44 protein-coding genes, 3 tRNA genes and 1 pseudogene (1 of these 48 cut by a window edge) are annotated in these 57,671 nt (G+C 45.3%); 19 read left to right on the top strand and 29 right to left on the bottom strand.

All coding sequences use genetic code 11. The annotated features are described in order from the left end of the window. Positions 1-248 precede the first annotated feature (248 nt). Complete coding sequence (locus A136_RS20630) at positions 249-992, bottom strand: hypothetical protein (protein ID WP_017064066.1); 744 nt, start codon at positions 990-992, stop codon at positions 249-251. A 227-nt stretch (positions 993-1,219) separates the two neighbouring features. Between A136_RS20630 and A136_RS20635 the strand changes: the two genes are divergently transcribed. Beyond that, entirely contained in the window at positions 1,220-1,522 is a 303-nt protein-coding gene (locus A136_RS20635) for an MGMT family protein (protein ID WP_017058952.1), read from the top strand. Positions 1,523-1,597: 75 nt separating this feature from the next. Here the strand turns inward: A136_RS20635 and A136_RS20640 are convergent, their stop codons facing one another. Then, a complete protein-coding gene (locus A136_RS20640; protein WP_017058951.1) occupies positions 1,598-2,038 on the bottom strand; it encodes a YbaY family lipoprotein in 441 nt (146 codons plus the stop codon). Between the two features lie 168 nt (positions 2,039-2,206). On the opposite strand from A136_RS20640, the gene tesB reads away from it, so the two are divergent. Continuing rightward, entirely contained in the window at positions 2,207-3,067 is an 861-nt protein-coding gene (tesB, locus tag A136_RS20645) for an acyl-CoA thioesterase II (protein ID WP_029235187.1), read from the top strand. A gap of 133 nt (positions 3,068-3,200) precedes the next feature. On the opposite strand, the gene A136_RS20650 is transcribed toward tesB, so the two are convergent. Then, a complete protein-coding gene (locus A136_RS20650) occupies positions 3,201-3,866 on the bottom strand; it encodes a hypothetical protein (RefSeq protein ID WP_017064068.1) in 666 nt (221 codons plus the stop codon). Positions 3,867-3,955: 89 nt separating this feature from the next. After that, on the bottom strand, positions 3,956-4,429 hold the full coding sequence (locus A136_RS20655; protein WP_017062025.1) for an Lrp/AsnC family transcriptional regulator: 474 nt from the start codon (positions 4,427-4,429) through the stop codon (positions 3,956-3,958). A gap of 129 nt (positions 4,430-4,558) precedes the next feature. On the opposite strand from A136_RS20655, the gene A136_RS20660 reads away from it, so the two are divergent. Further along, positions 4,559-5,626, top strand: a complete 1,068-nt coding sequence (locus tag A136_RS20660) for a PLP-dependent cysteine synthase family protein (RefSeq protein WP_017064069.1) — start codon at positions 4,559-4,561, stop codon at positions 5,624-5,626. Positions 5,627-5,716: 90 nt separating this feature from the next. On the opposite strand, the gene A136_RS20665 is transcribed toward A136_RS20660, so the two are convergent. The 3 genes from A136_RS20665 to A136_RS20675 all read right to left on the bottom strand — a co-directional run bounded on the left by A136_RS20665 (position 5,717) and on the right by A136_RS20675 (position 10,368). Continuing rightward, entirely contained in the window at positions 5,717-6,037 is a 321-nt protein-coding gene (locus A136_RS20665; RefSeq protein WP_004736423.1) for a DUF1244 domain-containing protein, read from the bottom strand. 141 nt (positions 6,038-6,178) lie between these two features. Next, on the bottom strand, positions 6,179-9,292 hold the full coding sequence (gene vexH / locus A136_RS20670; protein ID WP_017064070.1) for a vibriobactin export RND transporter permease subunit VexH: 3,114 nt from the start codon (positions 9,290-9,292) through the stop codon (positions 6,179-6,181). Continuing rightward, positions 9,292-10,368 (bottom strand): efflux RND transporter periplasmic adaptor subunit, encoded by a 1,077-nt coding sequence (locus A136_RS20675; protein ID WP_017064071.1) that lies wholly within the window; start codon positions 10,366-10,368, stop codon positions 9,292-9,294. Before A136_RS20675 ends, vexH begins: the two co-directional genes overlap by 1 nt. A 564-nt stretch (positions 10,369-10,932) precedes the next feature. On the opposite strand from A136_RS20675, the gene A136_RS20680 reads away from it, so the two are divergent. The 3 genes from A136_RS20680 (at position 10,933) to A136_RS20690 (ending at position 11,392) form a co-directional block, all read left to right on the top strand. Next, a tRNA-Tyr gene (locus A136_RS20680) sits at positions 10,933-11,017 on the top strand. A 103-nt stretch (positions 11,018-11,120) separates the two neighbouring features. Next, positions 11,121-11,205 (top strand) — tRNA-Tyr (locus A136_RS20685). A gap of 102 nt (positions 11,206-11,307) precedes the next feature. Continuing rightward, positions 11,308-11,392 (top strand) — tRNA-Tyr (locus A136_RS20690). A gap of 491 nt (positions 11,393-11,883) precedes the next feature. Here the strand turns inward: A136_RS20690 and A136_RS20695 are convergent. Beyond that, positions 11,884-12,792 (bottom strand): Tim44 domain-containing protein, encoded by a 909-nt coding sequence (locus tag A136_RS20695; protein ID WP_017064072.1) that lies wholly within the window; start codon positions 12,790-12,792, stop codon positions 11,884-11,886. Between the two features lie 196 nt (positions 12,793-12,988). On the opposite strand from A136_RS20695, the gene A136_RS20700 reads away from it, so the two are divergent. The 3 genes from A136_RS20700 (at position 12,989) to A136_RS20710 (ending at position 16,538) form a co-directional block, all read left to right on the top strand. Further along, on the top strand, positions 12,989-13,579 hold the full coding sequence (locus A136_RS20700) for a TetR/AcrR family transcriptional regulator (RefSeq protein WP_017064073.1): 591 nt from the start codon (positions 12,989-12,991) through the stop codon (positions 13,577-13,579). A 17-nt stretch (positions 13,580-13,596) separates the two neighbouring features. Further along, entirely contained in the window at positions 13,597-15,471 is a 1,875-nt protein-coding gene (locus A136_RS20705; RefSeq protein WP_017064074.1) for an MFS transporter, read from the top strand. A gap of 146 nt (positions 15,472-15,617) precedes the next feature. Then, positions 15,618-16,538, top strand: coding sequence for a YeiH family protein (locus tag A136_RS20710; protein WP_017064075.1), 921 nt, complete (start codon positions 15,618-15,620; stop codon positions 16,536-16,538). Positions 16,539-16,671: 133 nt separating this feature from the next. Here A136_RS20710 and A136_RS22900 read toward each other — a convergent pair whose 3' ends face one another. Together A136_RS22900 and A136_RS20715 are read right to left on the bottom strand one after the other, a co-directional pair. Next, positions 16,672-16,839, bottom strand: coding sequence for a hypothetical protein (locus tag A136_RS22900; RefSeq protein WP_017060175.1), 168 nt, complete (start codon positions 16,837-16,839; stop codon positions 16,672-16,674). Positions 16,840-16,945: 106 nt separating this feature from the next. Further along, positions 16,946-17,824, bottom strand: coding sequence for a LysR substrate-binding domain-containing protein (locus A136_RS20715; protein WP_017064076.1), 879 nt, complete (start codon positions 17,822-17,824; stop codon positions 16,946-16,948). Between the two features lie 193 nt (positions 17,825-18,017). Here A136_RS20715 and nagE point away from each other — a divergent pair, with 193 nt between their 5' ends. After that, entirely contained in the window at positions 18,018-19,463 is a 1,446-nt protein-coding gene (gene nagE / locus A136_RS20720) for an N-acetylglucosamine-specific PTS transporter subunit IIBC (RefSeq protein ID WP_017064077.1), read from the top strand. A gap of 124 nt (positions 19,464-19,587) precedes the next feature. Here the strand turns inward: nagE and menE are convergent, their stop codons facing one another. From menE to A136_RS20750, 6 genes are all read right to left on the bottom strand, one after another. Continuing rightward, the gene (gene menE / locus A136_RS20725) at positions 19,588-21,024 is read right to left on the bottom strand and encodes an o-succinylbenzoate--CoA ligase (RefSeq protein ID WP_017064078.1); all 1,437 of its coding nucleotides are present in this window, start codon (positions 21,022-21,024) and stop codon (positions 19,588-19,590) included. A gap of 64 nt (positions 21,025-21,088) precedes the next feature. Beyond that, the gene (gene menC, locus A136_RS20730; protein WP_017060171.1) at positions 21,089-22,096 is read right to left on the bottom strand and encodes an o-succinylbenzoate synthase; all 1,008 of its coding nucleotides are present in this window, start codon (positions 22,094-22,096) and stop codon (positions 21,089-21,091) included. Positions 22,097-22,171: 75 nt separating this feature from the next. Then, positions 22,172-23,038 carry a 1,4-dihydroxy-2-naphthoyl-CoA synthase gene (gene menB / locus A136_RS20735; protein ID WP_017064079.1) on the bottom strand — a complete coding sequence of 289 codons (867 nt, stop codon included), beginning with the start codon at positions 23,036-23,038 and terminating at the stop codon, positions 22,172-22,174. 105 nt (positions 23,039-23,143) lie between these two features. Further along, positions 23,144-23,941, bottom strand: a complete 798-nt coding sequence (gene menH, locus A136_RS20740) for a 2-succinyl-6-hydroxy-2,4-cyclohexadiene-1-carboxylate synthase (RefSeq protein ID WP_029235188.1) — start codon at positions 23,939-23,941, stop codon at positions 23,144-23,146. Positions 23,942-23,950: 9 nt separating this feature from the next. Next, positions 23,951-25,675 carry a 2-succinyl-5-enolpyruvyl-6-hydroxy-3-cyclohexene-1-carboxylic-acid synthase gene (menD, locus tag A136_RS20745; protein WP_017064080.1) on the bottom strand — a complete coding sequence of 575 codons (1,725 nt, stop codon included), beginning with the start codon at positions 25,673-25,675 and terminating at the stop codon, positions 23,951-23,953. Beyond that, complete coding sequence (locus A136_RS20750) at positions 25,672-26,979, bottom strand: isochorismate synthase (RefSeq protein WP_017060167.1); 1,308 nt, start codon at positions 26,977-26,979, stop codon at positions 25,672-25,674. The genes menD and A136_RS20750 overlap by 4 nt, the downstream gene beginning before the upstream one ends. 296 nt (positions 26,980-27,275) lie before the next feature. On the opposite strand from A136_RS20750, the gene A136_RS20755 reads away from it, so the two are divergent. The 3 genes from A136_RS20755 (at position 27,276) to A136_RS20765 (ending at position 30,836) form a co-directional block, all read left to right on the top strand. After that, complete coding sequence (locus A136_RS20755) at positions 27,276-28,508, top strand: pyridoxal phosphate-dependent aminotransferase (RefSeq protein WP_017060166.1); 1,233 nt, start codon at positions 27,276-27,278, stop codon at positions 28,506-28,508. A 344-nt stretch (positions 28,509-28,852) separates the two neighbouring features. Then, positions 28,853-29,437 (top strand): 5'-deoxynucleotidase, encoded by a 585-nt coding sequence (yfbR, locus tag A136_RS20760; protein ID WP_017060613.1) that lies wholly within the window; start codon positions 28,853-28,855, stop codon positions 29,435-29,437. Between the two features lie 55 nt (positions 29,438-29,492). Then, the gene (locus tag A136_RS20765; RefSeq protein ID WP_017060614.1) at positions 29,493-30,836 is read left to right on the top strand and encodes an anti-phage deoxyguanosine triphosphatase; all 1,344 of its coding nucleotides are present in this window, start codon (positions 29,493-29,495) and stop codon (positions 30,834-30,836) included. 26 nt (positions 30,837-30,862) lie between these two features. Here the strand turns inward: A136_RS20765 and A136_RS20770 are convergent, their stop codons facing one another. After that, the gene (locus A136_RS20770) at positions 30,863-31,462 is read right to left on the bottom strand and encodes a tRNA-uridine aminocarboxypropyltransferase (protein WP_017060615.1); all 600 of its coding nucleotides are present in this window, start codon (positions 31,460-31,462) and stop codon (positions 30,863-30,865) included. A gap of 9 nt (positions 31,463-31,471) precedes the next feature. Here A136_RS20770 and rrtA point away from each other — a divergent pair, with 9 nt between their 5' ends. Continuing rightward, the gene (gene rrtA / locus A136_RS20775) at positions 31,472-32,020 is read left to right on the top strand and encodes a rhombosortase (RefSeq protein ID WP_017060616.1); all 549 of its coding nucleotides are present in this window, start codon (positions 31,472-31,474) and stop codon (positions 32,018-32,020) included. Here the strand turns inward: rrtA and A136_RS20780 are convergent. From A136_RS20780 to A136_RS23195, 8 genes and pseudogenes are all read right to left on the bottom strand, one after another. Then, positions 32,011-32,310: a ComEA family DNA-binding protein gene (locus A136_RS20780; RefSeq protein ID WP_017060617.1), complete on the bottom strand. Its 300-nt coding sequence runs from the start codon at positions 32,308-32,310 to the stop codon at positions 32,011-32,013. The genes rrtA and A136_RS20780 overlap by 10 nt on opposite strands. 224 nt (positions 32,311-32,534) lie before the next feature. Continuing rightward, entirely contained in the window at positions 32,535-34,400 is a 1,866-nt protein-coding gene (gene ppiD, locus A136_RS20785; protein WP_017064082.1) for a peptidylprolyl isomerase, read from the bottom strand. Positions 34,401-34,618: 218 nt separating this feature from the next. Next, the gene (locus tag A136_RS20790; protein WP_012604504.1) at positions 34,619-34,912 is read right to left on the bottom strand and encodes an HU family DNA-binding protein; all 294 of its coding nucleotides are present in this window, start codon (positions 34,910-34,912) and stop codon (positions 34,619-34,621) included. A 168-nt stretch (positions 34,913-35,080) separates the two neighbouring features. After that, positions 35,081-37,432 (bottom strand): endopeptidase La, encoded by a 2,352-nt coding sequence (lon, locus tag A136_RS20795; protein ID WP_017060619.1) that lies wholly within the window; start codon positions 37,430-37,432, stop codon positions 35,081-35,083. Positions 37,433-37,564: 132 nt separating this feature from the next. Beyond that, positions 37,565-38,845 (bottom strand): ATP-dependent protease ATP-binding subunit ClpX, encoded by a 1,281-nt coding sequence (gene clpX / locus A136_RS20800; RefSeq protein ID WP_009847283.1) that lies wholly within the window; start codon positions 38,843-38,845, stop codon positions 37,565-37,567. 81 nt (positions 38,846-38,926) lie between these two features. Beyond that, on the bottom strand, positions 38,927-39,553 hold the full coding sequence (gene clpP, locus A136_RS20805) for an ATP-dependent Clp endopeptidase proteolytic subunit ClpP (protein ID WP_017064083.1): 627 nt from the start codon (positions 39,551-39,553) through the stop codon (positions 38,927-38,929). Positions 39,554-39,658: 105 nt separating this feature from the next. Further along, complete coding sequence (gene tig, locus A136_RS20810; RefSeq protein WP_017060621.1) at positions 39,659-40,957, bottom strand: trigger factor; 1,299 nt, start codon at positions 40,955-40,957, stop codon at positions 39,659-39,661. Between the two features lie 294 nt (positions 40,958-41,251). Next, positions 41,252-41,434: pseudogene (locus A136_RS23195) on the bottom strand (hypothetical protein); the annotation flags it as partial. 163 nt (positions 41,435-41,597) lie between these two features. Between A136_RS23195 and A136_RS20815 the strand changes: the two are divergent. The 3 genes from A136_RS20815 to A136_RS20825 all read left to right on the top strand — a co-directional run bounded on the left by A136_RS20815 (position 41,598) and on the right by A136_RS20825 (position 45,171). Further along, complete coding sequence (locus A136_RS20815) at positions 41,598-43,406, top strand: sensor histidine kinase (protein WP_017064084.1); 1,809 nt, start codon at positions 41,598-41,600, stop codon at positions 43,404-43,406. A 78-nt stretch (positions 43,407-43,484) separates the two neighbouring features. Further along, entirely contained in the window at positions 43,485-44,831 is a 1,347-nt protein-coding gene (locus A136_RS20820; RefSeq protein ID WP_017064085.1) for a sigma-54-dependent transcriptional regulator, read from the top strand. A gap of 157 nt (positions 44,832-44,988) precedes the next feature. Then, a complete protein-coding gene (locus A136_RS20825; protein WP_017064086.1) occupies positions 44,989-45,171 on the top strand; it encodes a hypothetical protein in 183 nt (60 codons plus the stop codon). A gap of 74 nt (positions 45,172-45,245) precedes the next feature. On the opposite strand, the gene A136_RS20830 is transcribed toward A136_RS20825, so the two are convergent. The 3 genes from A136_RS20830 to A136_RS20840 form a co-directional block, all read right to left on the bottom strand. Continuing rightward, positions 45,246-46,607 (bottom strand): TRAP transporter large permease, encoded by a 1,362-nt coding sequence (locus A136_RS20830; protein WP_010439490.1) that lies wholly within the window; start codon positions 46,605-46,607, stop codon positions 45,246-45,248. Positions 46,608-46,609: 2 nt separating this feature from the next. Further along, positions 46,610-47,365 carry a TRAP transporter small permease gene (locus A136_RS20835; RefSeq protein ID WP_029235189.1) on the bottom strand — a complete coding sequence of 252 codons (756 nt, stop codon included), beginning with the start codon at positions 47,363-47,365 and terminating at the stop codon, positions 46,610-46,612. 64 nt (positions 47,366-47,429) lie between these two features. Continuing rightward, positions 47,430-48,425, bottom strand: a complete 996-nt coding sequence (locus A136_RS20840; protein ID WP_017064087.1) for a TRAP transporter substrate-binding protein — start codon at positions 48,423-48,425, stop codon at positions 47,430-47,432. Positions 48,426-48,771: 346 nt separating this feature from the next. Here A136_RS20840 and A136_RS20845 point away from each other — a divergent pair, with 346 nt between their 5' ends. After that, positions 48,772-49,179, top strand: coding sequence for a thioesterase family protein (locus A136_RS20845; RefSeq protein ID WP_004736070.1), 408 nt, complete (start codon positions 48,772-48,774; stop codon positions 49,177-49,179). 75 nt (positions 49,180-49,254) lie between these two features. Here A136_RS20845 and A136_RS20850 read toward each other — a convergent pair whose 3' ends face one another. Further along, entirely contained in the window at positions 49,255-50,067 is an 813-nt protein-coding gene (locus A136_RS20850; RefSeq protein WP_017060627.1) for a 4'-phosphopantetheinyl transferase family protein, read from the bottom strand. 721 nt (positions 50,068-50,788) lie between these two features. Between A136_RS20850 and A136_RS20855 the strand changes: the two genes are divergently transcribed. Further along, positions 50,789-57,671, top strand: partial view of a type I polyketide synthase gene (locus A136_RS20855; protein ID WP_017064088.1) — the 5' portion only. It continues 971 nt past the right edge of the window; the window shows 6,883 of its 7,854 coding nt (coding positions 1-6,883); it begins with the start codon at positions 50,789-50,791; the stop codon falls past the right edge of the window.

Here is a 57,671-nt window from a genome sequence, read left to right on the forward strand (position 1 = left end):
TCCCTTCCAGGCCTGACCGAGTTCACGAGCTATTGTTGCGGGAGGACCAGGCCCCCATAGATTCGTTTTCTAAGAGGCTTGCCTCAAAGAGTGATTGGATTATTAAGCATCACAGCAACCATTGCAAGCCCTTCCACCCTATTTTTGAACAATTGCGGTCTAAGTGCTTATCCTTTATTCAAACCACTAGAAAATCGCAGGTAAATTCACCATTTACCTGCATTTGGAAGGTTTGGATTGCTGGAGTACTAGATATCGATATCTTCATTATCTTCTGTGCGAATGATGTAGTCTGTCATCCACGCGGTGCCTAATAGACACAACCATACTACAAAAACTGGACTAGGTACTTCGATACTTGGGGTAATCACCAAAGCCGCAAAACCAACCGTTGGCAGTGTCCAACATAATAGTTTATTCCAGCGGAAGGTTTTCAAGCGCGTCAGCGTTTCCATCGATGCCATGATGCCCGTTACACACAAGGCAACCAAAGCGGCATAAGGTAAATCGGCTATCCATAATGGAAGTATTAAGCCTAATGACCACCAGCTGTGTCGGCTGGCAGGCTTAAGATGATTTGCCGCCCACCAAATCACGATGATTGATAAGGTTTGAAGTGTGGTAACCCACGGGACACCTTCAAGCTTGCCTGCTGATTGTGTCACCATGATCCCGACCTGCAAAGTAGTCACAATCAAGCCGGAAATAATCACGACCGACAAACTACTGCGTCTTGAGAAGACCACCATCAATAACGGGAATAGTACCCACGCACTGACAGACAGCGTGATAGGCTGCAAAGGAAGGGTTAGACCATAAGTGGTCATGGAAACAAGCAAAGCTAATCCTGCTATGCCCCCCTGCGGTAAAATCCATAAAGCAGGAATTACCATTGCAAGCACCGGGATATCTCCCTCACTTAAACTGATTGCTCTCGCGCAAACAACCGCTAATAATGTGGTGATCAAGAACTGAAACGTTGTAAATACCATAGCCCTCTCCTTCTACCGATCCGTGGTACCATACCAATCGTAGTAATTAACTGGTCACCCTAGCTTGTTAAAAAACTCGATAACCTCGTTAGATTTTTTGATTGGAGAATGACTACTTATCAAAACTTCTTATCAAAAAGAGCGGCCTTGCTCTCAAGCTTTTTCCCTGCGCTATTTTTGAACACTTACTTACTGTGATTGGTATTTATGAACTAGGAACATTTAGTATGGACCAATTTTTGAGCCAAATCTTTGCTGTGATTCACCAAATTCCATATGGGAAAGTAACAACTTATGGAGACATAGCACGTTTTTCAGGATTTCCGGGCTATGCGCGCCATGTTGGTAAAGCGCTGGGTAACCTGCCAGAAGGTAGCAAACTGCCTTGGTATCGAGTGATAAACAGCAAGGGTGAAATATCTTTAAAGGCTGATTCGTTCGACCGACAAAAGCAGCATTTGGTTAAAGAAGGGGTTGAGGTGAGTGATGCAGGAAAAGTTAAACTCAGAATATACAAATGGCAGCCCTAGAGCTGCCACTAATCGTCAATTCAACTGGCTAAGTTAAGCCAATCAAGATGCCTTAACAGTGGCATCGATTTCTGATTAACGAACACCAACCAAACGTAGGTCTGCTTGCTGTGTATTTTCTACATCAGTAATTACTGACTTAATCGTGTCCGTTATGAAACGCAGTTTACCGTCAACATGAATCGATGCGCGCATGTTGTAACGGTGGTTAGCTTTAATTTTGTCGTTGTCGTAGCTCAGCTCGAATGCGAACGGTACTTGCTTACCGTCTGTGGTGAACTCTTGAGTTGCGATAACCGTCGATGGTGCATCAGCCAGTGAGATATCTTCTAGCGTAACGGTAACCACTGCATTCTCTGGCAATGCAATTCTTTCACGGTAGCTTACTGTTCCTGAAATCACTTGAGTGTTCTCTGCAACCACTTCTTGAGAAGCGCTCGTTTCTGATGTTGCTTGGCAACCAACAAGTAGGCCAAACGATACTAAAGACGTAATAAGAATTAGAGCCTTTTTCATATTCAATTTCTCTCAACATGTTTGCCGGACTCGGCAAATCTACTCACCAATTATAAGAGAGCTTTCATATTCTGTCTTGAAACCCTATGATTTATTGACAGATATCTGACTAAGCTAAATGATTAACACCATAATCTGACACCCATTTTACGAAGAGGAATGCTGGCGATGAGTCAACCTTTACAAGAATTACTAAGTTTACTTCAGCTAGAAAAACTGGAAGAAGGTTTATTCCGTGGGCAAAGTGAGAACCTAGGCCTACCACAGGTATACGGCGGTCAGGTATTGGGACAAGCGCTTTCTGCTGCTCGTTATACCGTTCAAGACGACCGTAGTGTTCACTCGTTCCACAGTTATTTTCTGTTTCCCGGCGATCCTGAAAAGCCAATCATTTACGATGTTGAGAACCTACGAGATGGACGCAGCTTTAGCACACGCCGTGTAAAAGCGATTCAAAATGGCCGCCCTATTTTCTATCTCACTGCTTCTTATCATGGCGATGCGCCAGGGTTTGAGCACCAGATTTCAATGCCTGATATTCCGGGACCAGAGAACTTTGCCTCAGAAACTGAATTAGCGAGCCACATTGCGGAATTCTTACCAGAGAAACTGCGCAAAACCTTCTGTGGCGAAAAGCCGATTGAGATGCGTCCGGTGACGGTGGTAAACCCACTGAAACCTAAGAAGACGGAAGCGAAACAATACCTTTGGGTAAGAGCGAATGGCGCGATGCCAGACAACCACTTGATCCACCAATACCTGCTTGCCTACGCATCGGATTGGGGATTCTTAGTGACGGCGCTTCACCCACATGAAGTCTCTATCATGACGCCAAATTTTCAAGTGGCGACGATTGACCACTCAATCTGGTTCCACCGCCCATTCAAAATGGACGAATGGCTGCTTTATGCGATTGAAAGCCCAACGGCAGCGAACACTCGCGGCCTAGTGCGCGGCGAGATCTTCAACCAGAAAGGTGAGCTGGTAGCGACAGCAGTACAAGAAGGTGTGATGCGTTTTACTAAATAGCACTCAAATAAATAGCGGATAAACGCTTCTTACAAACCCCAAATACGCACAAACAAAAAGAGGCTAGGTTTAATACCTAGCCTCTTTCTTTAATGACGCTTAAGAAAACTCGTCACGCAAAAATCAATAAAACCTACTCAACTTCTAACGTTGGCTCAAACTCGCCTTGAACTCGCGTTTTAATGCCATCACCTGCGTCTCGTAGAAGGTTAAATGGCGATAACACTACGCCTTTCACCGCGCCCTCAGCGGCTCCCTGAGCGAGTTCCTTACTCTTATCAGCTAACAAATTAGCTTGTGCCAAAATACCTGGGACTTCCGCTCGTAGCATTTCAGATTCCGTGACGATGACAGGAATAGTCTGTTCGCGGTAAGACTTACTTTCAGCGAGCATTGGTGGCATTACGTCTACGCGGTATCTCTTTAATTCAGTTAATGTTGGTGGAATAACATCGGTTCTTACCTGCTCGACTTCCGTTCGAACATTTTTCACTTCATCTAATATCGCAGGGATTTTGTTGTCGACCGAGGCTACGGTTTGATTCACATCATCGATCGTCTTTCTGACCTCTTCGACTGTGTTCAAAACTTGAGGAGCAAGATCGCTGACATGTTCTGCAAGCGCTAATAGCTCTTCTACTTTGAGCCCTTTGGTGAGGCCCGATATGTCTTCGATAACTTGCGGGTAAGTATCAACGATTTCACCGACTTTATTAGTCAATGAGTAGATGGTGGAACCCAAGTAAAAAATGGCGACCGCCAGTACCAGCTGGATAGCGGTAGATACTTTTGCAAACATGAATAATCCTTTTCTTTATCGCAGAGGCGATATCTAAACTGAGACGATAGTTAAGCTCAGACGATTGTTAATGCGTAACTAGGCGTAGCTTAAAGCGGCAATGCTGTCGTGTACTTCAATGGTTCCATCGCAAATGTCGAGGTCACATTAGAGATACCATCAATGCTATTCACCAAGCGCTTGTAGAAATCATCAAAGCACTTCATGTCTTTCACCTGAACCTTCATCATATAGTCATATTCGCCAGCCATGCGATAGAACTCCATCACTTCTGGAAACTCCGACACAGTATTCACAAAACGACCATACCACTCATGAGAATGATCACTGGTTTTCACCAATACGAACGCAGTAAAGGAAAGATCCAGTTTTTCCGGGTTCAGCAGTGCAACTCTTTTCTCAATAATGCCGTTCTCTTCGAGGCGCTTAAGCCTTTTCCAACAAGGCGTTGTAGTGAGATTGACCGCTTCAGAAATATCGTTCAATGACAGGGTGCTGTCTTCTTGCAGTAACCCTAATATTTTTTTATCTACGGCATCTATCACACTTTCACCAAATCGCATTTAAAGAGAATAATTTTCTACAATTTAAGCAAAACAAAGCAAATATGGCAAAGTTTTTCTCTCCGATTATAGATAAATTAGAACCATACCAATTACAAAGAATTCCTACACTCGATCAGGAGAACGTTTATGTGCACTGACCATCAATGGATTAACAACGCGATTCGTAAAATTGAAGCGGACTACCAACGCTCAGCGGATACGCACCTTATCAAGCTCGATCTACCAAGTATCGAAGGCATTGATGTTTACCTTAAAGATGAAAGCACACACCCTACAGGCTCTTTAAAGCACCGTTTAGCGCGTTCTCTCTTCTTATACGCTATCTGTAACGGTTGGGTTGGCCCAGAAACCACGATCATTGAATCTTCATCGGGCAGTACTGCGGTGTCTGAAGCTTACTTCGCTCGCCTACTTGGCCTTCCATTTATCGCGGTAATGCCAAAATGCACAGCGAAGAAAAAGATCGAGCAAATTGAATTCTACGGCGGCCAAGCGCATCTTGTTGACCGCTCAGATGAAATTTACGATGAGTCTCGTCGTTTAGCAGAAGAACTGAACGGTCACTACATGGATCAATTTACTTACGCTGAGCGCGCAACCGACTGGCGTGGTAACAACAACATCGCGAACTCGATTTTCAATCAAATGCAGATGGAAGATCACCCAGTTCCGGCTTGGGTAGTAATGAGCCCAGGTACTGGCGGTACTTCAGCGACGATTGGCCGTTTCATTCGCTACCAACAACATGAAACTAAGCTTTGTGTTGTCGACCCTGAGAACTCTGTATTCCACGAATACTTCCAAACAGGCAATGCGAACGTGAAAGGCAGTACATTCAGCAAGATTGAAGGCATTGGTCGCCCACGAGCAGAGCCAAGCTTCATTCCTGGTGTGGTTGACGAAATGCGTAAAATCCCAGACGCAGCAAGTATCGCAACGACACATTGGTTATCTGACATTCTTGGTCGCAAGGTCGGCGCATCAACCGGGACTAACATGTACGGTGTGCTTCAATTAGCCAGTGAAATGAAAGCACGTGGAGAAAAAGGTTCTATCGTGACTTTACTGTGTGACAGTGGTGAGCGTTACCTAGACACTTACTTCAATGACGAGTGGGTAAATCTGAATATCGGTGACCTACAACCTTATGCAGCGAAGTTAGAAGCTTTCTCGCAAACGGGTGAGTTGGCTTAAGTTCAAAACCGATAGTTCGAAATAGAAAAGAGCCCTTGATGGGCTCTTTTTGTTTATTCATTCTATTAGTCAGCCACTAACGAGAACAAATTACTCTGGCTTCTGCTTCGCTTCAAATGCCGCGAGTTGTTCAGGCGTCGCTTTTGGTTGATGGTTTTGTTTCCACTCATCGTAAGTCATGCCGTATACACGCTCACGAGCGTCATCGATATCCAAGTCTAAGCCTTGTTGCTCTGCTTCCGCTTTGTACCATTTACTGAAACAGTTTCGGCAGAAGCCAGCCAAGATCATCAGATCGATGTTCTGCACATCTTTATTGTTATCTAGGTGTGCTAGCAGGCGACGAAAGGTTGCTGCATCCAGCTTATCTTGTTCTTCTTGAGAAAGATCTTTGTATTTAAATTCAGCCACTTTACTTTCCTTTATTCGATTTATTGTATTAATTCGTTGAGCTCTGTTTGTTATACAAAAAAAGCCTGCAATTCGCTAGGAGCAAACGCAGGCTTTTCAATATTGTTACACTATTCCGTGTTCATTAATCGTGCGTGTTCATTAACCGTGACTGGTTCTTCCCACGTTGTCATGGCTAAGCTCTTTATTAAGTTCCGCTTCCACGTGACCCGGAGAGCGTGTTGATCCTGAAATCAGTCGGTACATCGCAGGAATTACGAACAGAGTAACCAATGTCGCGAAGCCCATACCGAAGAAGATAACCGTACCCACAGCCACTCGGCTTTCATAGCCTGCGCCCGTTGAAGTAATCAATGGAATTGCACCAGCCAGCGTCGTGAATGCCGTCATCATGATTGGACGTAAGCGTCGAGCAGAAGCATCAATGATCGCCTTTTCAAACTCAATACCACGGTCACGAAGTTGGTTAGCAAACTCTACGATCAAGATACCGTTTTTGGTTACCATACCGATCAACATGATCATACCAATCTGGCTGTAGACGTTGAGCCCTTGACTCATCAGCACCAAGCCTAAGAAGCCACCGAAGATACCCATAGGTACGGTGAACATCACCACCAGCGGGTTAATGAAGCTTTCAAACTGCGCGGCCAGTACCAAGTATGCGACCAGCATCGCTAGCGCAAACACCACTAGGATACTTGATTGGTTCTCTTTAAAGTCTTTTGACTCGCCAGAGTAGCTCACTGAAATATCACCCGGTAGCTGTTCAATCGCTTGTTCATCAAGGAAATCGAGCGCGTCACCCAGCGTGTAACCTTCCATTAGGTTCGCTTTAATGGTCACCGATTTCTGCTTGTTGTAGTGCGACAAACGAATCGATGAAGCCACTTCTTCAATGTGCGTCAGCGTATCAAGCGTAACCAGCTCACCAGACTGAGTTCGCATGTAGATTTGGCTTAGATCGTTCGCGTTGTTGAAGCTGTTTTCATCACCACGCAGATACACGTCGTACTCTTCACCACGGTCAACGAAGGTCGTTTCACTGCGGCCGCCAAGCATGATTTCTAACGTATCTGAAATGTCTGAAACGCTAACACCTAGCTCTGCTGCACGCTGCTTATCTACGGTTACCAATAGCTCTGGTGTTTTCTCAGAGTAATCGATGTCCGCGCCTTCCATCATTGGAGAATCTTCAGCCGCTTGCTTTAAGAGCTCTGCCCACTTCTGAAGTTCAGAGTAATCAGAACCGCCAAGTACGAATTGAACAGGCTCACTTGAACCACCTTTGAAGCCCGGCATGAACGGGAATACACGCACATCTGGAATGCCGTTCAACGATTTACGAACTTCGTTCAACGCTTCTTGTGCGGTAACGTCACGCTCATCCCAGTCTTCTAGGATCATGATTACGAAGCCCGTTTGGTCACCCGCATTACCACCAAACGCTGGTGATTGAATACTAAATGACTTCAAGAAACCTTGACCAAGCAGCGGCATTAGGCGCTCTTCAACGATGTCCATATTGGCAGACATACGGTTGTAACTGGTTGCATCGGCACCACGAACAAACGCAAAGATAACACCACGGTCTTCTTGAGGCGTCAGTTGCGACGGCACTTGTTGCATCAAGCCATAGCTACCGCCCATACACGCGATAATGATGATTGGAGCTGCCCAACGCCAGTTTAAAGCACGGCGCAATACCGCGCGGTATCCAGACTCAAGTTTGCCAAACACACGTTCTACAAATCGATTGAAGCGATTTGGTTTCACGTTCGCTTTAAGGATCTTACTACCCAGAACCGGCGTTAACGTTAATGCTACGACAGACGAGAAAATCACTGACATCGCCAACAGTACCGAGAACTCCGTAAACAAGAGACCGACCATGCCATCCATGAACGAGATTGGCAGGAATACCATCACCAATACAAGCGTTGTTGCGATTACCGCGAATCCTACTTCACGCGTCCCTTTATAAGCCGCAAGCAGTGGCGATTCACCACGTTCAATATGGTGGAAGATGTTCTCAACCACCACGATCGCATCATCGACCACCAAACCAATCGACAGGATAAGTGCCATCAGGGTAATCAGGTTGATGGAGAAACCGAAGTAGTACGCGGCAATAAACGACGAGATCAGAGATACAGGTACGGTTACCGCTGGAATAAGTGTTGCACGTGCTTGACCAATAAAGATGTAAAGCACGAGGATAACCAAGCCACCCGTGATAAAGAGTGTGCTGTATACCTCTGAGATTGAACGGTCAATAAAGACTGTTGAGTCATAATCGACAGCTAAACGAGTACCGTCTGGCAAGAACTTTTGAATTGCTTCGACTTCTTTATGGACTAAGTCAGCCACCTCAAGTGGGTTCGCATCTGACTGAGGCACGATACCCATACTTACGTTAACAACGCCGTCACTCTTAAAGGTCGAGTTCTCGTTTTCTGCGCCAATGTAAACATCCGCTACGTCTTTCAAGTAGATAGGTGTGTTATCAGAGGCACGTTTAACGACTAGGTATTCGAAATCTTCAGCTTCAGTGTAAGAACGAGCAGTACGAACCGACATCACAATCGCATCGTTACGTACTTCACCACCCGGGCTTTCAATGTTCTCACTGTTCAGAGCAGAAGTGATGTCCGAGGTAGTAACGCCACGACCCGCCATCTGCGCAGGTTTCAGCTTTACGTACATTACTTTGTACAAGCCACCTGAGATATCCACCGAGCTCACGCCAGAAATCAAACTAAAGCGGTCAATCAACACACGTTCGGTGTAGTCGGTTAACTGCGTTCGGTCCATCTCCGTCGAACTTAAGTTGATGTAGACCGAAGCTTCACCACTACCATTGTTCTTATAAACAATTGGGTCGTCGGCTTCATCGGGCAATGAACGCTGCGCACGAGCTACAGCATCACGAACATCACTCACACCGGTATTGAGGTCGTAACCAAGCTCAAAAGTAATCGTGATACGCGACATACCGTTACGCGTTGTGGATTCGATCTCATCGATACCACTGATGCCGGATAACTGGTCTTCAAGGTTGGAGGTTATTTGGCTTTCAATGATGGTGGCAGACGCACCCTCATAACGAGTACTGATCGATACTACCGGGCTTTCAATATCTGGCATCTCACGAACCGCGAGCTTATTGAAAGAGACAATACCAAACACAACCAATAGTAGGCTCAATACGACGGCCGCTACTGGTCTCTTTACAGAAACATCAGATAACAACATTAGTTAGCGCCTTCTTGTGCTTTTTTATCACTTGCTGCATCAGCTGGGCGATTAACGGCAAGCTCTTGAACCAAGACGCCGTCACGCATGTTCACGATACCTTGCACCACGATCTTCTGGCCAATTTCGATGCCTTTGTCGATCACGACTTCGTTATCGATACGTGCCCCAAGGAAAACTTCTGTACGAGTTGCTTTATTATCTTCGTCGATAACATAAACGAAACGCTTCGTACCTGAATACTCAAGCGCTTGAACTGGAATGATTGGCGCTTCCACTGGTGGGAAGTCCATATCCGCCGCCACTAACATACCTGGCTTTAGATAATCATTATTGTTGTCGAAGTGGATTCGAACTCGAAGGTTCAAGGTTTCAGCGTTAATACGAGAATCAATGCCTACTACAGTACCAGTGAACTGAGTGTCGCCCCATGCGCTAGTGCGAGCCGTTACTTTCATACCTTTAGACAGTTTAGAAAGGTAGCGCTCCGGGATCTGCAGATCTAATTGCATTACCGATAGGTCATCTAAGGTCACGAGTTCAGTACCTGCAGTCACCATTTTACCGCGGCTAAAGTCGATAAAACCGACCGTGCCAGAGAAAGGTGCGCTGATGTGTAAGTCTTTAAGATTGGCATTGGCGGCAGCTAGGCGAGCATTGGCGATCTCTACATTAGTTTTCTGAGCGTCAATTTCAGTTTGCGTGATCGCGTTGCGTTTCACTAGTCGTTGGAATTCCGCTAGCTTACGTTGCTCGTCTTTTAGGTACGCTTGCGCTTCTGCAACTGCAGCTTTTGCTTTGTCGTCATCTAATTGAACCAACATCTGCCCTTTGGTGACATCTTGATTGGCTTTGATGTTGATAGAGTCAACTCTGCCCGCTACTTCAGAGGTAATGATCACAGATTGTTCTGCTTCTAACTTACCTACCAAAGAAAGAGATTGGCTAACTTGGTGAATATCAACTTGCTCAGTAACAACAGTGACAGTGCTAGGGCCCATGCGTTTAGCTAGTGCGGCTGGAGACGCCATAAGAATAGACAAGCTAAGCAGGGTTAAAACAGATTTATGCTTCATAATAATGGTCTGCAAGTAAGGTTTATACCAATCACAGTGAGTAAGTGGTCAGAAATAGCGTAGGGAAAAGGCTTGAGAACAAGGTAGCTCTTTTCAACAGATAGTTTCGATAAGTAGTTATTCTACAATCAAAATTTCTGACGCTGTTCTCGAGCATTTTAACAGGCTAGGATGACATGTTATTTACTACGATTGGTATTAATATCTATAAATGAAATTAACCGTATTCTATCAACTGATGAATGCTGTAACGTCAAGAAGTGTAAATCTAGATTAAATTCCATTTACGTTTCTTGGCGAATTGCACAAACCAAACACAATGTAGAAAGCGAGTTACCTCAAGGTGTTACCTATCACTACGTAAACCTTAGTATAGATGTTCACTTCCCGAGCAATATGCGTACTTTTCGCCATCTTTGCCCAAAAAGGCAGCATTCAACACAAAACCATAAGAAAAACTCTTTACAGGTTTAACGTGTTTGCTATGATGCGCTCCGCACTTGAGAGATGCGTTGGGAAAAACATCTCTTTAGCCTATCCATTATGAGTTAGGAAAAACACCCTGGAGGGGTTCCCGAGTGGCCAAAGGGAGCAGACTGTAAATCTGCCGGCTCCGCCTTCGATGGTTCGAATCCGTCTCCCTCCACCATATTTCTTCTTACCTCTTTTAAGAGTTAAGAGAACAACCTGATTGATGGGCTTATGGGAAAACATCAATTTAGGCTTACTTTGTGAAAAGTAAGACACACCCTGGAGGGGTTCCCGAGTGGCCAAAGGGAGCAGACTGTAAATCTGCCGGCACTGCCTTCGATGGTTCGAATCCGTCTCCCTCCACCATATTCTTCTTACCTCTTTCGAGAGTTAAGAGAACAACCTAGTTGATGGGCTTATGGGAAAACATCAATTTAGGCTTACTTTGTGAAGAGTAAGACACACCCTGGAGGGGTTCCCGAGTGGCCAAAGGGAGCAGACTGTAAATCTGCCGGCACTGCCTTCGATGGTTCGAATCCGTCTCCCTCCACCATATTCTCCTTAATTGGAAAATCGAAAAGCCAACTCATTGAGTTGGCTTTTTTCGTTTCTGAGCTTTATCTCTTACTAAACGTGTCTTCTAAAACAACCCTCAACTTCCTAAACACTAACCCGCTACTACAAATAACTAATCGAGCTAAATCATTCAAACATCAGTGATCCCATACTTCAGCATGACGCTCACAAACCAGATAAGCAGCGCAGCCTAAACAATGGGTCGATACATGTTCTTCGCATTCGTTCGCAATTATCTGTTTCTGCTGCAAAGTAACCTCAGGCTCCAATACGGGTTCAAAGAACTTTGTCATTACTCATTACATCCAAATAAAATCAGTTAGTTAGTCTCAGGTTAATCCAATCTTTAACTAAGATACATATCATTAGACGCAAAAAAGCCCCTGCTGATTTCTCAGCAGGGGCTTTCTATTATTTGGTGTTATTCCGAATAACTACATCCTATTGATGTTGAGTTAAATCCTGGAATTAACCTTGAATACCAACAATTAACCAAGGTGCATTGTTAGTTGTTAGGTCACGCTCTAGATGCCAGATATCAGTGATATCTTCTTCAACGCCATCCGCTGTGTCACGGTAACGACCGCTAAACTGAAGGCTTAGCTGTGCTTTGCTACCATCGTGGTCTGCGCGAACGATTTCAGCATCAACGTACATTACGTCTGTGTGCTGAGCACCGTCTAGCTTATTACGCTCAGCTTTTAGGTCTTCAAATAGGCTTGGAGATACGTATTCTTCAATCGTGTTTAGCTCGTTGTGATTCCATGCACCTTGCAGTGTACGGTAGTGCTCACGAGAACCATTGATGAATGCCGCTTGATCAAAGCCCGGTGGGTAGTTATGTGGAACATCGCTTTGTGCACCAAAACCGAAACCACTAGCAGCGCCTTGTGATTGAGGTTGTGTTTGCTCGAAGTTATGAACATTTGGTTGTTGCTTAGGTTGTTCAAACTTGTTCTGACCCATGCCGCCGAATGCTGGCTGTTGGCCACGTGCATTCTGCTGATTCATTGAGCCCTGCTTCGCGCCCAACATTCCGCGTAGGAATTTAAACGCTAGGAAAGCAATCAGACCCATAATCAGAATATCCATGAACTGGATACCTTCAAATGCGCCACCAAAGAATGCAGCTAAAAGACCACCAGCAAGTAAACCACCTAGCAGACCGCCCATAAGGCCTTTCTTGCTAGAGTTAGCTGCTGTGTTCTTACCTGTTTGATCTTGACGGATCGAATTCGTGTTTTGTTGTTTTGGTGCTGGAGCCGTTTTAAAGCTTTTGCCAAATGACTTACCACCACCAAACTTTTTCGCTTCCGCGATTGGCGTCACCGCGACTGTTACCAACAGGATCGCGACTAGTGAGAAAAATCGTTTCATTATTATCCTTTATAGGTTTTTTATCTTTCGACACCTTAATCATACTCGTTAACAAAGAACAATGAAATATTCACCGTGTTTACACATGTATCATAATATTGCGGCTATTAATTGATTACTAAACTAGCGAAGGGATTGACGGCACTCAAGGGCAGCATTAAAATATTGAACGATGTTCATTTAATAGAAAGTACCCATGGCAAGACGAAACGATCATACTCGCGAACAATTAGTGCAATTAACCTTAAAAACGGTAACCGACTTCTTAGAAGAGCACTCTTATCACGAGCTAAGTCTACGTAAAATCGCCAATATGATTGGTTACGTTCCAAGTACCTTAGTAAATGTATTTGGTAACTACAACCTACTGCTTTTGCATGTGGTCGCTCAAACATTAGATGAACTGGCGTCAGAATCCGCTGCAGCTGTTGAACAATCGAGCAACCCTCAACAAGCTCTATTCAACCTTGCCTACTGCTACCACGATTTTGCACAGAGACACCCTCACCGTTGGCAACTTATCTTTGAGCACAACATGAACGGTGAAAACCTTCCTGAATGGCAATCGAACCGCATCGATAGAATGACAGGCATGCTAGAGCAGTTGCTAGTAGCGATTGCTCCTGAACATACGAAAAGCGAAGTCGTTAAAGCCAGCCGTGTATTATGGTCTGGAGTACACGGAATTACTCTACTTAGCGTTGATGATAAATTTTTCGCCTCTGAGCCTATTGATGGTAAAGAGCTGATCAATAACCTAGTCTCAAACTACTTAACCAACTGGTAATCATCCAAGGAAAGACAATGAACAACAGCAGCCAATCTTCGCTGTTAACGCAAAAAAGGTTCCTACCCTACTTTATTACCCAATTTCTAGGAGCCTTTAACGACAACATATTCAAAAATGTCCTGTTACTGTTTGTTGCTTTCGCAAGCGTAGACACGCTGCCTATTTCCACCAATCTATTCATTAATTTGGCCGCTGGCCTTTTTATTCTACCCTTCTTCCTATTCTCTGCTTTAGCCGGTGTACTGGCTGACAAATACGAAAAATCGTGGTTTATCCGTAAAGTTAAGCTCCTCGAAGTAGTGATCATGTCACTGGGTGCGGTCGGTTTTATCTACGAAAGCTACGGAATATTACTTCTGCTCCTGTTCCTTATGGGAACGCAGAGTGCTTTCTTTGGTCCGGTGAAGTATGCCCTGCTTCCACAGCAGTTAGAAACAAAAGAACTGGTATCTGGTAACGCTCTCGTCGAGACAGGTACATTCTTAGCGATCCTGATTGGTACTCTAGGCGCAGGCATCATTGCATCTGAAGAAGGCGCGAAGCTCATTGCTGCGGTGTGTATTGTTTCGTTCGCCGTGCTTGGCTATGTATCAAGCTGCTTTATCCCACAAGCGCCAAGTAATGCACCAGACCTTAAAGTAAAGTGTCAACCTGTAAAACTGACCCGCGCGACACTGGCGATTGCAAAAAAAGACCGCCCGACCTTTCAAGCACTGATGTCTATCAGCTGGTTCTGGTTCCTTGGTGCGGCTTACCTAACTCAGTTTCCCAACTTCACTAAACTGCATCTAAACGGCACTGAAAGCTCCGTCGCCTTTTTACTGGCACTATTCTCGGTAGGCATTGCAATCGGCTCTTTAGCTTGCGATAAGTTATCTAATCACCGAATTGAAATCGGCATCGTGCCAATGGGCAGCTTAGGTATCTCGATCTTCGGTCTTCTGATGGCGATATCCATCCCGGAGTCTTTGCCTGACTTTAGTTCTTTCCATCAATTCGTAACCTACTCAGAGCTGTGGCCACTGTTTGCTTACCTTCTGCTTCTGGGTATCTCTGGCGGTGTCTTTATTGTTCCTCTGTATTCACTGATGCAGTTACGTGCCAAGCCCGACGAGCGTGCCCAAGTGATTGCCGGGCTCAATATCTACAACTCACTGTTCATGGTGGGAAGTGCGGTATTAGGTATTGTTTGCCTTAGTGTTCTAGATCTTTCAATTCCGCAGCTGTTTATCTTGCTCGCAGTGTGCAACACTTTGGTGATGCTGTACCTGTTTTATCAGGTGCCTATCTACGCTTTCCGCTTCTTTACGTGGGTGGTCACTCACACCATGTACAGAGTTAAACATAAGAACTTACATCACCTGCCAGAAAAGGGCGGTGCGTTGATTGTCTGCAACCATGTGAGTTATATGGATGCACTGCTACTGAGTGCGGTTTGCCCTCGCTTGATCCGTTTTGTGATGGAAGAGGATTACACCAAGTTTCCGCCAATTCGACGCTTCTTGAAAAGAGCTGGGGTGATTCCAATCTCCGCGACCAACCGCAACTCGATTCGAAACGCTTTCAAAGAAGTAGAGCGTGCCCTGCATGAAGATCACATCGTGTGTATTTTCCCAGAAGGAAAGCTCACCTCTGATGGCGAAATGGCTGAGTTCATGCGTGGTATGGAGCTGATCATCAAACGTTCCCCTGTCCCAGTGATTCCTATGGCTCTTAAAGGATTATGGGGTAGCTACTTTAGTCGTTACAAAGGTCGTGCCTGCAAAGGGTTACCCACTCGCTTCTGGACTAAGCTAGAGATAGAAGCTGGCGAGCCGATTTCACCTAAACAAGCCTCTTGTGAAACGCTTCGACAGTCAGTCTCTGACCTTCGCGGATCATTACGCTAGTTAACCAGCCCTTTATTCATATCAGTTGAACAAGCGTTAAGTTTTCCTTAACGTTTGTTCAATTCATTTAGACTTACTTATCATTTTATTGAACGTATAGTGGTCTCATCACAATAACGCCACAACAAAACAAGACTCTAAATACAATGAACCTAAAAAAGTCCGTTCCATTTTATCTTGCTGCACTGCTTTGCTTAACGCCTTGGGTTAGCTCACCGACAGCCCTGGTTATCGGTTTCCTGCTTGCTAGTTTAGGATTAGTCCCTGAACACTTGGAAGTCGGCAAGCTTACCAAAAAGCTACTGGCCTACTCTATTGTTGGCTTGGGTTTTGGTATTCAGTTTGAAAAAGCATTAGCAGTAACAGGCGATGGTATTGGGCTCATTGTAACGACGATTATCGGTACATTAGTCATTGGTTGGTTCTTGGCGAAACAAATGGGGCTAGACCGCACTACGGGCTATCTTATATCTTCTGGTACCGCGATTTGTGGTGGTAGCGCGATAGCAGCAGTGGCACCCGCGATCAAAGCAGACGATGAACAGATTGGCTTGGCATTAGCCACCGTATTCGTGTTGAACTCGGTTGCTCTATTCTTATTCCCGATGATTGGTCACGCGCTTGAGCTCAGCCAACAAACATTTGGTACTTGGGCAGCGATAGCGATTCACGATACGTCTTCTGTAGTAGGTGCAGCTTCAGCGTATGGCGAAGAAGCACTGACGACAGCGACAACATTGAAACTCGCTCGCGCACTTTGGATCATCCCTATCGCTTTAATTAGTGCGATGATCTTCAAGAACGATCAAAAGAAGATTACGGTTCCCTACTTCATTTTCTTCTATTGCGCCGCTATCGCGGTGACTGACTTACTGCCACAATTTGAGATGGTCTATCAAGGAATCTTTGATGTGTCTAAGCGAGCACTGGTCGTGTGTTTGTTCTTAATTGGCTGTGGTATTTCAGTTGAGAAGTTAAAAGCGGCAGGGCCGAAACCACTGATGTTTGGTATTACAATGTGGGTCATGATCTCAACGGGTTCATTGGCGTGGTTAACTCTCGCTTAGCCCGCATAGAAACGCTTTAGATGTTTGTTCGGTGAACTAGACACTCAAGTTAGCGAGCAACAAAACAAAAAGGCAAAGCTCCAATGGGCTTTGCCTTTATCGTTTGTGGTAAGGGTATTCTTTGTTGTAACAATCACGAATCAAACAGGGGCTTATCACTCTTCTTGCTCTCTCTTTTCATTAAAACAAGTACCACAACCAACACAAATGCGGTGAGCTCAGCCAACGAACGAGTCAACCCTGACGAGATGATTGCTTGGCCTATCTGCAGTAAAACCGCAATGGTGAGGGCAATTTTCATAATAAGACCTTATTCTATAATCCGTTATTTATATGGCTTATTATGATGGATGGTTATAAAGATAATAAATTCTGTTTTGAACTATCTAATTGCTAAATTAACTAACCTAGCGCAACTGCCCTTCTAACCACTTAATAAAGGTTCTTACCTTAGGGCGTTTTTCCGTGCCTAGCGGGCAGATTAAGTCATACCCTTGGTCTGTATCCATGCTCGGATAAGGTGTTATCAGCTCACCAGTCTGAACATACTGCTTAACAAAATGATAGCGCCCCATCGCGACACCGATATTGCTGAGGGCACTTCTTACGCCCATATCCCGGTGGCTCACACAGTAAAATTGCTCAAACAAGTTCACATCTAAGCCGTGGTGTTTAATCCAACGCTGCCATACATCTGACCCTAGTGCATGAATGAAATTAATCCGGTGCAGCGATTCTAAGCCATCATCAAAGATGTCGTGTTCAGCCGCGTAACTCGGTGTACATACCGGAATATACTTTTCACCAAACAGGCGCTGTCGATGCATGTCTTTGAGATTTTCAGCACCATAGTAAATAGCGACATCGAGATGATTTTGATGAAAATCCTGCTCTTCTTGCGAGAAAATATTGAGATTAAACTTTGGGTATCGCTGTTTAAAATCAGCCAACCTCGGCAGTAACCAACTGTTGGCAAATGCAGGACTGGTACCGATATTGATCTGTCCATACAAGTCTGTGTTGGTAATGTCTTCGATCTCACCAAAAATAGAGCTTAACGACTTGGATAACGTTCGTTGAAAGCGCTGACCTTCTTCCGTTAGTTCCAGTTTACGAGTCCCTCGCACAAACAAGTTAAATCCGAGTTCACCTTCTAACACTTTGATTCGATGGCTAACGGCTCCCTGAGTCAAATGCAACTTTCTAGCCGCTAGCGTAAAGCTCATTTTCTCTGCAGCAACATTAAAAGTATGAAGATTTCTAAGTAAAGATTGATGGTTAGCCATACGAACTCATGCATTAAAAATTTTAATTCATACTACTACCCGTTTCGTTTGTTTGCATTAAGAAATAAGTTTTTAATAACCGCAGTTACTTAAAATCCTGCCTCGATCAATATTTGACTCCATACGTTGACGAGCAGAAACATTAAAAAAATTAATTACAAACTTAGGGGCACATATGAATATACTCGGGTATATGCAAAAAGTAGGTAAGGCATTGATGGTTCCCGTAGCCACACTGCCAGCTGCAGCAATCCTTATGGGGATCGGCTATTGGTTGGATCCTGTTGGTTGGGGTTCTGAAAGTATCTTAGCCGCATTCTTGATCAAATCTGGTGGCGCGATCATCGACAACATGGCGGTTCTATTCGCGGTGGGTGTCGCATTTGGTTTGAGCCGTGATAAGAATGGTTCTGCGGCACTGTCTGGCTTTGTGATGTTCCTCGTCGTCACCACGCTACTTGCTCCGGGTTCTGTTGCTCAGTTAATGGATGTTGAACTCAGTGAAGTGCCTGCGGCATTTGGCAAAATCAGCAACCAATTCGTAGGTATCATTGTGGGTATCATCTCTGCTGAGATCTACAACCGCTACTCAACGGTTGAACTTCCTCAAGCTCTAGCGTTCTTCAGCGGTAAGCGTTTGGTTCCTATCCTGACCTCAATCGCAGGTATGGCTCTCTCTTTTGCTCTACTTTACATCTGGCCAGCTGTTTACGACGCTCTGATCGTTCTGGGTATTAAACTAGAAAGCATGGGTGCGGTGGGTGCTGGTCTGTTTGGTTTCTTCAACCGTTTGTTCCTATCAGTAGGTATGCACCACGCTCTTTACCCTGTGTTCTGGTTCGACGTTGTTGGTATTAACGACATTCCAAACTTCTTAGGCGGCGCGCAATCTATCGCTAACGGTACGGGTATTCCAGGTAAAACTGGCATGTACCAAGCGGGCTTCTTCCCTATCATGATGTTTGGCCTACCAGCAGCAGCATTGGCGATGTATCACTGTTCTGATGCGAAAAACAAAAACCAAGTATTCGCAATCATGCTTGCGGCAGCTATGGCTTCATTCTTCACGGGTATCACAGAGCCACTAGAATTCAGCTTCATGTTCCTAGCACCCGTGTTGTTCCTACTGCACGCAGTATTAACAGGCCTATCGCTTTACATTGCAGCAAGCATGGAATGGATGGCAGGCTTCGGCTTCTCTGCTGGTTTCGTTGACCTAGTACTATCAAGCCAAAACCCACTCGCGGTTAACTGGTACATGCTACTGGTTCAAGGTGTGGTGTTCTTCGCGCTTTACTACGGTATTTTCCGCTTCGCTATCATCAAGTTCAACCTACGTACTCCAGGTCGTGGTGAAGAGATGGAAGCAGAAAAAGAAACTGAAACGCCAGAAGCATTGGCTAACCTAACCAACAGCTACATTGAAGCGGTTGGCGGTGCAGACAACATTCTAGAAGTCGATAACTGTATTACTCGTCTACGCTTAACTGTGAAAGACTCAGGTGCAGCAGACAGCGAGAAACTGAAGAAACTCGGTGCGGCAGGTGTGGTACCGGTTGGGAAAGGTGGTCTACAAGTTATCATTGGTCTAGGTAAGGTAGATAAAGTCGCTGAACAAATGAAGAAGGCACTCGCTTAACGCCAAATCTTGAATGACACGATAAATAATTAGAATTTGTGACGGCTTCACCACCGTCACACCCCCCTGAAGCGCAATTACGACTAGTCACCGTGTATTGCGCTTCATTTTATTGCTCTTCGCTCTATTTAGAACGGGTCTGCTGTAACCACTGCGCCAATCCAGCGCGCGAAACCTTAATACCATGTTGTTCCTGCTGAGGCATTCGATAATACTCAATAGGAAATTTAAACCGTTCAAGACGACCAGTTAACTGCTCGATAAACCACTCTTTGGTTGGCAACTCAGCACAATCGACAATCGCTGCAGGTCGAAATCCGAACTCATCATCTTCAATGGGAACAATAAAAGCCTGATTAACCTCAGACAATTGATTGAGTACTCGCTCAATTTCTTCGCAATGAATGTTCTCACCACCAGAAATAAACTGGTTGTCGGCACGGCCAATAATCGACACTTGTTCGCCAAGCCACTCACCAAGATCTTTGCTATCAAACCAACCGCTCTTATCAACTAATGGCGTTAAGTTACCTTGATAGTAATACCCGGACGCGAGCGTCTCGCCACCAATAAAGATACGTTGTTCTTCAATTTTTAGCTGGCGATGGTTAAGGACAAAACCGGCGGTGCTGCCGGCATCAACGAGCTTCGCGGTCACGGTTGAAGCCGCTTCAGTCATGCCGTATCCAAGCCATGTTTCGATGCCCATTTGTTGAGCTTCGAGCCCAAGTGCTTCTGGTATATGACTACCACCCAAAAGTACATGCGTTAAAGTAAGTGCTTGCTTACTCTTTAACAATCGATGTAGTTGAGTAGCGACCAATGAAGCATGACTGCATTCTTCTATATCGGTTTCAAGCTGACCTGTGCCTATTTTGATGCAACCACCAGCCGCCAACCAACGATGAACTATCGCCAGCCCCGACACATGGTACATAGGTAAACTCAGTAACCACGTGTCACCTTGTTGATAACGAAACACCTCAAGCAGCCCTGACGCAGAGCATAGGTGCTGCTCAAGTGTATGAACGACCGCTTTTGGGTTTCCGGTAGAACCTGAAGTGAATACGATGCTCGCTAGATTTTGCGGATTGAAATTGGATTCTTGAGGTGTCGTTATCTGCTCATCATCACCATCAAACTTCAGTTCACTTAGGCAAGGCAAGGTCACCAACTGAGTATTCAAATCGGCAGTCTCTGATTGCTCTATTCCGCTATTGCCCAAGAGCCAAAGGTAGCTCTGTTGATCTGCTTGATATAAGGAATCGAGCTTTTGCTTCAGGCGTAAACTAGGCTGAGGCATCGTAAACGCACAAACCACACCCAAATTGAGTGCGGCAAGATAAACAGGGATCACTTCAGCTTGATTCTTACCAACAATCGTCAGTACATCACCTTCAGATAGGCCTTGATGAGATAGCTGTTGTTGGTACTCACTAACCAACACAAACACTTGCTGCCAAGTATAAGTGCGGTGAGTGGTCACTAACGCTGGTTGAAGTGGGTTTTGCTGCGCCCACTTTACCCAGAGCGGGGGATGATTAGATTGTGGGCGCATCATATGATAACCAAAAATAGATTAAGAACTTGTTAAGCTAACTAAATAGCCATTCAAATAGCTCGGTCTAAGAAGACCAAATCAATTGTTGCTTTTCAAGCGTAGAGACAGGCAACTGACAGCCCGGCCAAGAAACCTCTAGCTGCTGCTTGAACAAGCCAATCGTATCCAACCCCGGCACTTCATTTGGCAAATATTGCTGCGCCAGACGAGCAATCTGAGTCAGACCTAGGCTCGACTCAATGCTTGAGCTCAATACAGGTTTCATTCCAAGCTTCTGTGCTCGCTCAATGATTGCCACGCAACGCTCGACAGAACCAATAAGAGTTGGCTTGATCACGACTGCTTTAACACCAGTAAGGTCGCTAAGATCAAATTCCGGGCTGCGCACCGCTTCTTGCAGTGTCTCGTCCCACGCAATCGCCACACCATGGTCAATGGCAAAGGCCAAACTGTCTTCTGGCTTTTGGCAAGGCTCTTCGATAAAGCTTATACGCTGGCGCATTGACGGCGAAATGTATTTAATGAATTGCTTCGCTTTCTCTGGCTTCCACGCACGGTTGGCATCAAGTCTTAGAGTCAAATCAGGGATCGACTCAAGGAATAAGCTAACCAACATGCCATCGCGAATCGCTTCGTAGAGGCCGACTTTCACTTTCGCGACCTTCTCGCCTACCATCTCATTCAATACAGGAATCAGTTCATCTGGATCGCCTGTACACAAAGGCGCCGCTTGGTAGTTACCTTGAGCGTTAAGATCGCCTCGCAATTCCATCATCGCCATTGAAAAGCCAAACGCGACAGAAGGATACAGCTCGTCGAAAGGCGTTTGAGGCTTATTGTGGCTCCAAAGCTCTAATTCGTGTTGAAGCTGAATGCCAGCTTGTTCGGCATCTTCTTGGCTAAAACCGGGCAAAGGCGCAACTTCGCCAAAACCAGTTTTACCATCACACTCAAGTTGGATGATATAGCCAACACGTTCGTTCAACTTATTGTCACGAAGAACCACACCACTATCCATAGGTAATTGATAACGGTAAAGTTTAGCGTGACGCTGAGAATTCACTGAGTTCATAAAGTTTCCTAAAAAACGGGGAACATCAAAACAAAACGAGCCGCTATTAGCGACTCATTTTGAAGAGGAGAAAGACTATGGATTACGCGGGAACTTGTCGAAGTCCGGTCGACGTTTCTCGTTGAATGCGTTGCGGCCTTCTTGGCCTTCCTCTGTCATGTAGAACATCATGGTTGCGTTACCAGCCAACTCTTGTAAGCCTGCTTGACCATCACAGTCAGCGTTCAGTGCCGCTTTCAAGCAACGCAGTGCCATTGGGCTGTGTTGAAGCACTTCACGACACCAACGAACTGTCTCTTTTTCTAGGTCAGCAACAGGAACAACGGTGTTTACAAGGCCCATGTCCAGTGCTTCTTGTGCATCGTAGAAGCGGCACAAGAACCAGATTTCACGTGCTTTCTTTTGACCAACGATACGAGCCATGTAAGAAGCACCCCAACCGCCATCGAAAGAACCCACTTTAGGACCCGTCTGACCGAACTGCGCGTTTTCAGCTGCAATAGTAAGGTCTGCCATCATGTGAAGTACATGACCGCCACCGACTGCCCAACCCGATACCGCTGCGATAACTGGTTTTGGACAAGTACGAATTTGACGTTGGAAATCAAGTACATTCAAGTGGTGCGTACCTGAGTCATCTTGGTAACCGCCGTAGTCACCACGGATACTTTGGTCACCACCAGAACAGAACGCCTTCTCACCAAGACCAGTCAAAATGATTACGCCAACTTTCTCGTCATAACGAGCATCAGCCAGTGCATTGATCATCTCTTTTACGGTTTGTGGACGGAACGCATTGTGCACTTGAGGGCGAGCAATCGTGATTTTCGCAATACCGTCATCAGACTTGTGGTATTGAATATCTTCATATTGACTGCTTTCATCGCGCCAGTTAACGGCTGCGTAAAGTTCTTCTTCTGTGATGCCTACTGTTTTAGCCATGATGATTCCCATTGTTCTATTAGAGAGCGCGACTAGCGTAGAGTCGCGACGGTGTTGCTCTGCTTTCTATAGCGCTTGATACGAGAGGTTCGCTCAGTCAGTTCATCAACGACTGGCGATACATTGGATGATCAGATTTGAAAACATCTCTGGTTGCTCAAAATGAACATTATGACCCGCGTAATCCACCTGACTATATTCAAAGCCACTATTCTCAGCTAGCTCCATGAATTTACGATCTTTTTCTCCACATACATAATGCAATAAATGCTCATGAGATTTCAATGTGGCACGTAAATCCGGTTGCTTAGCTAACGAAGTAGATAACAACATATTTGCTACGGATACTCCAAGGTTACCACTACGCTTTATGACCAAAGTTTGTCTTTGCTCATGATTTAGTGAAGAAAAGACGCTTTGTTGATACCAATCGTCTAAAACATCTTCAATCGACTGCTGTGCAAAGCGAACAGCCCATTGCGTATCGTGTACTAACCTTTGTGCTCTTTCTTCATCACATTCCAAGCCAAAGTTGCCACCTTCAATGATGACTTTCTCTAAGTTAAGAGTTTCGAAGCAAGGGCTTGTTACCCCATACATGGCAAGCCTTCCCCCCATAGAATACCCAATCACCACGATAGGATAATCGACAGGAAGATCGTTGAGAGCCAGCTGAGATGTGATGCACTGAACTATCTTGGTACAGCAATGATCAAAGCCTACAGGGTCGATAAACCGGCTTTGTCCGTGTCCGGGCAAATCTATGCAAAGACGAGGAAAGTCTTCGAGGAAGGGGTGGCATGCACTCCAATCATCCCCGCTTCCGAGTAAACCATGTAAGAAAACAAGCAAAGGTTTGTCAGAAGAATCTTGTACAGCTGGGTAATAATCGGAGTAAAGCATGTAAAGTCCTTAGGCTAATGCCTCGGTGAGCATTGAACTGAATTGTTTCAGCAAAGTAGACGCTTGTTCGGGAGGCGTCTTAACTTCCACGAGCAAGGTACCCTGACCCTGTTCGAAATGTTGTTCGATAATGGTTTGATAGCAATTCAAGGTTTCTGGCGCAGCGTATCCCAACTGGAATTGCGCAGCAGCGTGTTCAAAACTGAAACCATGAGGCATTTGATAAAGTGACTGTTTCTGCTGCTCTGGCACCGGCAATAAATCAAAGATCGCACCACCATCATTGTTGGTCACAACAATAACCATCGGCGTTAAATTATGAGTCAGCAGAGCCAGTGAGTTGAGATCGTAAAGCAAAGAAGTATCGCCAATCAACATCAATAAGGGGTTCTGGTTGGCTTTCACTACACCCGCAGCCGTCGCCACCAAGCCATCAATGCCCGATGCACCGCGGTTGCTGTAGACTTGAGTCGCAGAGATTGATGACAGCATATCCACCAGCCTTACCATCAAGCTATTTCCCACAAAAAGCTCTCTGCCCTTAAGTCTAGACGACAAGTCAACGGCAACGCTCAACTCTGTCAGTTGGTCGTTATTAGAGATTTGCGCCAACGCTAACTGCTGAACCGTATTCGCGACTTCCGCCAAAGATGCCGCCCAGCCAGCATGTTCTCCCAACAGCGTTGGTAGATGTTGCTCTGATAACCAATGTTCGATATCAGCGACAATATGAGTTTGAGGCAGATGATCTTGATTAATACGATGTGCATCTGGTGAAACAACGATGTACTGCGATAAACAAAATGTGGCAGCTTGTTCTTTTACCCATTGGTTAAGACGCTTAGATACGATGCGCTCACCAAACTGGATAATAAAATCACACTGACTAAGCTGTGCTTTGGCTGCGTCACTTTGCATCCATAAATCATAGTGTTTCCAGTCACTACTGACACCCGATTGAGGGTCACAGAATACTGGCCAGCCCAAAGCTGTCGCAAACTGCTTGGCTTTAATTGCAGCTTCATTCTCGATAGAACCAATAATCACTGCGCCTTTACGAGCGACATAATCACTTGCTGAGACAGGCTGAGCGATTAAATGACTGGGCAAATAAGTGTTCGAGTAAAGGCAGGTTGAAGCTCTCCAAACTGCCACGCTCTTTGTATAATCCGCATACATCTCAGCACTACTCTTAGAATAGAGCGGCTCTGGGAACGGACAATTGATATGAATCGCACCGCCAACATTGCGTTGTTTCGCAAGCGCGCTATCAACCGATGTTAGAAGCCAATTCAATGAAATCTGTGTGGTTGGGCTTGGCAGGTTTAAAGCACTTTCTACATGGGAAGAAAAGATACCATGCTGCTGAATCGCTTGATTGGCACCACAGTCGACCAAGTCGATGGGCCTATCAGAGGTTAGCAAGATCAGCTTCTCTCGGGTCAGCCCAGATTCAGCCGTCGCAGGAAGCAAATTCGCCACAGCGGTTCCTGATGTCACAATCACCGCAACCGGTTTGTTGCTAGCCTTTGCTAAGCCTAAAGCTAAAAACCCAAGACCACGCTCATCAAAGTGCGTGTGTAAGGTTAACTTGGAGTTGGCTTCAGCTTCGAGAGTTAGCGGCGTTGAGCGAGAGCCCGGAGCAACACAAACATGTTCAACGCCATTGCGTGCAAGCTCTTCAAGTAACGTGTGACACCAAACTCTATTTAATACGGCTTGGTCGTGATTCATGACGCGACACCCAATGGAGGGTGATCTGAAATTAAGCTAAGCAGAGTAGACATCTTCTTGTTCAGCTCTTGCCATTCATGTTCGGCAACCGATCCCGGCACGATCCCCGCGCCAGCAAACAGTTGTACTTGATCGTTTACAATCAAGGCGCTTCGAATCGCCACGCAGAATTCCGCTCGCTGATGACTGATATAGCCTACAGAGCCTGCATACCAACCTCGTGCAAACGGTTCGTGTTCAAGAATGAAATCCATCGCCTCTTTACGAGGTAAACCCGCCACCGCAGCAGTTGGCTGTAAGGCAGCAAGCAACTGCACACCATTAACGCCATTGTTGAGCTGAGCATGGATATTGCGCTTCAAATGCTGCACCTTACGCAAGCGCACTAGACGCGCATCCTTTTCAACATGGACCGTTTGAGAATGAGGAGTGAGACGCTCAATGATGTCGTCGACCACATACTGGTTCTCATTGAGGTTTTTGCTGTCTTGAGAAAGCCAGTTGGCCAGTTCCATATCCTCAGTAGCGTTCTCTCCGCGACCAATGGTTCCAGCAAGCGCCTCGGTATCAAGCTCCATACCATGTCGGCTATATAAGCGCTCTGGTGTCGAGCCAATGAAACTGTGTTTAGAATCCAGCACCAACATAAAGTGGAAACTGTGGTGATTTTGCAGATAGCTGGCTTTAAGTAATTGAGCTGCGCAGATAGGCGCATCGAGTTGCAGTGTGGTTTTACGTGCTAAAACGACTTTTTTGTACTCTTCATCGCTAATGCCTTGCAGCACTTTATCGACAAGGTTGCCCCACTGCTCTCTTTCTGGAACGTGATTGATCTGTTCAATATGGGCAGACAAAGGCGCCAATATCGCGGCTTCTACAGAAAGCTTATTCAAAGCATTAATAGAAGAAACGCGATCAGGGGACAAATTAACCGCCAGCGACCAAGTATTGTCAAAGCGGATCAATTCAACCTGAGGAAGGAAGAAAAACGACTCCATGCAGCGACGGTTCTTTGCGGTGTGCCCATCAAACGAGCGTCCACCCCAGATTCGTTGGTCTTCACCAAGAATAGCGTACGCGGGTGCAGGATCTGAAAACGTATGTAACTGTCCGAGCGCAACAACCTCTTCACGAGTGTCGCGTGACTGCCAGTAGAACTTAGGAAAGAGCGGTTGAGCATGAAGCCATTCTATAAATGCAAACGATGGTTTTTGCGTTAGAACTTCAACACAACGAACTTCGCTTGCTTGGGCATTTTGTACTCGCTCAATCAAAGCGGAGATAGTTTGCTGGAAATGTGACAAATCGACCTCGTTCACATCTAAATTATTATTATATTAGTTTGATACTTTATGGGCAGTACCCACTTAGATCAAGAATGTACTATATCTTTTCAACATTCCTGTGATTTTAAGCGATCCCGCCCCTTTATTCATCTTAGCCAATAACCAAGAAAGCGATTAATTAAAATTTAGAAAAGAGTGACAACAAAAAGGCTAAACGTGATACTGAAATGCGACATTCATCAGATTTTTATTCTATCAAACGCCATTTTGCGGTACTTTAATAAAGTATTTAAATTAATTTCAGGAAATCGGCAATGCAAAATATCGGGATGTCGTCAAAACTCAACAGCGTATGCTACGAAATCAGGGGGCCTGTACTCAAACATGCTAAGCGCATGGAAGAAGAAGGGCATAAAATACTGAAGCTTAATATTGGTAACCCCGCCCCATTTGGTTTTGACGCCCCTGATGAAATCCTTGTTGACGTAATCCGTAACCTACCGACATCTCAAGGTTACTGCGACTCAAAAGGCATCTATTCAGCCCGCAAAGCGGTTGTTCAGCACTACCAGAAAAAAGGCCTACGTAACCTTGATGTAGAAGACGTTTACATTGGTAACGGCGCATCAGAGCTTATCGTTATGTCTATGCAAGCGCTACTGGATAATGGTGATGAAATCTTAGTTCCCGCTCCGGATTACCCACTATGGACAGCGTCTGTTGCGCTTTCTGGTGGTACACCGGTTCACTACATGTGTGATGAAGATGCTGATTGGTATCCAGATTTAGACGACATGCGCGCGAAGATCTCACCAAAGACGCGCGGCATCGTTCTTATCAACCCGAACAACCCAACAGGCGCGGTATACAGCCGTGATTTCCTATTACAAGTGGTTGAGATTGCTCGTGAGCACGGTTTGATCATCTTCGCCGATGAAATCTACGACAAAGTACTTTACGACGGTGCGGTACACACTTCAGTGGCAACGCTTGCTGAAGACGTATTAATGGTCACGTTCAACGGCCTATCTAAAGCTTACCGTGTATGTGGTTTCCGTGGTGGTTGGATGTTCTTAACAGGCCCTAAACACCTAGCGAAAGGCTATGTAGAAGGGCTAGAAATGCTGGCCTCAATGCGTTTGTGTGCCAACGTTCCGATGCAACACGCTATCCAAACCGCACTCGGTGGCTATCAGAGTATCAATGAGCTGATTCTTCCAGGCGGTCGACTGCTTGAACAGCGTGACCGTGCATGGGAACTGATCAACAAGATCCCTGGCGTTTCTTGTGTGAAACCGAAAGGTGCAATGTACCTGTTCCCTAAAATCGACACCAACATGTACAACATCAAAGACGATCAGAAGTTTGTACTCGACTTCCTTAAGCAAGAGAAGGTGCTATTGGTTCAAGGTACGGGCTTCAATTGGCCGAAACCGGATCACTTCCGTATCGTGACTCTGCCGCACATCGAAGATCTAGAAATCGCAATTGGTCGTTTAGAGCGCTTCTTACAGACTTACAGCCAAGACGACCTCATCGAAGGTTAATGAGCACAAAGAAAGATGGCTACAATTTGCTGTTTTAAAAGACTTTAACTTGTATTCATTCACTTCTATGCTTAAAAGGCTCCTGTTTAGGAGCCTTTTTTGTATCCGCTGTCTCGTATCCCTGTGCAAACACAAGATACGAGTGGAGTATTGTTTATACCAATCACAGTAAGTAAGTGTTCAGAAATAGCGTAGGGAAAAAGCTTGAGAACAAGGCAGCTATTTTCGACAAGCAGCTTCGATAAGTAGTTATTCTACAATCAAAAATTCTAACATAGTTATCGAGTTTTTTAACAAGCTAGGATGACCAGTTATTTACTACGATTGGTACTATAAGGACATTTATGAAACAGAGCCATTTCTTTGCCCATCTCGCACGCATGAAGCTAATTCAACGCTGGCCCCTGATGCGTTCGGTATCAAGCGAGAACATTTCAGAACATAGCCTACAGGTTGCTTTCGTGGCACACGCCTTGGCACTGATCAAAAACAAGAAGTTTGATGGTCAGCTTAACCCCGAGCACATTGCTCTGCTTGGCATGTACCACGACACCAGTGAGGTACTGACGGGTGATTTGCCAACGCCAGTTAAATACTACAACCCGGATATTGCACAAGAGTATAAGAAGATAGAAGCCGCGGCAGAACAAAGACTGCTTTCGATGTTGCCAGAAGAGTTCAGAGACGACTTCGCCCCCTTCTTAATATCTGGTACTGCGAGTAAAGAAGAGCAAAGCATCGTCAAGCAGGCAGATACTATCTGTGCGTACCTGAAATGCTTGGAAGAGCTCAGTGCGGGCAATCATGAATACGAGCAAGCCAAGCGCCGATTGGAAGAGACACTCGAACAACGCAAAAGCCCAGAAATGGACTACTTTCTCACCACATTCGCACCGAGCTTTGAATTATCACTAGACGAGATAAGCTAGCTGGGTATAAGTTGTTTTTAATTAGCTAAATAAAATCAATTTGATAGGTGCTATTTTGAATTCTCAACTCGAACCACCCTTTGTACTCGAACAAGAATGGCAGCATCGAAATGACGATGAACATAAAATAAGACGGGATGACCACCGCAGCCCGTATCAGCGTGACCGTGCGCGCGTGCTTCACTCTGCTGCTTTCCGTCGCTTACAAGCGAAAACCCAGATCCATGGCACCACGGTCAACGACTTTCACCGAACGCGCCTTACCCACTCTCTTGAGGCCGCTCAGCTTGGCACCGGTATCGTCGCTCAACTGAAGAAAAAGCAGCCCGAATTTCGAGACCTATTACCCTCAGACAGTTTGATTGATTCACTGTGTTTGGCTCACGACATCGGTCATCCACCCTATGGACATGGCGGCGAAGTCGCACTCAACTACATGATGCGCGACCACGGCGGCTTTGAGGGCAACGCTCAAACGTTTCGCATAGTCACACAGCTAGAACCTTACACTGAACATCACGGGATGAACCTATCTCGACGCACTTTGTTAGGTCTAATTAAGTACCCTTCTCTGCTGAGTGAGGTTCAAGCTAAATTGCAGTCTGAACCCGTTAAGCATCAACGACAACTCCGAGCTAAAGATTGGATGCCAGCAAAAGGCATCTACGATCATGATGAAGAGTTGTTTAACTGGGTGCTTGAACCGCTTTCAAGCAGCGACCAACAGCTCCTAAAACAGAAAAGAAAAACGCATACCGAGCCACTTGAGCACAACAAGACCAAATATAAGTCACTGGATTGTTCGATCATGGAACTTGCTGACGACATCGCGTATGGCGTGCACGATTTAGAAGATGCGATTGTGCTTGGCTCTGTGACCAAAGCTCAGTGGGTCGAATCGGCTTACCCTCAACTGAAAGAGATGGCCGACCCATGGATTTGTGAACACCTAGATTCAATTACAGAGATGCTTTTCTCTGGTGAACAGTATCGTCGAAAGGATGCGATTGGTGGGATAGTCAACGCACTGTTGACCAGTATCTCGATTAAGCGAGTGGAGGCTAACTTTGAGAATGTACTGTTGGCTTACAATGCGGTGCTCGAGCCGAGCATGGACGGCACACTCGATAAGCTGAAACACTTTGTCAGCGAGTTCGTTATTCAAGTGCCACAGGTTCAGGTCATCGAATACAAAGGTCAACAGATCATCATGGATATGTTTGAAGCATTCAGCGCAGATCCTGAACGCTTGCTGCCACTGCCCATCAAGAAGCAATGGCTACAACATCAAGATGAGTCTCGAAAAATGCGCGTGATAGCCGATTACATTTCATCGATGACTGATGATCTTGCGCAGAAAATGCATCAGCAATTGTTCTCAGCTCATACCGAGTTTTAATTCCTGACTCACTTTACTAAAACGGCTTAATCTAAGTAGTTTTTCTCAAACACGCCCGGCGGCATTTGATTGATTTGAAACTGAATCATTTGGTCAAATGCCGTTAGCAAAGGGCTAAAGTCGCCATCACGCTCTAACAAGCTAAGTAAATGATAGCCAGCTTCAACGGTTGAAAGGCTATTTTCACTGGGTGCTTTGCGAATTCGGTAATTACCCTTGAGATCTTTCGGTAAATGAACCGTGTTCAACGCATGCAAGTTACTCGATACTTGCCACATCTTGAATGCTTTCTTCCACGTGCCATCCAATAAAATCACACGCAGCTTCTTATTGGGAGATGTCGCCGACTCAACTGAAACAGAGTTTTCGCTTGGGTATAAAATCACATGTTGATACTGTTCATCGCACAACAATGCGTTGAGTTGTTCGTTGTCTGAAAAGTCTTCGCCAACAAACGTCACGCTGTTATTAAGAGATAACGAGAGAATACGCGCTGTTCCCATCGGACGATGCTCTTCTGATGGGTGCTGAAGAATGATAAGCTCAACATTCGATTCGAGTGGTGTAACCCACTGACAAATACAAGCTTTCAAAGCCTTGCTGCATTGGGGGCAATAACGAGACATGGATTTAATGTGTACCCTGTTTTAATTTTCATTTCACTTTTATGCGTCTTATTCCAATTTGAGCCAATACAAGCTTGGGTCGTTTGGGATAGCAATGCGATTGCCGATGGGCAATGGTGGCGAATCCTAACAGGAAACTTTTCACATACCAACTACTCGCATCTTCTGATGAATCTAGCAGGCTTGTGGATCATCAGCTACCTGTTTCAACCGAGTAAAAAACAGCTTGTTGTTGCTTTGCTTGTGATCAGTTTAGTGACTGGCGTCGCTCTGTTGTTTTCAAGTATTCAGATCTACGTTGGCCTATCGGGCACTTTGCATGGGTTGTTTGGCTTATTCGCGCTCAGAGAGGCTTTAAACGGCAGGAAGTCTAGTTGGCTGTTAGTATTCGGATTAGTCGCTAAAATCGCTTGGGAGCAGCTTATTGGCCCTTCTAGCACGACTGGTGAACTGATTAATGCTCGTATCGCGATTGAAGCCCACCTAGCAGGTGCATTGGCCGGAGGCTTCATATCTATCGCTTCATTTCTAACAAGTAGAAAAACGGGTCAAAGTTGAATTCTTTCGCGGTTCTTTTCAACCGTCGCTTCACCTATCCCTTTGACACTCACCAAATCATCAGCAGTAGTAAATGCCCCGTTCTGATCTCTGTAATCGACGATTTCTTTGGCTTTCTTGTCACCCACGCCAACCAATAGTGCTGAAAGTTCTTCTGCCGTCGCGGTATTGATGTTGACCGTAATCTCAATGCCTTCGTAAAGCTCAGCCTTGGTTGGGCTGTCTGCAAACACGGCAGGGCTTAAGAGCATCAGAAATGAAAGAATTAGTGTTGAATATATCGTGCGCATAAATAGTTCCTTTGTTCAAAAAACGTAACTTATGCATTTGCCGCGCTAGATAACACAATCACCAGATAAAAATAAAGCGGATCACCTAAGTGACCCGCTTCGTTATACATCTTATTTTCATCAGCTTGTTTGTTGGCTCACAAATCTGAATTAAAGCCTAACAATCACGTGTTGATTTCAGTAGTAAGCTCTAACTTGAGCTTGCTACTGAGGTAATCAAACGCTTACTGACCTTGACCCACTACGTAGTATTCAACGTCTGCGTTTTTACGAAGTACGTTTAATACGTTAGTCAGGTCTTGCTGGTTACCAACTCGCTCCAACTGTGCACCAATTTGAGTGCTGTAGGCTGGGTTGATCTCAGCCGTTACTTTAGAAAGCTCAACAACAACGATATTACCGTCTTGGTCTTTAGATTGACCGAACACAGCTTGACCTGCTTCTGGTTTCGCTAGAGCGAATACAGATGCCGCTAATGGCGAGTTACGGTCAATCGTTTCAAGTTCAGTGAACTCAAGGTTGTTGTCCGCTAGTACTGCTTCATTGCCTTGCTCAAGTTCGTTCACTAGAGAAACACCTAGCTCAACCGCTTGCTGCTCTGCTTGTACAGCAGACAGTGCAGCGACAACTTGATCTTTCACTTCAGCTAGAGGAAGAACTGTCTCATCACGAGTCTCTTCTACACGAACAACAATGACGTGCTCAGGTGCAACTTCGATAACTTCCGAGTTTAGACCGTCTTCTTTCACTTCAGGGCTCAAGATAGCTTGCATAACCGCAGGCGTCATCAGAACTTCTGGAGCGTCAACTTGAGAGATGAAATCTGTCGTTGTGATCTTCGCGTTGATAGCTTCTGCAGAATCATCTAGAGAATCTGGGAATTCAAACGCTACTTTTTCTAGCTCAGTTTGTTGCTCGTAGAACTGATCAACTGCGTGTTGGTCTAGAAGCTCTGTCTTAATCTCTGCCGCTACTTCAGTGTAAGGCTGAGCTTGAGACGCTTTTAGTTCGTCTAGCTTGATGATGTGGTAGCCGAAATCAGATTTAACTAGGCCAGTCGTATCACCAATATTCTCAAGAGCGAAAGCCGCATCTTCGAATGCTGGGTCCATAACGTCGCGTTCAATCCAACCTAAATCACCACCAACATCTGCACTACCGAAGTCGTCAGATTTCTCTTCCGCTAGCGTAGCAAAATCAGCGCCTGCATTTAGCTCGTCTAGGATTGACTGAGCTTTCGCTTCGTCATCGCCTTGAACTAGGATGTGACTAACTTTACGTTGCTCTTCCGTTGAGTACTTGTCTAGGTGCTCTTGGTAATATTTCTGTGCTTCTTCATCGCTTACTTCAAGCTGAGACTTAAGCGCTTCAGCAGAAAGTTCAATGTAAGATACCTTAGCTTGCTCTGGACGAGTGTAAGCTGCTGGGTTCTCTTGGTAGTACTGTTCGATTTGCTCGTCAGTTAACTCGATGCCTTTTGCAAGGTCAGCAACAGACAGTGTCACTGTGCGAATGTCACGAGTTTGTGCGATAAGCTTGCTCTGAGTATCGATTTCGCCCTGAAGAACGAATTCACTGCCTTGAAGTGCAGTCACAAGCTGGTTGCGCATAAGGTCACGACGCATGTATTCAGCGAAGCTCTCTGCGCTGAAACCTGCACGACGTAGTGCCGATTGGTAAACTTCTTGGTCGAATTGACCCGCCGTTTGGAACTGAGGCATTTCTAGAATCATGGTGCGGATTTGAGAATCACTGATTCGTAGGCCTAGAGACTCAGCTTGCTGCTCAAGCAGTACGTCATTGATCATGCGATCAAGTACTGATTTACGGAAAGACTCTACGTAAGCAGGGTCTGCAAGCATTTGCGCGAAGTAATCGCCAAGTTGAGACTGCATACGATTACGTTCGTTTTGGTAAGCCTGTTCGAACTCACCACGAGCAATTTCTGTGTTGCCAACTTTAGCTGCTGCGTTGTTACCGCCACCGGTGATGTAGCTGCCTACACCTGCGAATACGAATGACAGGATAATCAACCCAAGGATAATTTTTACCGCGATGCTATTCACGCCTTCGCGTAATCGATCCATCATAATTTAAGTGCTCTCCGGATATGAAGCATTGGCTTCAAAATAAAAATCTATTCACGCGATATTATCAGAAAAAGAAATGCGCATCAGTAGGATGCGCATAATTTAAATAAGTTCAATGTGCTTTGTACACATACTGTTTAAGAATGAAACATCATTTTTCAAACAGTAAACGCATTTTACTGCCTTCCCCTCTTAAATGGAGGTTTCAGCAGTGAAAATTAGTTACATGCGTCTTTAAGTGCTTTACCCGCTTTGAAGCCAGGTACTTTAGCTTCTGCGATTTGGATCTCTTCACCAGTTTTTGGGTTACGACCTGTACGAGCAGCACGAGTACGAACACTGAAAGTACCAAAGCCAACAAGTGCAACTTGGTCACCAGATTGTAGCGTTGTGCCAACTGCTTCGATGAATGCGTCTAGAGCGCGGCCAGCTGAAGCTTTAGAGATGTCTGCGTTTTCTGCGATTGATTCTACTAGTTGTGTTTTATTCACTGTTTTTCCCCTATGTGTCATCTGTGACTACTTCTGATGACTGTACGTTCCATTTTGGTTTTAATTTAGCCGCAAGCCTTATTGCAAAAGGGCTGCCGCTTTGATCAATAACTTAGCGTCCAAAAAAAACGCTGACAAGCCTTTTCGGGCCTATCAGCGTAATTCTTTATTTATTTTTGCTATGCATCACTATTTTTTCACGTCAAACTCGACCCCTGACGGATCTCGTTCTAGCGCGACTTTGAGTACTTCATCAATCCACTGAACCGGGATCACCTTCAAGTCAGCGATTACGTTGTCTGGAATCTCTTCCAAATCACGCTCATTGTCTTTAGGGATCAGTACAGTTTTGATGCCGCCACGGTGTGCAGCAAGCAGTTTTTCTTTCAAGCCACCGATAGGTAAAACTTCACCACGAAGGGTAATTTCACCTGTCATACCGACCTCTGCTTTAACCGGGTTACCCGTCAAGCTAGAGACAAGTGCAGTACACATTGCGATACCCGCACTCGGGCCATCTTTCGGTGTAGCACCTTCTGGTACGTGAACGTGAATGTCACGTTTTTCGTAAAAATCTGAGTTGATACCCAGTTTTTCAGCACGAGAACGAACCACTGTCATTGCCGCTTGAATCGACTCTTTCATCACGTCGCCAAGTGAGCCAGTTTGCGTTAGCTTACCTTTGCCCGGCATTGCTTCGGTCTCGATAGTCAGTAGATCACCACCCACTTGAGTCCACGCTAGGCCTGTTACTTGACCGATACGGTTGCTTTCATCCGCTTTACCGAAGTCGTGGCGTTGAACACCTAAGTACTCTTTCAGGTTATCAATGTTAACCGTTACAGACTTAAGATCGCTGTCTAGCAAGATGTTCTTCACTGCTTTACGACAGATTTTTGAGATTTCACGCTCTAGGCTACGTACACCCGCTTCACGCGTGTAGTAACGAATGATGCCGATGATTGCAGAGTCTTCAATCTCAATTTCATGAGGCTTAAGACCGTTGCGTTGAACTTGCTTGTCCAGTAAATGGCTCTTAGCAATGTTCAGCTTCTCATCTTCTGTGTAACCAGATAGACGAATCACTTCCATACGGTCCAGTAGAGGCCCAGGAATGTCCATCGAGTTCGATGTTGCCACGAACATAACATCTGACAGATCGTAATCTACTTCTAGGTAGTGATCGTTAAATGCGTTGTTTTGTTCTGGATCTAGAACTTCTAGAAGTGCTGAAGATGGGTCGCCACGCATATCAGAAGACATCTTATCGATCTCATCTAATAGGAACAGTGGGTTCTTAACACCAACTTTAGACATCTTCTGGATCAGTTTACCCGGAAGTGAACCGATGTACGTACGACGGTGACCACGAATCTCAGCTTCATCACGAACGCCACCAAGTGCCATACGCGTGTACTTACGACCCGTTGCCGCAGCAATCGAACGACCTAGCGAGGTTTTACCTACACCAGGAGGACCAACAAGACAAAGGATTGGGCCTTTTAGCTTGTTGATACGGTTTTGTACTGCCAAGTATTCAAGAATACGTTCTTTAACACGCTCTAAGCCGTAGTGGTCTTCGTTTAAGATCTCTTCCGCTTTCGCTAGATTCTTTTTCACTTTTGAACGCTTAGCCCAAGGAACGCCCACCATCCAATCAATGTAGCTACGTACTACTGTTGCTTCAGCAGACATTGGCGACATCATTTTCAGTTTTTGCAGTTCTTGCTCGGTTTTTTCACGAGCTTCTTGAGGCATCTTAGAGTCTTCGATCTTCTTCTTCAGAGTCTCGAATTCATCAGGAGCGTCGTCCATCTCGCCAAGTTCTTTCTGAATCGCTTTCATTTGCTCATTCAGGTAGTACTCACGCTGAGATTTTTCCATTTGCTTCTTAACGCGGCCACGAATGCGTTTTTCAACTTGCAAGATGTCAATTTCTGACTCCATTTGGCCCATCAAGAATTCCAGACGTTCAGTCACATCTAAGATTTCTAGAACGTGCTGCTTGTCTACCAGTTTAAGTGGCATGTGTGCAGCAATCGTATCAGCAAGGCGAGCTGCCTCATCAATACCGTTCAGAGATGTTAGAACTTCTGGTGGAATCTTTTTGTTCAGCTTAATAAAGCCTTCGAATTGATTGATCGCGCTGCGAACAACCACTTCTTGTTCTTTTTCGTCAAGTTCTGAGGTTACAACGTATTCTGCGTCCGCTAAGAAAAACTCACTTTCTTTGAATTGGTGAATTTTTGCACGCTGCTGACCTTCGACAAGCACTTTAACAGTACCATCAGGGAGCTTTAGTAACTGAAGAATGGTAGCGACAGTTCCTACTTTAAATAGGTCGTCAATTGAAGGCTCATCAGTGTCCGCTTCTTTCTGCGCTACAAGTAGTACTTGTTTGTTAGCTTCCATTGCCGATTCAAGGCAAGTAATCGATTTTTCACGACCAACAAACAATGGAATAACCATGTGTGGGTAAACCACTACATCACGTAGAGGTAGCACGGGGATTTCGATACGCTCGGAACGTTCCAAGTTCATATATTTCTCTCTTCCGCTTTAACTTATAAAGCAGTATATGGGGCTTAAACGACTGGATTCAATGGAAGAATAAAAAAAAGGAGGTAATTGCTTACCTCCTTTTTCAATTTGAGTGACTTGTCTAAAAAAGACCTACTCTGCAACAGCTGCTTGGTTATCTGAGTTGCTGTAAATTAATAGTGGTTCTGACTCACCATTAATTACCGACTCATCAATCACAACCTTGCTTACATCAGTTGAAGATGGCAGTTCGTACATAGTTTCTAGTAGAACACCCTCCAAGATAGAACGTAGACCACGAGCACCTGTTTTACGGTTCATTGCTTTCTTAGCAATGGCACGTAAAGCATCTTCACGGAATTCTAACTCTGTATCCTCAAGCTCAAATAATGCTGCGTACTGTTTTGTAAGTGCATTCTTTGGCTCACATAGGATTTGGATTAGCGCTTCTTCATCAAGCTCTGTCAGTGTTGTTGTCACAGGTAGACGACCAATGAATTCTGGAATCAGACCATACTTCACTAGATCTTCAGGTTCTACTTGAGTGAACAATTCACCGATAGTTTTGGTTTCATCTTTTGAACGCACTTCTGCGCCAAAGCCGATACCTGAACCTGTTTCTACACGCTGTTCAATCACTTTATCTAGGCCTGCAAACGCACCACCACAGATAAATAAGATCTTAGACGTGTCCACTTGCAAGAACTCTTGCTGTGGATGCTTACGACCACCTTGAGGTGGAACTGAAGCTACTGTACCTTCAACAAGTTTTAGTAGAGCTTGCTGTACACCTTCACCAGACACGTCACGCGTGATTGATGGGTTTTCAGCTTTACGAGAAATCTTGTCGATTTCATCGATGTAAACAATGCCGCGTTCCGCTTTCGCTACGTCGTAATCACATTTCTGAAGCAACTTCTGGATGATGTTTTCAACATCTTCGCCCACGTAACCCGCTTCGGTTAGTGTTGTTGCGTCTGCCATTGTGAAAGGAACGTCTAGGAAACGAGCCAATGTTTCAGCCAGTAGTGTTTTACCACTACCAGTAGGACCGATAAGAAGAATGTTACTCTTACCTAGCTCTACGCCTTCAGCTGTCGTATCACCATTACGTAAACGCTTGTAGTGGTTATAAACTGCAACTGCTAGCACTTTCTTCGCGTATTCTTGACCGATTACATAGTCGTCAAGATGCTCACGAATCTCACGCGGCGTTGGCAGCGATTCCGATTCTTTCTTAGGAAGAACATCTTTAATTTCTTCACGAATAATGTCGTTACAAAGATCGACACATTCATCACAAATGTAAACAGAAGGACCTGCGATTAACTTGCGAACTTCGTGTTGGCTTTTGCCACAGAAAGAGCAGTAAAGCAGTTTACCGCTACCACCCTCTTTGCTTTTATCTGTCATTCGCTAACCTCTTAGCCTTAACTCTCTATGCTTGAGTGTATATCAATTTGAATCACTTTGCGTTAAACAATTGCCCTGCAATTATTGACCGCGGTGATTAAGAACTGAATCCACCAAGCCGTATTCTACTGCTTGATCAGCAGACATGAAGTTATCACGATCTGTATCGCGCTCAACAACTTCTAGAGGCTGACCAGTGTGCTCTGCCAATAGTTTGTTTAGCTTTTGTTTGATCGTTAGGATCTCTTGCGCGTGAATTTGAATATCAGACGCTTGGCCTTGGAAGCCGCCAAGTGGCTGGTGAATCATTACACGTGAGTTTGGAAGCACGTGACGCTTACCAGGAGTACCACCCGCTAGTAAGAATGCACCCATAGAGCAAGCTTGACCCATACATACTGTGCTCACGTTTGGCTTGATGAACTGCATTGTGTCGTAGATAGACATGCCTGCTGTTACGCTACCGCCAGGTGAGTTGATGTAAAGATAGATATCTTTGTCTGGGTTTTCTGATTCCAAGAAAAGCAGTTGAGCCACGACAAGATTTGCCATGTGGTCTTCCACTTGACCTGTTAAGAAAATGATACGTTCTTTTAATAGACGAGAATAAATATCGTAAGAACGTTCACCACGGGAAGTCTGTTCAACCACCATAAGAACTAGTGCGTCCATAATCGATGGCATTGTATTTTTTTCTTGGTAGCTCATATTCTTATGTCCCTAAAATAAATGGCCCGAATGATTAAATCATACGGACCATTGTTAGCAGAATTGTTGACCGTACGTCAACCTTCTACGTCAGATATTACTATATTAAGCAGGTTGCTGATTCATTAGCTCGTTGAAGCTAACTTCTTTATCAGAAACTTGAGCTTTAGCGATGATTGCATCAATAGCTTGCTCTTCTAGAGCAACATTGCGCATGTTGTTCATCATTTGCTCGTTTTGCTCGTAGTAAGCAATAACTTCTGTTGGATCTTCGTATGCTGTAGCCATCTCTTCGATGATAGCTTTAACTTTCTCGTCGTCAGCTTTTAGCTCTTCAGTCTTGATTACTTCACCAAGAAGAAGACCTACAACTACGCGACGTTTAGCTTGCTCTTCGAACAGCTCACGTGGAAGTTGGTCAGCAGCTTCAGTGTTGCCACCGAAACGTTGAGCAGCTTGTTGACGTAGAACACCGATCTCTTGATCGATTAGAGCAGAAGGTACGTCGATGTTGTTTTCGTTAACTAGACCGTCGATAGCTTGCTCTTTGATGCGGTTCTTAACAGCTTGCTTAAGCTCACGCTCCATGTTCTTACGAACTTCAGCTTTAAGACCTTCAACGCCGTCAGTTGCGCCGAACTTAGCAACGAATTCTTCGTTTAGTTCTGGAAGTTCACGAGCTTCAACTTTGTTTACTTTGATTGCAAACTTAGCTGCTTTACCTTTTAGGTTTTCAGCGTGGTAATCTTCTGGGAAGTTTACGTCGATTTCGAATTCCATACCTGCTGTTTTACCAACGATACCGTCTTCAAAACCAGGGATCATGCGACCAGCGCCCATCTCTAGTGGGAAGTTCTCAGCTTTACCGCCTTCGAACTCTTCACCGTCGATAGAACCAACGAAGTCGATAGTTGCACGAGAACCTGCGTCAGCAGCAGCTTCAACTTCAGTCCAAGTTGCTTGTTGCTTACGTAGAGTTTCGATCATCTCTTCAACGTCAGCTTCTTTAACTTCTACTGCTGGTTTCTCAACAGTGATGTTTTCTAGACCTTTCAGCTCAACTTCTGGGTAAACTTCAAAAGTTGCGTTGAATACTAGGTCAGCGCCTTCGTTGTTTTCAACTGGTGCGAAAGTAGGTGCGCCAGCTGGGTTGATTTTCTCTTTAACGATCGCTTCGATGAAGTGACGTTGCATTACTTCGCCCATCACGTCTTGACGTACTGCTTTGCCGTACATTTTAGCAACCATCTTCATTGGCACTTTGCCTTTACGGAAACCATCGAAACGACGGTTTTTCGCGATGTTGCGTAGTTCAGCTGTAACTGCATCTTCGATGTTAGCAGCAGGAACAGTAATATTAAGACGGCGCTCTAGGCCTTCTAGCGTTTCAACAGTAACTTGCATTATATAAACCTCAAAACTGGCTCAGTAATCTGAGCATATGAGCCGTAACTTAGCTTTAATTCAAAAGCAGACGTTGTTGGCTGCATCCTTGTGTAGTGCTCTATCCGAACACCTAATTTAAAATCGAGCATTGATGTCTGAATTGATTATTCAACCAAACACCAGACTAATCAGCGATATCTTCGTTCTTCACACGTCGATTAAAACGCAATAAAGCTTGTTTTCAGAAACAAGAAAGGTATCTCCGATTAGCCTCAGGACAGAAATTTTAGACGCGACATTCTAGCGATCTGTTTAATCTCTGTCGAGCCGTTCACCTCTGCATGATGATGAATGCTCTAAATTCGTCCAACTAAGTGATACAAAAACGATCAAATCATCACTTAGCACAACAGAAATGGGGACAATAGCGACTTTTTCAAGGGAATCGAGGGCTTTTTTTGCTAAAAACCTTAAAAAGAGATCTTGCTCTTGTTTTACCCCTCAGAGTCGATAACTTTTTCAACAATCCCCGTTACAAACCCTTAACCTACATCCATCTGTTCACTCTCTGCTTTCAGCAAAAACTACCGCTATTTACTACCATAAACGAGAGAAGACAGGCTTGATTGTTTACCAAAGAAATCAGCGGAGAGCCTTCATGTTTCAAGCTTTTAAAATCCCAATACTGTTAATGGTCACATACAGTTTACTGATGGTGTTTGGCGGTCATTGGGTGTGGAGCACGAGCCATGAAAGTTTGTTAAATGATCATCAATCTAAGCTGGACCGCTTTTCTGTTCATATTTCAAACCAATTGGATAAGTTCGCGCACATTCCCGAGCTGCTTTCAAAAGACAAAGAGCTGGTCGATGCCCTGCACTCTCCAAGTAACTCTGCGCAAATCGAACTCACTAATCGTTATCTAGAGCACGTAAACTCGGTGATTCAAGCATCCGACACCTACCTACTAGACAGTATCGGCACCACCATTGCAGCCAGTAACTGGAATCAACCGCGTTCTTTTATTCGTCGTAACTTTGCTTTCCGCCCCTACTTTCAAGAAGCGATTATTGGCAATGAAAATCAATATTTTGCGCTAGGTTCAACCTCTGGAAAGCGAGGCTATTATTATTCTTACCCCGTCTCCTATGCCGCCGAGATTATTGGCGTCATTGTCGTAAAGATGGATTTATCGCTGATTGAAGCAAGTTGGAAAGGCAAACAGAGTTTTTTTGTTGCTGACGATAAAGATCAAATTGTATTTATGTCGAGTAACCCTGAGTGGCTGTTCAAAAGCCTTCAGCCGCTAAGCGAAGTACAACACACTCGAATTCAAGAAAGCAGGCAGTATCTCGATACAAAAATAGAAAGCCTGCACTTCTCCGGCGATTTAGACAGTGCCACCAGTCGTATTGAGTCGCCACACAAACTCGTCCAAGAGCAGTTCTTTAGTTCTTCGCGTTTCCTAGCCGAACCAAGACTCACCATACGGGTATTTTCTCCAACCCACTTAGTTTGGTGGGACTTGGTTGCTTACCTTGTGGTTTTGAGCCTTATTTTTGCGATTATTTATCTAACGATGCAACTCAATCACCATCGACAACAAAGACGAGCTCAGATAGATAGACTGCAATCCGAAGCCAAGCAAAAGCTAGAATTTCAAGTGCTTGAACGAACATCAGAGTTGCATGTCGAGATTAAGCACCGAATCGAAACTGAACATGTACTGAGGCAGACACAAGACGAACTCATCCAAGCCGCCAAACTGGCAGTGTTGGGGCAAATGTCAGCAAGCATCAGCCATGAACTGAATAACCCGCTTGCTGCGATTCGCAGTTATGCCGACAACGGCCGACTGTTTCTTGCCAAAGAAAAAACCGAGCGTGTCGATGACAACCTATCGCGAATCTCGGCGCTCACTGACCGTATGGCTAATATAAGCCACCAGCTTCGTTCCTTTGCAAAGAAATCCACTGCGGAAGAGCTGCACACGTTACAGATACTGCCAGTATTGCACTCGTCAAAAGAACTGATGAAACCACAACTCAAGAGTGAACGAGTAAAGCTCAACGAACTTCCTGAAACCTTTGATGCTTGCGTGCTCGCCAACGCCATTCAATTGGAACAAGTGATCATTAATTTGCTGACTAACGCGATTCAGGCGATGGAACAACAAGACGACAAACAATTAGCTATTCTGTTAGAGATTAAGAAGCCCGACCATCAACAAGCCAAGACCTTGCTGATTCATGTCGATGACAATGGTCCAGGCTTCACCTCCCCTTCTAACGGAAATTTTTTTGAACCCTTCCATACCACCAAGAAAAATGGACTTGGACTTGGGCTATCGATTTCTCAACAAATAATCAGCGGAATAAATGGCAAGCTAGTTACCGATCACAGCCCACAAGGTGGTGCTCGATTTAGTATCGAGTTACCCATAGCTCCAACAAAAGAATCAGATTAGTCGCTAAGCAAACCAGTACACCTTCACCAAAAATAAAAATAAAAATAAAAATAAAAATAAAAGATTAAAGGAATAACTATGTGTCACGTCTATTTCATTGATGATGAATCCGATCTGAGAATGGCTATTGAACAGAGCTTTGAGCTCGCCGATATTGATGCCGAATTCTTTCCCGATGCGGAGTCTGCTCTGCTCGCGATTCAAGAAAACGGCTTACCTCACGTGATCATCACTGATATCTGTCTACCAGGTCTATCCGGGCATGATCTGCTCAACACCGTGATGCACAAAGACAAAGAGATCCCCGTGATCATGATTACTGGTCACGGCGATATTTCAATGGCCGTTCAAGCCATCCAATACGGCGCCTATGACTTCATTGAAAAACCTTTCGCTAATGAACGCCTAATCGAAACCACTAAGCGAGCGATAGAAAAACGTCAGCTCACACTAGAGAACCTTGAGTTAAAACGTTCACTCAAAGCCAGCCAAGCGCTCGGCCCTAGAATCATTGGTGATACGCAATCAATGACGGAGCTGCGGTCTATCATCACTCACGTTGCCGATACCAATGCCGACATATTGCTATTTGGCGAGACAGGTACCGGCAAAGAATTAGTTGCACGTTCTCTGCATGAACAAAGCAGCAGGCGAGAACAAAACTTCGTCGCAGTCAACTGCGGCGCAGTGCCTGAAAATCTGATTGAGAGTGAACTGTATGGCCATGAGAAAGGGGCATTCACTGGCGCAGAAAGCAAACGTGTCGGTAAATTTGAATTTGCTCAGGGCGGAACTCTATTCTTAGATGAAATTGAGTCCATGCCAATGCAGGCACAAATTCGCCTGTTGCGCGTCTTGCAAGAACGCGTCATCGAAAGGGTTGGGTCTAATGGTTTAGTCCCTCTAGACATTCGAGTGATTGCGGCAACTAAAGTCGACCTAAAGAAAGCCGCTGAAGAAGGCACTTTCCGCCAAGACCTCTATTATCGACTCAATGTTGTGACCTTAGATTTACCGCCGTTAAGAAGCCGACAAGAAGATATCCCAGCACTCTTCCACCACTTCTTACTGGTCGCTGCGGCGCGTTATGGCAAGACTGCCCCTGCCCTTCCACAAAAGGAGCTGCACGCGCTTTTGGCTCATGATTGGCCGGGAAATGTTCGAGAATTACGTAACAGCGCTGAACGCTTCATCTTACTAGGGAAATTAGCTCAACTGGGTGATGGTGCGAACTCAGAGAGCCACTCAGACACCAGCATTAGCCTATCGGACCAAGTGGCAGAGTTCGAAAAAGCGGTGATCGAACGCGCGTTGATTGAGAATGAAGGGAGTATAAAATTAACTATGTCTCAATTAAATGTCCCAAGAAAAACGCTTTACGACAAAATGCAGCGTTATCAAATCGACAAAGATAATTTTAAGTAAAACAATAGATTTCGAAGTGAATAATTAAGCTGTGAGATAAAAGAATCAAACACGAAATAAAACGCAAAGCGTAGCTTAATCTGAATGTATATCGAAACTGGCAGAGATAAGGTTCATCTTCCATAATTTATATGTCGACTTTAAGGATAAGTTGCATATGAATGAAAAAACGACCATTCCTGTCATTGTAGATACAGTGCTGATTGATGACCATTATGAAGTAGAAAGAAGATCTGGGCGCGAGCGAAGAAAGAAAAAAGTACGCTGGAAAGGTTATGACAGGCGTTTAAGCGGCACAATAAGGCGCGGGAAAAATAAAGCGATAGATGAAAAGGTGTAACTCTTCATCTATCGCCGTTATTTACATTGATAATGAAACCGTTCGTTACACTAGCCGTGTAACTAAACAGCCCACTACTTGGTTATGATTTCCGGTCCCATCAAGGTAGTCGGTAACCATGTTGATACCCAAGGTACGTAGGTCACGATAATCAGGAATAAGAACATCACGCCAACCCATGGCAGTGCGGCTTTTACTACGTTCATCATCGACATCTTCGCGACCCCTGCGGTCACAAACAAGTTGAGCCCCACAGGCGGTGTGATCATCCCTATCTCCATGTTCACAACCATCATGATACCTAGGTGAATAGGGTCGATGCCCAGTGCAATTGCAATTGGGAATACCAACGGCGCAACGATGATCAGCAAGCCTGATGGCTCCATGAACTGCCCACCAATCAAGAGTAGAACGTTCACCACAATTAAGAAGGTGATCGGACCTAAGCCCGCAGAAAGCATAGACTCAGTGATCATCTGAGGAATGCGTTCTTCGGTTAGTACATGCTTAAGAATCAGAGCATTGGCAATGATAAACAGCAGCATGATCGTCAGCTTACCTGCATCATAGAGCGTGTCTTTGGTATCTTTGTGGAAGAAGGTTTGGAACACTTTAACCAAAGCAGGCTTTGTATTTTTCTTGTCCGCAAACGGCCCCATATCTTTATAGATAAAGTTGGCAATAAAGAACGCGTATACCGCTGCAACAGCCGCCGCTTCCGTCGGTGTAAAAATACCGCCGTAGATACCACCCAAAATGATGACAATCAGTAGCAGACCCCAACTTGCGTCTTTTGCAGCTGCGAACATCTCGCCCCAGCCCACAAATGGCTGTGCCGGAATCTTCTTAATACGTGCTGCGATGTAGATAGCAATCATCAACATCACACCCGCCAGCAAACCAGGAATAACGCCACCTAAGAACATACGACCTACCGATACATCGGTCGCCGCCGCGTATACCACCATCACGATGGACGGTGGAATCAAGATCCCCAACGTACCTGCGTTACAGATAACCCCTGCCGCGAACTCTTTTGAGTAGCCGTTTTTGATCATACCTGCGATAACGATACTACCGATCGCCACTACCGTTGCAGGAGATGAACCAGAAAGGGCTGCGAACATCATACATGCCACAACCGACGCCATCGCCAAGCCGCCGCGGAACCAACCCACCATCGCGATAGCAAAACGGATAATACGTTTCGCCACGCCACCAGTAGACATAAAGCTAGAGGCCAAGATAAAGAAAGGAATCGCTAAGAGTGTGTAGTGGCCTGCAAATGCATTAAACAGCGTTTGTGCGACTGAAGCTAATGACGCATCTGAGTGCATCAATAAGAATATTACGCTCGATAAACCGAGGGAAATTGCAATTGGTACACCGACCAACATGAAAGCAATTACCATTAAAAATAGAAATAACATTGCCATGATTAGTCTTCCTTACCGTTAGATTTTGTACTCGACTCATTCGCTTTGTTCTGCGGAGTCGAATTCAATACCGCTGTTGCATCTTCGTCAGGGCCCGCTAGCACGTCTGCTTTCAACGCATCCAGCTCTTCTTCGGCTTCGTGTCCTGCAATCATGCGGTCAAGCTTGCCTGTGACGACTTGGTAAGCAACTTGAGCAAAACGGAACGTTAGCATTGCCATACCAATCGGCAGCGCCATATAAGGAATAAAACGTGGCAGTTTCTCGTATCGCTCGCCTTCATTCAGCCAGTCAGCAAGAAACTGAAGCATCTCTGGCATTGGAATATCGTCGGTCTCGTACCATGCGCGATCGGTCGCGAATGGGTACCAATAATTCCAAGAACCGATAAGAAGTAAGATTGAAAATGCTAGGCAGCTTGTCACGGCGATGAGCGCATACACTTTGCGTAGCTTTTCTGGGGCAAGGTTGATGATCACATCAACACCAATGTGGAAGTGTTTTTTAACGCCATAAGATGCGCCCACTAACACCATCCAAGCAAACATGAACACGGTCAGTTCCAGTGCCCATAAGATGTTGTCATTGAATGCGTATCGAAATACCACGTTGGCAAAAGTAAGTAGCGTCATTGCGCCAAGGAAAAATGCGATTAGTGACTCTTCAATCACATCCGTAACTCTTCCGACTTTGGAAAAAAGAGAGGTTTCCAGTGCTGATTCGCTAGAATTTGGTTGTTCCATTTGAGGCTTTTCCATAATTGACTCCGCTTATAATTGTTTTAATAAGGAGTGACGAATACTCGCCACTCCCTTAGCGGTGTTATTGGTTTGAAGCTAACGCTGCATCGATAAGGTCTGAACCGATGTCTTTTTCAAACTTCTTCCATACTGGTTGAAGTGCAGCTACCCATGCTTCACGCTGTTCAGGCGTAAGTGTACGAACCTCACCACCCGCTTCGATGATGTTGTTTTTGTTCGCTAGGTTAACTTTTGAAGATTCTGCGTTACGCGTCTCAGACACTTCTTGAACGATAGTGCCAAGCTGTGTGCGTACATCTTCAGGTAGGTCTTTCCAGAAGTCGTTTGACGTTACAACTAGGTAATCCAAGATACCGTGATTAGTTTCGGTCACGCCGTCTTGTACTTCAAAGAACTTCTTACCGTAGATGTTTGACCATGTGTTCTCTTGACCATCGATAACTTTAGTTTGCAAGCCACCGTACACTTCTTTGAAAGACATCTTCTGTGGGTTAGCGCCTAGTTGTTCAAACTGAGCCACCAATACATCCGATGCTTGAACACGGAATTTCAAACCTTTTGCATCTTCAGGGCTGATAAGAGGTTTGTTCGCCGACATCTGTTTCATGCCATTGTGCCAAAACGCAAGACCTTGCAGGCCACGACGCTTCATCGCGTTCTTCAGCTTTTCACCAGATTCTGAGTTTTGGAAACGGTCAACGGCTTCTACGTCTTCAAATAGGAAAGGAAGGTCAAAAATGCGGTATTTCTTAGTGAACTTCTCAAATTTTGACAGCGATGGCGCCGCCATATGAACATCACCATTTAACAGGGCTTCCAGTACCTTATTATCATCGTAAAGTGTTGAGTTAGGGAAAACTTGCATACAAGCTTTTCCATTCATTTCTGTGTTTACTCGCTCTTCCAGTAAAGAAGCGGCGATGCCTTTCGGGTGCTTATCGGTATTGGTTACATGACTGAATTTAATCACGATTTCACCAGGGTCACAGTTTGCAGCAGCATTAAAACTTGTAAGCGCCAGAGCAGATACAGACAGCAGGGTAAGAGGCTTAAACATTATTATTCTCCTTAGTAAACAAAGCAGCCCTTCAATGGGAACTGCGTGCTTTCACTAAGGCAATTAGCGCGCCATATTGACACAATTCATTAACAAGCCTTTAACCGCAAGGCTTCATCAGATCTGCCTGCAGTTGTCGCTAACTCGCTACAAAAATTAATGGGTGGAAAATGACACATAGAATATTTGTAAATGGGTGGGAGTTGACCAAAGCATCAGTGATAAATGAGGTCTGACCAAAAGCCCCTTTCACGATGATGCCTTGAAGTAATTTCAACCTATCCTGTAGAGTGCTGCACAACTTAGTCAGATTTACTGATCCACTACTTACCAAGAGTTGCTACCCATGAGTCAGATCTACCATCACCCAGTACAGATTTACTACGAAGATACCGATCACTCAGGTGTGGTTTATCACCCTAACTTTCTTAAATACTTTGAGCGTGCGCGCGAGCATGTGTTGGGCAGCGATAAACTGGCAGAGTTGTGGAATGAACATGGACTGGGGTTTGCGGTGTATAAAGCCAATATGACCTTTCAAGACGGCGTTGAGTTCGCAGAGATCTGCGATATCCGAACCTCTTTTGAGCTCGATGGCAAATACAAAACCTTATGGCGACAAGAGGTATGGCGTAAAGATGCAACCAAACCTGCCGTGATTGGTGATATCGAGATGGTTTGCCTAGATAAAGACAAACAACTTCAGCCTGTACCCGCAGAAGTATTAAAAGCGATGCTTGGCGAAACGAGTTAGCCAATATTACGAATGGCTGAGAGCGAGCCGTGTTCAAGATTAGAAGCTAAAGGTTCTAGTGTAACGAACGTAAACTCAGCCAAGTAGCTTCGATTTGGGGAAGCACTTAATCTCTAATTGCATAGGAAGCGTTGCACCACCAAGCGTCACGGCAAATCGAAACTGGTTATCCAGCCTTCCTAAACTGCATTGCCAATCTGTTGAAGTATTGTCATTTTCAGCAGCATCCAACCCTACACCGTTATGGACAATGATTCCTCCATGTAACTCTGGTCGTAAACCCGACGAATGAACTGGCAGCGTTTGTTGAGTTAGATTGGAAAAATCGAACGAAAAACTTTTCAATGATGTGGCCAACCCCTTACCTGTCGCTTTGATGTACGACTCTTTCAGTGCCCACAAATCAAAAAAACGTTCTCTTTGAGATACCTCATCCAGCTCGAGTAAATCGTTAATCTCAAATTCCGAAAAGTAATGCTTCATGATCGCCGCGATGTTGGTCGAGCTTCTTGCATGTTCTATATCCACCCCAAGCTGTAGTGGTTGCCCTTTCGTTCGGCAGACAGCAATCAGTAAATGATCTTGACTGTGGCTAATATTGAAATTCAGTCCGGTTTTGTGTTGCTGCTCTGCAATCAAGCTTGGTTTGCCTTTTTCACCATACTCAAATCGCCACTCTTCAGCCGTCAAATCAGAGTAGATCGACAGAACCTCTCGTAAGTAGTTACGAACATAGAGCGCTTGGATCTGAGATGAAGGCATTCGATAACGCTCAACCTTAGCGACTTCATCGTCGGTCAGTTTCTGTTTAAGGCACGACACATGATCAGTACCTTCATCCAAATTGCTTAGAGAACAAAGCCACAAATCAACGACTGGTGTTTCCATCTTTTGAGCACTCACTTCTTAAAAATCACTATTCATAAAGCCATCAATAAAACATCAAAACGAACAAATTTAACTCACCTATGATTTGAGATAAACATAGAGAATCTGCGCAGGAAACACCCTTCATATAGGGACTTAAAACTAACTTTTAAAATAATAACAAATTAAAACACAGATCACATTCCACCTTATGGAACAGGCATCTATTAAATGTTACTTACAAAAATCTGACATAGATCTCACCAAGTCAAAATATAGAGTATAAACACTAAAAAACCACCCATACTCATTAATTATCAATAAGTTAATTCCATTAAAAATACAAAAAACAAAAGTTCAGAAAAATCATCTGGTCTGAACAGATCATAGTGGTCTCTGGGAGCATTGTATCGACCACTCACCTCGGGTAGCCTGCTCAACCATTAAACAAAATCACACGTTTTTATTGCGGATACCTGCTTTGCATAAAGCAGTACTTTGGACAGGATTTAAATGGACATCAACCTCACATTCGAATGCCCTCTTATAGCATGAAAAACGTAATCAACCCCTGCAAGTCACTGTACTTCGCACCCCCTATTTCAGTCAGGTGGCCGACTTTCGGTAGCCTTACTCTTCAGCTGCGTTTGTCCAAATCTGTTTCAGATTTATTTTCGATTCAATTAAAAGCGCAGCCTCAAAACACGACATCGCCCTCAGTGATTTCAAGTGGAGACTCATAATGAGCCAACCCGAAAAAAATACCCCGGAATCAGTCGACGACACTCGACTTAATAAACGTCTTAAAGACATGCCTATTGCTATCGTTGGAATGGCAAGCATGTTTGCGAACTCTCGTTACTTAAACAAGTTCTGGGATTTGATCAGCGAAAAGATCGATGCAATTACCGAAGTGCCTGATACGCACTGGCGTCCAGAAGATTACTACGATTCAGATCGTACAACGCCAGACAAATCTTACTGTAAGCGCGGTGGTTTCATCCCAGAAGTTGACTTCAACCCTATGGAGTTCGGTCTTCCGCCAAATATCCTTGAACTGACTGATACGTCACAGCTGCTTTCTCTGATCGTGGCAAAAGAAGTACTTGAAGATGCGAAACTTCCTGAAGGTTACGATCGCGATAAGATCGGTATTACGCTCGGTGTGGGTGGTGGTCAGAAGATCGCTCAAAGCCTAAATGCTCGTCTTCAATACCCTGTTTTGAAAAAAGTCTTCAAGAGCAGTGGCATCAACGACGAAGACAGCGAAATGCTGATCAAAAAGTTCCAAGACCAATACATCCACTGGGAAGAGAACTCGTTCCCTGGTTCATTGGGTAACGTTATTTCAGGTCGTATTGCTAACCGCTTTGACCTTGGTGGCATTAACTGTGTAGTAGATGCTGCGTGTGCAGGTTCTCTAGCCGCAATGCGCATGGCTCTGAGTGAGCTGGTTGAAGGTCGCAGTGAAATGATGATCACAGGTGGTGTGTGTACTGATAACTCACCAACCATGTACATGAGTTTCTCTAAAACACCTGCATTTACCACTAATGAAACCATTCAACCTTTCGATATCGACTCCAAAGGCATGATGATTGGTGAAGGCATTGGCATGGTTGCTCTTAAGCGTCTTGAAGATGCAGAGCGCGATGGCGACAGAATCTACTCAGTGATTAAAGGTGTCGGTTCTTCTTCGGATGGTAAATTCAAGAGTATTTACGCACCTCGCCCTGAAGGACAAGCAAAGGCGCTTAAACGTGCTTACGATGATGCTGGTTTCGCACCGCACACGCTTGGCCTTTTAGAAGCACATGGTACAGGCACTGCTGCAGGTGATGTGGCTGAATTTGGTGGCTTAAACTCGGTATTCAGTGAGAACAATGAAGAGAAGCAACACATTGCGTTAGGCTCTGTGAAATCTCAAATTGGTCACACTAAATCAACCGCGGGTACTGCTGGCTTAATCAAAGCTGCATTAGCACTGCACCACAAAGTACTGCCGCCAACGATCAACGTATCGGCTCCGAATCCTAAGTTAGATATCGAGAACTCACCGTTCTACCTAAACACACAAACGCGTCCTTGGATGAAACGTGTCGACGGTACACCACGCCGTGCAGGTATCAGCTCATTTGGTTTTGGTGGCACTAACTTCCACGTTGTATTGGAAGAGTACACGCCAGAGCACGCTCGCGGTGATAAATACCGTCAACGCCAAGTACCGCAAACTCTGTTATTCAGCGCAGAATCTCGTCAAGCATTGATCAATGAGCTCAAGCAGGTTTCAACTCAAGCTGCCGATGCTGCGTTCAAACTAGAAGCGCTTGCTGAGCAGCACGCTCTACGCGAAGTGGACGCTAAGCACGCTCGCCTTGGTTTAGTCGTGACTGACCAAGCAGACCTTCAAGCGCAACTGACTCAAGCGGTTTCTATGCTTGAGAGCCAAACCAAAACACATTGGCAAATGCCAAACGGTACTAGCTACCGTGAGTCGGCACTGATTGCTGAAAACGGTGCTGGTAAAGTGGCTGCATTATTTGCTGGTCAAGGTTCGCAATACCTAAACATGGGTCGAGAGCTTGCTTGTCATTACCCTGAAATGCGCCAACAGCTTGCTCAAGCGGATCAGGTATTTGGTCAGCACAAGAAAACGGCTCTGTCGCAAATTCTATTCCCAATTCCAACCTTCACACCAGAAGCAACCAAAGCTCAAGAAGCGGTACTAACCAACACGGCCAATGCGCAAAGTGCGATTGGTACTGTGTCTATGGGTCAGTTCGACATCATGACTCAAGCTGGCTTCAAAGCCGACATGGTCGCAGGACACAGCTTTGGTGAGCTAAGCGCACTATGTGCATCGGGTGTTATCTCGCAAGACGATTACTACCAGCTAGCTTTCGCTCGTGGCGATGCAATGGCGGCGACACCTGAACAAGGCGACAGCGGTACTATGTTTGCGGTCATTCTAGACGCAGACAAACTTCCAGCCGTTGAAAGCTGCATCAGCCAATTCGAAGGCGTGAGCATTGCCAACTACAACGCTCCGACTCAATTGGTTATTGCGGGTCCAACAGCAACCGTTCAGCAGGCAGCCCAAGCGCTAACTGAGCAAGGCTTCAAAGCAATTGCTCTGCCAGTATCTGGTGCTTTCCACACCCCGCTTGTTGCTCATGCTCAAAAGCCATTTGCAGCTGCAATTGATAAAGCTTCATTTAGCGCTCCAACGCTGCCGCTTTACTCAAACGCAACGGGCAAACTGCACAGCAAAGACGCTAAAGCGATTAAGAAAGCATTCAAACAACACATGCTGCAATCGGTTCGTTTCAGCGAGCAAATTGAAGCGATGTATGAAGCAGGCGCGCGCGTATTCGTTGAGTTCGGTCCGAAAAACATTCTTCAAAAGCTGGTTGAGAAAACACTGGCTGATAAAAACGAAGAACTTTACGCAATCAGCATCAACCCAAGCCCTAAAGGAGACAGTGACCAACAGCTTCGTTTAGCTGCGGTTCAACTGTGCGTGACAGGTGTTTCATTAGACAACATTGACCCTTACCAAGCTGACATTGCTGAACCTGCAAAGGCATCACCAATGAACATCAAGCTGAATGCAACCAACTACATCAGCCCTGCTACTCGTAAGAAAATGGATCAATCATTGGCTTCGGGCAACGTCACCGAAAAGACTGAGATTGTTGAAGTGAAAGTTGAAGTCGAGAAAATCGTGGAAAAAGAAGTGATTAAAACAGAAATCGTTGAAGTACCTGTGGCTGCTCCTCAAGCTTCAAATGTACAACAGTCAGTTGCAGCAGCGCCAAGTGCACAAGTAGCTCAGCAACCTCAAGTGGCGCAAGCTGCACCAACGACTATTCAGCCAGCAGCTCAAGTAACGGTTGATGAATCTTCACTGCAATCGTTCTTCAATGCTCAACAACAAGCAGCAGAAGTACATCAGCAGTTCCTTGCAATTCCTCAGCAATACGGTGACACGTTCAACACCCTAATGTCTGAGCAAGCGAAAATGGCAACAGCAGGCGTAACAATTCCAGAGAACCTGCAACGTTCTATGGAAATGTTCCACCAGCACCAAGCTGAAACGCTAAAAGCTCACGCTCATTACCTAGAGATGCAAGCACACAGCAACAACTCAGCACTTAATATGCTGACGCAAGGTTCAGTACAAACGACACAACCAACCTTCGTTGCGCCAGTAAATGCTCAGCCAGTAATTCAAGCTACACCAACAGCTATCGTTCAACAGCCTGTAGCTCAAGTACAAGCGACTACTGTACAAGCCGCGCCAGTTCAAGCCCAGTCTGTTCAAGTTACGCCAGTACAGAAAGCAGCTCCTGCACCACAAGTAGCGGCTCAAGCGGCAGCGCCTGTTGCAGCTCAACCTGTGCCAGTTAAAGCGCAACCGGCTCCTGTGGCTGCACCAGTGGCAGTACAATCAGCCGATGCTGAAAAAGTGATGCTAGAAGTGGTCGCCGAGAAAACGGGTTACCCAACGGAAATGCTTGATCTAGAAATGGACATGGAAGCAGACCTTGGTATCGACTCAATCAAGCGCGTAGAGATCCTTGGTACCGTTCAAGACGAAATGCCGAACCTACCAGAGCTGAACCCTGAAGATTTAGCTGAATGTCGTACTCTTGGTGAAATCGTTACCTACATGAACAGCAAGATGCCAGCATCAGCGCCTGTGGCAGCAAAGCCAAGCGCAACTGCTCCTGTTCAAGCTGCTAACGGTCTTGATGCAAAAGTCGTTCAACAAACCATGCTAGAAGTGGTTGCTGAGAAGACAGGTTACCCAACGGAAATGCTTGATCTAGAAATGGATATGGAAGCAGACCTTGGTATCGACTCAATTAAACGTGTTGAGATTCTTGGTACGGTTCAAGATGAACTGCCTACTCTTCCAGAGCTAAACCCTGAAGATTTAGCTGAGTGCCGTACTCTTGGCGAAATCGTTGCTTACATGAACAGCAAGCTTCCGGCTTCTGCTCGTGTAGTCGCTCAAACTGCAGCAACTTCAGTTCAAGCAGCTAGCGGTTTAGATGCGGCTGTCGTTCAGAAAACCATGTTAGAAGTAGTCGCAGAGAAGACGGGCTACCCGACTGAAATGCTAGATCTAGCAATGGATATGGAAGCCGACCTTGGTATCGACTCAATCAAACGTGTTGAAATTCTAGGTACAGTTCAAGACGAGCTACCGACTCTTCCAGAGCTAAACCCTGAAGACTTAGCTGAATGTCGCACTCTGGGCGAAATCGTAGCCTACATGAACAGTAAGCTTCCAGCTTCTGCTCCAGTAGCGGCTCCAGTAGCGGCTCAAGCATCTGCACCAGCGCAAGCAGTATCAAACAGTTTAAACGCAGAACAAGTTCAAAGCACAATGCTGAGTGTAGTCGCTGATAAAACAGGCTACCCAACAGAAATGCTCGACCTAGCAATGGACATGGAAGCAGACCTTGGCATCGACTCAATCAAACGTGTTGAGATCCTTGGAACAGTTCAAGACCAGCTACCAACATTGCCAGAGCTAAACCCTGAAGACCTAGCTGAGTGTCGTACTCTGGGTGAAATCGTTGACTACATGAACAGCAAGTTAGCTCCTAGTTCGGAAGCAGCGACAGTAGCTCCTGCTGCAGAAGTAGAGGCAATTGTAGAAAGCGCAAGCAACGACCTAAACCCTGCTCACGTTCAATCAACAATGATGGAAGTGGTTGCCGACAAAACAGGCTACCCAGCAGAAATGCTCGACCTAGCGATGGACATGGAAGCAGACCTTGGTATCGACTCAATCAAACGCGTTGAGATCTTGGGTACGGTTCAAGACCAGCTACCAACGCTGCCAGAACTAAACCCTGAAGACCTAGCTGAGTGTCGTACGCTTGGTGAAATCGTTACTTACATGCAAAGCAAGCTATCCGCTGCTGCACCCGTAGCGACTCCAAAAGCTGAATCAGTAACGCCTATCGCAGAAACAGCGACAGCGGAACTTCCTCCACACAATGAGGTAGCGCTAAAAAAGCTACCAGCGGCAGATAAACTCGTCGATTGTTTCTCAAAAGACGCTTGCGTCGTGATCACAGATGATGGTCACAACGCTGGTGTTCTAGCAGAAAAGTTGACCGCTAACGGCATTCAAGTTGCCGTAGTGCGTAGTGCCCTTTCTGCCGCGTCACCTTTAAACAGTGAAATCGCAAGCTACACACTCAACAGCATCGATGATGCTGGTGTGACTGCAGTTATTAACGACATCGAAGCAGACCTTAAAACGTCAAACAAAGTGATTGCTGGCTTCATTCATTTACAAGCTATCGTTGATGCGAAACAAAGCAACGAGCAAGCGGTTAACTTGAATGCAGACTCCAGAGCTTCACTAACCACAGCGTTCTTATTCGCGAAGCACCTAAATGGCCAACTGAATGCCGTTTCTGGTCGTAGTGTGTTCTTCACACTAAGCTGTATCGATGGTGGCTTTGGTTACCTAGATACTAAGCAACTAGCGAATGCAGAACTCAACCAAGCCGCGTTGTCTGGTCTAACTAAGACACTGAGCCATGAATGGTCAAACGTGTTCTGCCGCGCATTGGATGCTGACGCTTCTATTGATGCTCGTCACCTAGCTGAAGCTATCACAGGTGAACTGTTCGATATCGATACCAACACGGTTGAAATCGGCCTTAGCCATGCAGAAAACGGGGAATCTGGTCGTGCAACATTGATTGCGGCAACACCAGGAGCTACACAAACCAAAAACGCAGGCGCTCAGCTTACCAAGAGCGACAAAGTTCTCGTGACGGGTGGCGCTAAAGGCGTGACGTTTGAATGTGCGCTAACACTTGCTAAGCAATGTAAGTCTCACTTCATTCTTGCCGGTCGTAGTAAGCATATTACTTCAGCTGAGCTACCTCAGTGGGCACAAGGCAAGCAAGAGAAAGAGCTAAAACCAGCGGCTATCGCTCACCTACAAGCAACAGGTGACAAACCAACGCCGAAGAAAGTAGATGCCTTGCTAAAACCAGTATTAAGCAGCCTTGAAATCAATGCAGCACTTGCCGCTTTCAACGAGATTAGCGCGAGCGCTGAATACCTAAGCTTAGATGTGTCGAACCATGAGTCAGTAGCGAAAACGCTGGCAAACTTCGACAACATTACAGGTCTTATCCATGGTGCAGGTGTACTGGCTGACAAACACATTCAAGATAAAACGCTTGATGAACTGAACATGGTTTACGGCACCAAAGTGGGCGGACTAGAAGCAGTTCTTGGCGGTCTTGATAGCAGCAAGCTAAAACTGATTGCGATGTTCTCTTCGGCGGCGGGTTTCTACGGAAACACAGGCCAAAGCGATTACTCGATGTCTAACGAGATCCTAAACAAAGCGGCTCTACAATTGTCAGCGCGTAACCCTCAAGCGAAAGTAATGAGCTTCAACTGGGGACCGTGGGACGGTGGCATGGTCAACGCAGCACTGAAACGTATGTTCACAGAGCGTGGTGTGTACGTAATTCCTCTTCAAGCGGGTGCAGAGCTGTTTAGTTCTCAACTACTGAACGAAACTGGCATTCAACTACTGGTTGGTACGAGCATGCAAGGTTCTGACAACAAGGAAGCTG

The organism is Vibrio crassostreae 9ZC13, from assembly GCF_000272045.2.
Lineage (GTDB): Bacteria > Pseudomonadota > Gammaproteobacteria > Enterobacterales > Vibrionaceae > Vibrio > Vibrio crassostreae_C.

Excerpts from the sequence above, each read along its gene's own strand:
- A136_RS22900 (WP_017060175.1), bottom strand. The coding sequence starts at position 16,839 with ATGAAAATTGCCCTCACCATTGCGGTTTTACTGCAGATAGGCCAAGCA.
- A136_RS20660 (WP_017064069.1), top strand. The coding sequence starts at position 4,559 with ATGTGCACTGACCATCAATGGATTAACAACGCGATTCGTAAAATTGAA.
- A136_RS20790 (WP_012604504.1), bottom strand. The coding sequence starts at position 34,912 with ATGACACATAGGGGAAAAACAGTGAATAAAACACAACTAGTAGAATCA.
- A136_RS20675 (WP_017064071.1), bottom strand. The coding sequence starts at position 10,368 with ATGAAGCATAAATCTGTTTTAACCCTGCTTAGCTTGTCTATTCTTATG.
- clpP (WP_017064083.1), bottom strand. The coding sequence starts at position 39,553 with ATGAGCTACCAAGAAAAAAATACAATGCCATCGATTATGGACGCACTA.
- A136_RS20815 (WP_017064084.1), top strand. The coding sequence starts at position 41,598 with ATGTTTCAAGCTTTTAAAATCCCAATACTGTTAATGGTCACATACAGT.
- lon (WP_017060619.1), bottom strand. The coding sequence starts at position 37,432 with ATGAACTTGGAACGTTCCGAGCGTATCGAAATCCCCGTGCTACCTCTA.
- A136_RS20825 (WP_017064086.1), top strand. The coding sequence starts at position 44,989 with ATGAATGAAAAAACGACCATTCCTGTCATTGTAGATACAGTGCTGATT.
- ppiD (WP_017064082.1), bottom strand. The coding sequence starts at position 34,400 with ATGATGGATCGATTACGCGAAGGCGTGAATAGCATCGCGGTAAAAATT.
- tig (WP_017060621.1), bottom strand. The coding sequence starts at position 40,957 with ATGCAAGTTACTGTTGAAACGCTAGAAGGCCTAGAGCGCCGTCTTAAT.
- vexH (WP_017064070.1), bottom strand. The coding sequence starts at position 9,292 with ATGTTGTTATCTGATGTTTCTGTAAAGAGACCAGTAGCGGCCGTCGTA.
- yfbR (WP_017060613.1), top strand. The coding sequence starts at position 28,853 with ATGAAACAGAGCCATTTCTTTGCCCATCTCGCACGCATGAAGCTAATT.
- A136_RS20755 (WP_017060166.1), top strand. The coding sequence starts at position 27,276 with ATGCAAAATATCGGGATGTCGTCAAAACTCAACAGCGTATGCTACGAA.
- A136_RS20845 (WP_004736070.1), top strand. The coding sequence starts at position 48,772 with ATGAGTCAGATCTACCATCACCCAGTACAGATTTACTACGAAGATACC.
- clpX (WP_009847283.1), bottom strand. The coding sequence starts at position 38,845 with ATGACAGATAAAAGCAAAGAGGGTGGTAGCGGTAAACTGCTTTACTGC.
- menH (WP_029235188.1), bottom strand. The coding sequence starts at position 23,941 with ATGCTTTACTCCGATTATTACCCAGCTGTACAAGATTCTTCTGACAAA.
- A136_RS20650 (WP_017064068.1), bottom strand. The coding sequence starts at position 3,866 with ATGTTTGCAAAAGTATCTACCGCTATCCAGCTGGTACTGGCGGTCGCC.
- A136_RS20830 (WP_010439490.1), bottom strand. The coding sequence starts at position 46,607 with ATGGCAATGTTATTTCTATTTTTAATGGTAATTGCTTTCATGTTGGTC.
- nagE (WP_017064077.1), top strand. The coding sequence starts at position 18,018 with ATGCAAAAAGTAGGTAAGGCATTGATGGTTCCCGTAGCCACACTGCCA.
- A136_RS20700 (WP_017064073.1), top strand. The coding sequence starts at position 12,989 with ATGGCAAGACGAAACGATCATACTCGCGAACAATTAGTGCAATTAACC.
- A136_RS20770 (WP_017060615.1), bottom strand. The coding sequence starts at position 31,462 with ATGTCTCGTTATTGCCCCCAATGCAGCAAGGCTTTGAAAGCTTGTATT.
- A136_RS20710 (WP_017064075.1), top strand. The coding sequence starts at position 15,618 with ATGAACCTAAAAAAGTCCGTTCCATTTTATCTTGCTGCACTGCTTTGC.
- A136_RS20835 (WP_029235189.1), bottom strand. The coding sequence starts at position 47,365 with ATGGAAAAGCCTCAAATGGAACAACCAAATTCTAGCGAATCAGCACTG.
- A136_RS20640 (WP_017058951.1), bottom strand. The coding sequence starts at position 2,038 with ATGAAAAAGGCTCTAATTCTTATTACGTCTTTAGTATCGTTTGGCCTA.
- A136_RS20695 (WP_017064072.1), bottom strand. The coding sequence starts at position 12,792 with ATGAAACGATTTTTCTCACTAGTCGCGATCCTGTTGGTAACAGTCGCG.
- A136_RS20630 (WP_017064066.1), bottom strand. The coding sequence starts at position 992 with ATGGTATTTACAACGTTTCAGTTCTTGATCACCACATTATTAGCGGTT.
- menE (WP_017064078.1), bottom strand. The coding sequence starts at position 21,024 with ATGATGCGCCCACAATCTAATCATCCCCCGCTCTGGGTAAAGTGGGCG.
- A136_RS20850 (WP_017060627.1), bottom strand. The coding sequence starts at position 50,067 with ATGGAAACACCAGTCGTTGATTTGTGGCTTTGTTCTCTAAGCAATTTG.
- tesB (WP_029235187.1), top strand. The coding sequence starts at position 2,207 with ATGAGTCAACCTTTACAAGAATTACTAAGTTTACTTCAGCTAGAAAAA.
- A136_RS20840 (WP_017064087.1), bottom strand. The coding sequence starts at position 48,425 with ATGTTTAAGCCTCTTACCCTGCTGTCTGTATCTGCTCTGGCGCTTACA.
- menC (WP_017060171.1), bottom strand. The coding sequence starts at position 22,096 with ATGAACTCAGTGAATTCTCAGCGTCACGCTAAACTTTACCGTTATCAA.
- A136_RS20820 (WP_017064085.1), top strand. The coding sequence starts at position 43,485 with ATGTGTCACGTCTATTTCATTGATGATGAATCCGATCTGAGAATGGCT.
- A136_RS20655 (WP_017062025.1), bottom strand. The coding sequence starts at position 4,429 with ATGCGATTTGGTGAAAGTGTGATAGATGCCGTAGATAAAAAAATATTA.
- A136_RS20780 (WP_017060617.1), bottom strand. The coding sequence starts at position 32,310 with ATGCGCACGATATATTCAACACTAATTCTTTCATTTCTGATGCTCTTA.
- menB (WP_017064079.1), bottom strand. The coding sequence starts at position 23,038 with ATGGCTAAAACAGTAGGCATCACAGAAGAAGAACTTTACGCAGCCGTT.
- menD (WP_017064080.1), bottom strand. The coding sequence starts at position 25,675 with ATGAATCACGACCAAGCCGTATTAAATAGAGTTTGGTGTCACACGTTA.
- A136_RS20635 (WP_017058952.1), top strand. The coding sequence starts at position 1,220 with ATGGACCAATTTTTGAGCCAAATCTTTGCTGTGATTCACCAAATTCCA.
- A136_RS20715 (WP_017064076.1), bottom strand. The coding sequence starts at position 17,824 with ATGGCTAACCATCAATCTTTACTTAGAAATCTTCATACTTTTAATGTT.
- A136_RS20705 (WP_017064074.1), top strand. The coding sequence starts at position 13,597 with ATGAACAACAGCAGCCAATCTTCGCTGTTAACGCAAAAAAGGTTCCTA.